This is a genomic window from Mesorhizobium metallidurans STM 2683, assembly GCF_000350085.1.
GTDB classification, from domain to species: Bacteria; Pseudomonadota; Alphaproteobacteria; order Rhizobiales; family Rhizobiaceae; genus Mesorhizobium; species Mesorhizobium metallidurans.
Map to the genome: position 1 here is coordinate 1 of NZ_CAUM01000144.1, position 57007 is coordinate 57007.

The following is a 57007-nucleotide window of genomic DNA, read 5'->3' on the forward strand; positions in this document are numbered from 1 at the left end:
TGGCATCCAGAAAGGCTGCTTCTTCCCCGGGGCGGAACGGCTTGTCGTTTTTGGTGGCCATGACAGTGCTTTTAGGGGCGGTAGCCAGACCGCGATTCGCTTGGAGCCGCATCGCCAGTTCCGTTTCCAACGGCATTGGGGCGGCAGTTAGGTCCAAATATGGCAATCCATACCAGCATCAGAAAATTCGCTGGCCCTTATGCGCACTCGGTTGGACGGCGAGTAACCATGCCATCAATCCGACTGTTTTCATAATTGACCGGAGTGTAAATCGCCCTTAACGTTTCGTTAACAACCTGGGCGAAGGGGGGGCAATGATTTTCTCGATAGTGACCCGAACGCTGCGCTTGAGCGCCGTCGCGGGATTGGCGATTTCGAGTTTCTGGACCGCACCGGCGTCGGCCGCGGGAGCCATGGTGACCGGCGACCTGACGCCGCAACCGATCGGACATTATGATTTCTGCAAGATCAATCCTGAAGAGTGCTCGATCCGCCCCGGCAACCTCGCGCCGGCCAAGATGACAGACGTGCTCAGGCGGAAGCTCGCCAGCGTCACCGCCAAGGTCAACGCCGCCGTCAAGCCGGTGAGCGACAAGGATCTTTACGGCAGGGACGAAGTCTGGACCTATCCCGACAAGGGCGCGGGCGACTGCGAGGACTATGTTCTGGAAAAGCGCCGCGAATTGAGCCGCTCGGGAATGTCGCTGGCAAACCTTCTGATTACTGTCTTGCGCAAGCCGGACGGTGAGGGCCACGCGGTGCTGACGGTTCGCACCGATCAGGGCGACTACATTCTCGACAATCTGACCGACAAGGTCAAAGCGTGGGACGAGACCGACTATCGCTTCCTAAAGCGGCAAGCGATCGACAATACCGGACGCTGGGTTTCGATTCGCGGCGGTCACCAGGTGCTTGTCGGCGCGATCAAGTAGCAGAACATTTCACCTACTTGCCTTGAGCACCCGAAGACGTCGCTCACCCATCGGGTTTTCGTCAGGTCGACCAATGCGATTGGCCCAATTGGAAGGCTTTTGACAGACACCGGTTCCTGATGGTCATGGCATCGCCGCCATGCCGCTTCGGGCTGCCACTATCATGGCGGATACCGCAACCTAATCTTCGCCTCGTCATGGCCGAAGCAAACTTGAACCGCACTGCAAACCAGGGCCATGGCGGACGCCGAACGGGAGCAGGGTCGATGGGATGAAAACGACGCGCCCTTGGATCACAAAGTCGCGACCACGTGGAATAAGTCGAAGCGGTAGTCGCAGGCCTTCAAAGAACTCAAACGAACCCCTCGCCGGCCTATGATCGGTCGACGCGCCATGCCGCAATCCGTGCAAGCTACCCGCATGGGCAATCGCGGACCGAGACGCGAGCGTTGCGGCGACAGGGTCAGATTTTCACGAGCATTGCCGTCAAATACATGAAGCCTACGCCCGCTGCCAAGCCGGAAAAAACCGGTAGCGAAACGATCGCCGTCGAGCCTCGCCCGTCGGCCCGCATCAGATAAAGGCCGACCTCGACGATGACCTGAAGGATCGCACCCCCTCCGATGGCGAGCGCCAGGGCCGACCAATGCGGAGCATAGGCAAGGCTGCCGATCCACATGCCGACCACCGCCGGCCCACCGGCAAGCAGCGTCAGACACCCGAAGACCCAAAGCGGTGGTCTAACCTTCAAGATGGGTGCGGCGATGCCGATGCCCTCGGTGATGTTGTGCAGCGTGAAGCCCATCACGAGGAAAGTCCCGAGTTCCACGCTTTTAGCACACTCAATTAAGAAAAGCACAACGCCTTAATTATAGCAACAGCTATATTTTTCTGATAGCGTGCGCCTGGTGAAGATGATGCTCTCTTTCGACCAGCGCTTTGATCCGACCGCCCACCGCTTTGCCGCCGACCTGAAGTTTCCGCGATGCCCGCGCTGTTGCGCCACGTTCCGGCTCATTCGCACTTATTGTACACTTGAAACTCCTGCCAAGGACCTGTCGATGAAACCATGTATCCTCGTCTCCGCCCTTGTTGCGGCCAGCCTGACTGTTGGCGGGCCGGCTTTCGCACACGCGCATCTGACCGCGGCGACACCCGCGGCCGATGCAGTTGTCCAGGCGGCGCCGATGAAACTCGAACTGCGCTTTTCAGAGGGCATCGAGGTGACGTTCGCCAAGATCGAGATCAAGGGCGCCGACGGCAATGACGTGCCGATCAAGAGCATCGTCGGCGCATCTGGCGACAAAAAGGCGCTGATAGTGACGCCCGCGACGCCGTTCGCGGCGGGCGTGTACAGGATCATCTGGAGTGTCGTATCGGTCGATACCCATAGGAGCCAGGGCAGCTACAGCTTCACCATCCGGCCATAGGATCCGGCGTTGGATACCCTGCTTGTCGTCGGCCGGTTCTGCCATTACCTGGCTGCGATGATCCTGTTTGGGTCGTCGGCGACGGCGGGGTATCTGACATGGTCCTTGCCGCTCGCTTCGCGCGAACAAGTGATGTCCCGGTTGCAGACCGTTCATCGAGCCGCGGCCTTGTCGGCCATGGCAAGTGCGATGGTGTGGCTGTTTGCGGTCGCGGGCGGTATGGGCGAAGGATGGGTCGACGCCTTCGATCCGGTATTCGTCGGAAAAGTGCTGAGCAATACCAGCTTTGGGGTGGTCTGGCTTTGGCGCCTGGTCGCTGGCGTCACGCTAGTCCTTCTAACGATAGTCGGACGCCGGGGCGGGACGCTCTTGGCCCTGCTCTCGGGCCTGAGCCTGCTGAGCATAGCGCTCACCGGACATGCTGCAATGGAAGACGGAACACGAGCACTGGTGTATGGCTCCTCGGACGGCATCCATCTGCTGGCCGGTGCGATCTGGATTGGCGGTCTTGTGACGCTGGCCCTGGCGCTGTCGACCCCCGAAGGCGGCGGTGCTGCCATTCGCCGTTTCTCCCTTCTGGGCTACTGGGCGGTTTTGGCGGTGATGCTCAGCGGCGTGGTCAATGCCTGGTTTTTGGTCGGCTCTCCCCAGTACCTTATCACCACGACATACGGGCGGCTTCTGGCCATCAAGCTGATCCTGGTTGCGTCAATGGTCGGCGTGGCGATGTTAAACCGCTTTCGGTTCGCCCCACGTCTCGCGCGAGACCCGGATCGCATCGGCCACCTTCTTCGAACCACCGTCAGGATCGAACTTGTCCTGGCACTTTTGGTTCTTCTCCTGGTGGCGGTTTTCGGCACGCTGGCGCCACCTGCATGATCCCAATGTTTAAGCCGCTTACCGGCTCGACCGGGTATCTACCGCCGCAGAATGGCTGCAACCAGATCATCGAGCCGCGACCCGTGCGCAGCACCTGCCGCAAAAAAGGGTAATTGCCAACGCAGGGCGATCCATTCGGTCACAGTTGCCGTATCCTGAAGATGACCGGACGGTTTTCCGCCGACGAACTGAATCAATGCTCGCTTTCGCACATCTCGTGACGTGCCAGCGCTCGAATGACGTAGCAATCCTTGATCTGGTCACCGCCACACCCAGTCGCTATGCGCTCCAACTCCTTCTCCAGGCGACGAAGCTTTTCGATTTTCTCCCGAACACCCTGGAGTTGCTCAGCAGCGATCCGATCGGCCTGCTCGCAAGGTCGCTCCGGATGGGCGCTGAGTTTGATCAGCTCGCGTATGGATTCAATGGTCAGGCCGAGTTCGCGGCCGTGCCTGATGAAAGACAGCCGCTCCCGTTCCTGACTGGTATAGCGTCTCTGATTGCCCTCCGATCTCTCGGCAGGATCCATAAGACCCATCTGCTCGTAGTAGCGGATGGTGGGAATCTTGACCCCGGTCTTGCGGGACAGGTCACCGATCGTCAACATGGCCACTCCTTGGTTCCTCTAGTGACCAGAGAAATTGGTGCCGCCCTGTCCAATCGTCAAGCGGTGGCTGGAAATCGCGAGGATTTGTCGCAGCGGTGCTCCGAGGCCCACGCGGCAGGCCGGTTTGGGCAAGCTCCATCGAATCAAGGCTCCATGGGCTGTTTGTCGCGTTGACTAGATCACCGATCGTTAGGCATGGAGAGCTTGAAAGATCACAAGGCAACTCTTGTCCGTCGAATATCATTGGCGGGATCGAATGAGGACTTTGGATGCCCGGACGTTCCTCTGGATTCATCGCGCTGGTCGTAACGGCCATGACTTTTTGCGCGGCCGAAGCTCGTGCCCAGGAGAGCCCCCGGCACGCTGGTTCGGACAATACGATCGCGATCGAACACGCCGAAATCATTCTCGCTCCGTCGGGGGCAAAAATGATGGCTGGCTACCTGACGATCTGGAACGGCGCACAACAGCAGGCGAACCTCTCAAGCGTGCAAAGCGATGCGTTCGCTTCGGTATCTTTGCATCGCACGGAAATCGTTGACGGCATAGCCAAGCTGCGGTCGATCGATGCCGGTCTGTCGATTCCCGGGCACTCTGAACTTTTCATGAAACCGGGAGGGGTTCACATGATGCTCATGGGGCCACGAGCCGAGTTGAAGCCCGGCGACGGCGTTGACCTGCTGCTGAAATTTCAAGATGGGACGACGGCGTCGGCAAAGGCTGTCGTTCGGCCAATGGGGCAGAAACCGACTGATCACCATCATGGCAAAGACGATCAACAGGAAGAGAAATGAGCGTCGTACTGTTTCGAAAAATCCTCTGGATCCTGATCGCCGCGACCCTGGCGCTGCTGGTCTATCTGTCAATTCCAGGAACGAGCATCAAGGATAATAGTCCGGCCCCAGGAAACGCTGAAACTGTCGGACCAGCACCCGGTGGGCCTTTCAGCATGATAGCGCATACTGGGGAGACAGTAACCGAGAAGACGTACGCCGGCAAAGGCTGGTTGATGTTTGTGGGCTTCACCAATTGTCCCGACATCTGCCCCACGACGCTCGCCGAAATGTCTTCCTGGTTCGATGCGCTCGGCGCCGAGGCCGACGGCCTTACGGGCTTCCTCGTGACGGTCGATCCGGAGCGGGATACTGTCGACGTGCTCAGGCAATACATCTCGTCGTTCGACGACCGGATCGTAGCTTTGCGGCCGAGTCCATCGGAACTCGCAAATTTTGCGAAGGCCTACAGGATCTACTACGCCAAGGTCCCGACCCAGGAAGGTGACTACACGATGGATCACACGGCGGGCGTTCTACTCTTCGACCGGGATGGAAAGTTCTCGGGAACGATCGACCGCGAGGAGCCCAAGGAGGTGGCCCTACAGAAAATTCGCCGCCTGCTCGACAGGCGGTGAAAGCGCCTGATTCTGACCAATCGGTAAAGCGGTTCATTTGACTTAAATGCAATTTAGCTTCAATTGCGACTGCTTGTTTTCGCCGGATTTTGATGCCTCTCTCGTAGTCTCTTCCCCACAAACTCTGGGGAGAGTGGCAATATGAAAAGCTTCGTTGTTGGCGCTGTCGCGCTCGTTTTGTCGTACGCGTCGGCCAATGCCAATGCGCTGCATCTCAATCCGGCGCAGTTGGGTGCCACGTCTAATATGCAGACGTTCGGACCGACTTCGATACCAATCGGCTACTACGAATTCTGCAAGCGATATCCCGATCGCTGCCAATCTCGCACGGAGGCCGTCTCTCTTGATCTCACCCGAGCGCGCTGGAATCAGATGGTCGAGATCAACAACCGGGTGAATGTATCGGTGCAGCCCCTGACGGACAAAGAACTCTTCGGGGTCGAGGAGCGGTGGGACTACCCGGACACGGCCGGAGACTGCGAGGACTACGCGCTGATGAAGCGCAAGATTCTCAATGAGGCCGGCTTTCCTTTGGGATCGCTTCTGATGACCGTGGGTCGAGATGCCAAAGGCGGCGGGCATGCCGTGCTGACCGTCGTGACCGACCGTGGAGATTTCGTACTGGACAATGTCGAGCAGAAAATCCTGCTGTGGCGCGAGGCGGAAATCTACTTTCTAAAGCGGCAGGCGCAAACGGACCCGAATACGTGGATCAGTCTCGTGCGCGGCTGAACCAGGGTTTCCGTGGAAAATTCAGCTACGACGCCCGCAACGCGAATTCAATTCCGGCGGCCAACGAAAGAATATAGGTGGCGGCCACGCCGTAGACGCCTTTCGAAGCCGCGAGTCTCCAAACGAATGCAATCTACCTCCCGTACCAGGTAGAGCACCTGCAAAGACCTCAGTCCCGCGAAAGAGGTCCCGCCCCGCAAATAGGTTTCAAATTGAGCTGGGCGTTGCACGACATCCAAGGCTGGCGCCATGTGGACACCAGCGGGCTGCGGCCGTCCACCGGGATATTAAAGGCGTCTGCCAAAGTGCTGAAATCTAACGGGCGCGAGCCGGCAGGCGCTCTCTTTGCTGGTCTCGATTTGCACGGTCGAGTGGCCGATGCCGAACCGCTCATGCAACTCGTCTGCGGTATGCATCAGAAACGCGTCGCCGGGGTGCCCACCTGGCAGGACCAAATGGGCCGTCAGCACATTTTCCGTCGTGCTCGTCGACCAGATGTGCAAGTCATGCACTTGGCCGACGCCCGGCAGGCCGGCCGGATAGGTTTGCACGGCGGGCCCGATCGATGCCGGCAGGAACGGCGCCGAGCGACTTGGCGACCGACTCCCTGAGCAGGCCCCATGTGCCCCAGACGATGACGGCGACAACGGACGCCAGCGCATTTCAAGATCGTTAGGTTAGACGGGCGATAAATGTCTATGCACCGCCCGCGACCACGCGTTGACGAAGGCTCGTGAACGGGAAGGGCGACGCCGTCGATCCCACGACTTTCCTCGTCACCCGGACGATAGGGTTGCTCTTCTCAGTCCGCCTTCAATCGTACAATCAAAGTCGAGCAGAACAGGGCCCAACCGGCGCCAATCGACCAGCCGGCGATCACGTCGGTCGGCCAGTGGACACCAAGATAGATTCGGCTTGCCCCAACCGCGAATGTGACCAGCATCGAGATGGCCATGATGAAGACGCGCAGCGGTCGGGGTTCAAACTTGCGCGCCAGCATGATGCCTAAGGTAAAGTAGACCGTGGCCGCCATGAAGGCGTGCCCACTCGGAAAGCTGGAGGTGTATATACGCGTGCCGTAGGCAACCAGATCCGGACGAGGGCGATCGAAGCCGTATTTCAGCAAGGAGCTCAGGATCACACCACTCCCCACAGCCAGGATAACCGCGATGGCATTGCGAAGCGAGCCGCTGAGCGCCAGAAATCCAGCGACGGTGAGCGTGACGAATGTGAGCAACCCTAAGCCCCCGAGGCCGCTGACGTCCCGCATCAGTTCTTCAAACCAGGTCGGACCGATCGGGTCGGCGAGATCCGTCGGATTGCGCATAATCAAGAGGATGGCCCTATCGAAATCCGCCGTCCAGTTGCGCATGACGAGACTTGCGAGAGCCAGAAAGACCAATACAGAACTGGTAAGAAGCACGATAGTTATCAGTGTCGCCCGCTCGGGAAGCTGACGGTTTGCCGATTGCTGAATGCCTGCAATAGCCGATTTGCCTGACTTGGCTTGGTTCATGCGATTGTGTGCTCGGCTTGTGTAATTTGATTTGGGGGCCGACGTTTAATTGTTCGCTCGGGTACACTGGCCCCTGCCGGTGGATTTAACGCGCTTCAGTCTGCGTGGGACGGCGCTCATCGATTCGATTGATTGCTCTACACCCTCTAGTGGCTATAGAAGCAAGCACAATCTCCACGCTGCTCATTCGGCGGTCTCGAGCCCAGAAGAATGTAGTCGAAGGCCTTGCCGCAGCCTCCAAGATTCCTTTGAGACGCATCCGAGGACCGAGTCTCCATACGCCAGAGCGGGTTTCCACTTGGTCTCTTCTGATGACGGTCGGTCGAGATGCAAACGGCAACGGACACGCAGTTCTCACGATAGTCACCGACAAGGGCGATTTCGTGCTGGACAATGTCGAGCAGAAAATCCTGCCGTGGCGCGACGCGGAGATTTACTTCCTGAAGCGGCAGGTGCAAACGGACCCGAATACCTGGGTAAGCCTTGTGAACGGCTGAGCAATCAATTGCGAATTCGGACAGGAGACGGCGCGAGCCAGGCAAATTCAACGCCGGCAGCCAGCGCAAGAACAATCGTGGCCGTCCCGCCATAAAACATTTCGAGAAGATCGTGGCCGCCTACAATGCAATAAAGCCAGAACACGGCTGACAGTGCGACATATGCCGTTGAACCCGCGACGGCAAAAATACCCAATCTTCTCAGAAGCGACATATTGAACCCAGCAGTCCATTCTTCGCCGGAAGTATGGCTCGATTTTCGCCGGCTCACCACTCACTGGTTGGTGATCGCTGAACGCTGGACGGTTGAAGGAACCGGCCCGCGACTTTCCTTGCGCAAATGGACGAAACTCGATGCGAACACCGCTGCGACAAAAACCAGAAGCACGACCATCAGAATCGTGTTCCCCCTTTTTCGCTTGCGGACCAGTTCCAGCGTTTCAGCTTCGGAAAGCTTTTGCAGGCCGATTTCCAATATTTTTCCTTCCAATTCAACAGCGTTCAACCAGATCTCACCCGGTGCGTATGCCGGATGGCGATGCTGACACAAGCGATGCGCCGACAAGAACGATCGTTCCACCAACTATGGCGACGTCAGCCAGATTGAATGCCGGCCAATGCCAGTCGGCGATATAAAAATCAAGGAAATCGGTCACTGCACCATTCTTGGCACGGTCGACGATATTTCCACTCGCTCCGCCAGAAATGAGGCCAAGAGCTGCACCTTCGGTGCGGTTCTTCGCCACTGCCGCCCAGCCGATAATGATCAAGACGATAAGGGATGTGCCGAGCGTGAGAATTCCGGGTCGGTTGCGGAAGAGGTCAGCAAACAGACCAAAACTCACGCCTTCATTGTAGCCGAGCACCAGATTGAAGAAGCTCGTGACCGGAATGACTCGTGGCGGCTGCATCACCAGTTCCACGATGACTGTCTTGGCGAACAGGTCGGCTGACACGGCAGACAGCATGAAAAGCAGGGCAAACATCAGGTTCGCCGGTTGAATTTTGTATGAAGCCATAAGCGATCACCATTTCTGTCCGATGCCGTGATCCAACTCCATGGGGTCTCTAGCAGGGTGAGATGCAAGAACTCACTGTCAATTTTCCGTTAATCATGCTGACGAAGAATGACGGGCTTGCTATAGCGGCGACGAATCATGGACGGGGGTGCATTTGGCTCCGTCCGGTGAATCTGGCGGGAAAGGTGGTGCGACTTGCTTTACAGATTATGCGGATTGGTTGCGCTGCTTGTGCTCTCAATCGTCATCTCGGGATGCGTTACGTCGGTTTCCAATGTTCTCGACGTCGACAGCAAGGCAACGCAACCCATTCCGGCAAAGCTTATCGCCGAGATGAGCAAGAAGGGAATGTCGCCCGCGGCACCTGTCCTTGTCCGCATATTCAAAGACGAGAGCGAATTGGAAATCTGGAAGCGCGACCGATCAGGGCGCTTCGCGCTGTTGAAAACCTACCCCATGTGTCGCTGGTCCGGGAAGCTGGGTCCAAAGACAAAAAACGGTGACCGCCAGGCGCCCGAGGGTTTCTATCACGTTACGGCGGGGATGTTGAATCCTGCCTCGCAATATTACCTCTCCTTCAATCTCGGCTATCCGAACCGCCTGGAGAGTGCACTTGGTTACAGCGGTGAAGCGCTGATGGTGCACGGCGCATGCTCTTCGTCCGGATGTTTCGCCATGACCGACGAGGGTGTCGCCGAAATCTATGCCATCGCAAGGGAAGCGCTTAAAGGTGGCCAGGCGTCATTCCAGGTGGAGGCCTTTCCGTTCCGGATGACGCCTCAAAACATGGCAAAAAACCGGAACGATCCAAATTTCAACTTCTGGCTCAATCTCAAGCAGGGATACGATTTCTTCGAGGTCACTCGTCAACAGCCGAGTGTGTCCTACTGCGAGAGGCGCTATGTTTTCAATTCCCGGTTTGAAGGCGGGGAACCTGCCGACCCGCTCGCGGCTTGCCCACCCTCGACAAGTTCAATGCTTCCGGCCGTGGCATCCCGCGACGAAGCCGATCTGCTCGCCATGAACAAACTCGTGTCGGCCGGAGCTGGAGCATCGGTCCACGCCTACTCCGACGGCGGCATGCACCCGTCGTTCCGGAAATTGCTTGATCGCCGCGGACCGAAAAAACTGGCGGAAATGACGTCGACAAACTCTGTCCCGGTCAGCAGGCCGGACGCCGCGTTGGCCGATCCTCATATTGAGGACGAATAGCTGCCCGGTCGTGAGATCGATTCTGGATACCGCGCGACATTCCATGCCATCCGATTTTGCTGCAGCGTCGGCCCTTGCGACAAGCCGCCGCCCTATGTTTCAGCCCGTCTATATGCTTTGCTCGCTGACGATGGCGCGACAGATTCTTATAGTCTTGCTCGGAGTGATGCTACTTGTTCACGCAGCAAGCTTTTCGATGGCTGCCGCGCAAGCCCCCGCCAACTCGCTTGTTGCTTCCATTGAGTTGCGATCTGACGGTAGTCAGGTCAACGCTCCACTGGCCGACAGAGACCATAGAGTGGCCCCGGGCGGGGGTTCTTCGCAGCACCTTTCACCGTACCATGACCATTGCAATTGGGTGGGCGACACCACTGCTCGACAGGTTTGTCGAATTGGTAACGTGCAGGCCTTGCGCGCGTCTGCGGCCGTAGCTTCGACCCCTGCATCCGTCTCGGTGCCGCCGCCTCGATAGGCAATCCCGCAGACAGCCGACTCGCCTGCTATCGCAAGATTGGCGCAGGCAGCCGTATTGCTGGCGTTCCGGGGCTGACAAGATGCTGCTGGCGTCAAGGTCAGAAAATCTGCTCCAGCGGCGCCTGCTCATCCGAGCGGATCCGTATCCAACGCATTTTCCAGGTCACATGCCGATCGGTGCTCGGGAGCGAACGACATGCCGTATCGGAATCTTCGGAGAAACAATCCTTGCAAGCAATGGAGTACCTTATGAAACGCCGCGAATTCCTTGCCGGTGCCTCGGCACTCGTTCTCTTTCAGAGTCCCGGGCCGGTATCCGCGCAGACGACAGTTCCGAATCTACTCGTGCCAGGTCCGCTTCCCGAGAAGTCTTTCGGTAATCTCGATGCCCCCGTTACTATCATCGAATATGCTTCGCTAACCTGTCCTCATTGCCGGGCCTTTCACGTAGACACATGGCCAGCGATCAAGGAAAAATATGTCGACACCGGTAAGGTGCGCTTCATCATGCGCGAGTTTCCGTTCGATCCGCGCGCTTCAGCCGGCTTCATGCTGGCGCGTTGCGCGGGTGATGACAAATGGTACGCGACTATCGATGTTCTTTACCGCTCACAGGATCGCTGGGCTCGTGTTAGCGATCCCGCCACGGCCTTGAAGTCAGTAATGGGAATGACGGGCATGACCGGCGAAGCGGTCGAGGCATGTCTCAAGGACCAGTCTCTCCTAGAAAAGATCACCGCTATCGCGGAGGCCGGAAAGGGTTTCGGCGTCGATTCCACTCCAAGCTTCTTCATCAACGGCAAGATGCGGAAGGGAGCACTGACCTTGGAGAAATTCAGCGAGATCATCGACCCGCTTGTCGCTGCGGCAAAGAAACAATGACGCTGCGCGGATAGGAGACCAGAAAAATGACCCTGGGGAAAATCCATCTGAAGGCCCGTGCGCCATTTCGGTTGGCTGTGTGAAGCCCGTGGCAAACCAGCCCGCTGCGAGAGCCGGCCGGCGACGGAGATTTCTGCATGTCCCGATTGAGCAGTCCATCCTCTTCTCAGGTGCAACATGATCACACGTCGTTCATTAATGCTCGGAATCGTCGGCGCATTTGCTGCGCCTGGCGTCGCTTTGGCCCGCAAGGCCAGGAAACCGTTCGTCCTCGATCCGAAGTACCAGCCCCAGCTTGTCGACTTCGCCCCCGGCTACGCTCCGGGTACGGTTGTCGTCGATCCAAGGAACAGGTTTCTTTACCTGGTGGAAAGCTTGGGCGTCGCGCGGCGATACGGGGTTGGTGTCGGTCGGGCTGGCCTTGCCTGGTCGGGAACGGCAACGGTCGGCCGCAAGGCGAAATGGCCCCGCTGGAAGCCTACCGCAAACATGATACGGCGCGATCCTGGAAAATACGCCAAGTACGTTGGCGGCATGCCCGGCGGCAGGGGCAACCCGCTGGGGTCGCGCGCGCTCTACCTCTACCGGGACGGCATGGACACCTATTACCGCATCCATGGCACCACCGAACCGTGGACAATCGGGCGCGCCATCTCGAATGGCTGTATTCGGATGCTGAACGACCATGTTGCGGATCTCTACGAAAGGGTGCCGGTTGGCGCCACGGTCGTGGTCCTTTGAGAAGTATGGCGTTAGCCTCGCGCCAAAACGACGCCAGGGCAGACCAAACTCCGGGCGCCATGCCATTGTGCCTTATGCGTCGAGCGGCTTTCCACGTCCGTCCTCTATGGCAGTCGCTCGGCCAGGGATCCTGCGTCGGCAAGGCCTCGAACGGGCCGGCGGGCCGGCGACAGACAGTTGGACGACACCACGAATGAAACGACGCAGCGAACTTTCCCTCATCCCGCGATCAAAGATCCATCGCCATCAATCGAATCCGGTTAAGCCATGCTTGCTCTCTCATCCGTACAAAGACTGCGAAAGGGCGTTCTTGCTGCCGCGGCAGTTCCGCTAGCCTCTTCTTGCCCTTTACGCATTCGGCCGCTGAGACGGGCAGCGTGCCTCACATCGGTATTGAGCTTCTTGGCTGGGCCGCCATCGTGGCTTGCATTGCAGGGCGCTCCTGGTGCTCGCTATACATCGGTGGGCGCAAGAGCGAGGTCCTGGTTCGCCATGGCCCCTATTCCGTTGTTCGTAATCCGCTCTACGTATTCTCAATCCTCGGCTCGACCGGCGCCGGGTTAGCAAGCGGTAGCTTCGTCCTGGGCTCAGGGATTGGACTGTTCGTCTTCATTACCTTCGCCGCTGTGGTCCGGCGTGAAGAGAATTTTCTTCTGGGAAAACTGGGGGACGATTACCAGCGATATCTATCGCAGGTTCCCCGCTGGATCCCGCGCCGATCGCTTTGGCGCGACGTCAGCAAAGTCACGGTGTCGCCCGTTGTTGTCGTCACAACGTTTTTCGATGCCATGTGGTTCGCTCTTTCCGTTCCGTTCTTCGAAGCGCTCGAGAGACTGCAGAATCTGGGAATGGTGCCGATCCTGGCATTCCTTCCTTAGGAGAGTGTCCGACGATCGATCGATCAGATCCACGTCCACGACGACTAGCAGGATGAGTTGTCCGATGGCACTTCAAGCAAAAGCAGCGGCAGGAAACCAATGAGAACATGGCCGAAACCCGTGGCCGATCCGGATTTTCACGCGCCTTCTGCACGCGTTCCACCAAGGTCTTAAGCAAGAGCCCGCGTCACCGCGAATGGGCCGTCACTCTTGTCAAGCCACCGACACAGCGGTGCCAGAAGTGGATCACCTTCCAGTGTTTGCAGACCTTTACGACCGATACTTCCCGTTAATGAAGAGCTTGTAACTGTCCCGCATTCGTTGGACGCTGGGAGCCGCTTTGAGTTTCAAATCGCTAAGCGTTGCCTTCGCCATGTTGTTCGCCCTTGGCGCCGGCGCCAGTTTCTTCGGCGGCCGTCAATTCTGGACGGCCGACCTGATCAATTTCTTTCGTCCGCATTTGCTTGTGCTCGGTTTGCTCTTGGCCGTGCTGTGTCTGAGCTTTCGCAGCAGAATAGCTGTGCTCGCCGCCGCGTTGTGCGCACTCACCGCCGTGGTTCCGATGCTGGTTTTGCCGCAATCGGCGCGACCGGCACCCGGCTTCCCCCTCCGGATCATGTCGGCGAATCTCCTGATCGACATCCAGAACCCCGACACGTCGCGTCTCGAGGCCTATATCGCCCAGCAGCGGCCGGACCTGATTGTGACCGAGGAGACCCTACCGGTTTGGCAGAACGCGCTGCTGAAATCGACTGGGCTTCCCTTCGACAGCAACCGCGACCTCAATCTGCGGGATGACATGAAGCTTCTGAGCCGGTTTCCAATCCTCTCGGAAAAGGTTGTCGCCGACAAAATCCGCTACCCAGACCTTGTACGCCATCCCGTCAGATTTGAAATCGCCACGCCAGCAGGAACGGTGATCGTATACGCGGTTCATCCGGATACACCCCGCCGTCCCTGGCAATGGCGGCAGCGCAACGCCTATCTCGCCCTGCTGGCGGAGGTCATTCGCAAGGAGCCGCCGCAAGCAAATATCGTTGTTGTTGGCGATTGGAACGCGCCGAACTGGTCGCCGTTCTTCCGCGACTTCTTTTCTGCGACGGGATTGCTATCAACTGAATCCGGCAGGTGGCCCTCCCCAACAAGGTTTAGCACTCGATACGGTTCGTTCGTTCCGCTGGGCACGCCCATTGATCATTTTGCCGTCTCGGCTGGGATCGGGCTTACGACCTACGCCACCGGCCCGAAGTTTGGTTCAAATCATGTTCCAATCTTCGCGGAGTTGACGCTGCCCATTCGATAACGGATTGCGCGATCGACGGCAGATCCCATAAAGGCCACGTTGCCAAAGGCCGAGCTGGGAATATCAGGGTCGGCAGTCTGATGCTTGGCCCGCCGCTCCCAAAGCTTCAAACCTGCCGCGTGTATTCAGAGCGGTCCACAGCCCGACGACCAGTTCGGGCTGAACCGTAGGGGTAGAGGCTGTCCACATGCGGCCTGCGATGATGGCGCTTAGTGTTGCGCCGTCCCAGCGCCCTCGTCCCGTTCCGACTGTCGTCGGTGGAGCGGCATCTGGAAAAGTTCTCGATCTTTGCTCTTGGCGCGGAGGTCGGCTACGGTTCCTCTGCGCCGCCGCTCCCTCCGGTGACGCGCGAATTTTCTCGACGCCGATAATCGTCGTGAGACCAAGCGGTCCCTGCATGCGTTCCTCGATGCTCTTGAGCAAGAGCATCACGATCACACCGATCGTGCCCCCGATCGCGACCGGTACCACAGAACCTGCATGCTTGAGGTCAGGCAAGATTTCGCCCGCTGCCGCGGCAAAGACCACGCCTGCCGCGAAAATGCTGGATTGCGCTGACGACGATCGGCCCCGGACGGCGATAGGCTGCGATCGCCGCGCCTATGATCGCGGCGCTTACAGGAATGAGCGTATAGATCAGGGTCGTCATTCCCAGCGATTGCATGGCTGGCTGTTTCCCGATTGGATTTTCAGCAACGACTCAGACCTTGGGCCTTCGCAACCTCTGTCGAAGTAGCGATACGCCGGTCAACCGATTGAGCCAAGGCCGGGAAACCGCTCGAGCAACCAATACGCGATCAGTTGGAGCTGGCCGGTCATCATCAGAAGGCCCATCACGATCATCACGCCGCCGGCTGCGACGTTGAGGACATGCCCGGCATACCGAAGTCGCTTCAGCGCCGCCGCCATGTTGGCGAACAACAGCGCTGCGAGCAGAAATGGCACGCCCAGACCCAGACCATAAGCAGCGAGGAGGACGGCGCCACTGCCCGCCGAGAGCGCCGAGACGGTCAGGATGGAACCGAGAACGGGGCCTATGCAGGGCGTCCAGCCAAATGCGAAGGCAAGACCGAGCATATAGGCGCTGCGCGGCCCCGAGACCGAATTCGGGCCCAGCGATCGAAATTCCTGCATGAGGACCGGAATTCTGATCAGGCCGGTCATCAACAATCCAAACATGATGACCAATGCCCCGCCGACCAGATTCGCTTCGGCGCTGTAGCGGATAAACAAACCGCCCAGTGCCTGCGCGCCAAGTCCGAGAAACACGAAGACAGTCGTAAATCCCGCCACGAACCACAGCGCCGGCCATGTCACGCGAAGGCGGTCGATCATGCGGGTGGATGACGGATCGACCCCATTCGATACGAACGAGAGATATCCGGGGACAAGAGGAAGGACGCATGGCGAAACGAACGAAATCGCACCGGCCAGTGCGGCGGTTGCCAACCCTATAGCCGAGACCTCGATCGCTACCACTTCTCAGCTCCGCCCGAAGTCGCGGTTGCTTGCCGCGCGGGCTCCCAATGCGCCGGGGTCTCCGATGCGATCACTTCAGCCCACGCCAGCCCAGGAGCCTCATTGCGTTCGCCGTGACAATGACCGTCGCCCCGGTGTCGGCCAGAATCGCCGGCCAAAGGCCGGTTATCCCCATGACTGTGGTGACCAGGAACACCGCCTTTAGCCCGAGCGAAATTGTGATGTTCTGCATGATGTTGCTCATGGTCGCCCGCGACAGCGCTATCATGTTGGCGACATCCTTGACCCGGCCGTGCAGAACAGCGGCGTCAGCGGTCTCCAGCGCGACATCGGTTCCGCCGCCCATGGCGATGCCGACATTGGCAGCGGCGAGCGCCGGCGCATCGTTGATGCCGTCACCCACCTTGCCAACGATATGTCCGGTCTTCTGCAATTCGCCGACGATGCGCTGCTTGTCCTCCGGCAGCAGCTCGGCCCTGGGTTCGAGACCGAGACTCTTGGCGATGGCAGCGGCGGTACGCTTGTTGTCGCCGGTCAGCATCACAGCAGTGACGTCGAGGCGTTTCAGCGCTTCAATACCCTCCTTGGCGTCCTCGCGCGGCTCGTCGCGCATGGCGATGACGCCGGCGACCACCCTGCCGGCAAGCAGCACCGAGACACTCTTTCCTTCGTCATTGAGCTTGGCGATGCGATCCCGCAGATCCTGCGTGAGCGCGCAGCGCTTTTCTGCCGCCTTGGGCGAACCAAAGAAAAGTTCAACGCCGCCCACTTTTCCGACGATGCCCTCGCCGCCTATGGCCCTTGCCTCGCTGGCGGAAGTGGGATTGATATCCCTCTTCCTGGCTTCATCCAAAATGGCCATCGCGAGCGGATGGCTGGATCCGATCTCCAAATCGGCCGCCAGTGCCAACGTCTCGGCTTCGGTCCGCCCGACCGCAACGATATCGGTGACCTTGGGCTTACCTTCGGTGAGCGTGCCGGTTTTGTCGAACGCAACCTTGGTGATCTTGCCAAGGGTCTCCAGAACCGCCCCGCCCTTCATCAGCAATCCCCTGCGGGCACCGGCCGAAAGGCTCGCCGCGATGGCGGCAGGGGTTGAGATGACCAGCGCACAAGGACAACCTATCAGGAGGATGGCGAGGCCCTTGTAGATCCACTCGTTCCATAAGCCGCCAAAGACGAGCGGCGGGACGATCGCAACCAGCGCTGCGACGATCATGACGGCGGGCGTATAGTAGGTTGAAAAGCGGTCGATGAACCGCTCGGTCGGCGCTTTCGATTCTTGTGCCTTCTCGACCAGTTGGATAATGCGCGCGATCGTGTTGTCCGCAGCAGTTGCGGTTACCTTGACGCGTATCGGCGCATCCTGGTTGATCGTGCCGGCAAAAACCTGATCTTCGGGAAGCTTCCGTTTCGGCACGGACTCGCCCGTCATTGGGGATTCATCGATCGAGCTTTCGCCGGAGATGATCGTGCCGTCGGCAGGAACGCGGTCGCCGGGGCGCACCAGTATGGTTGAGCCGACGGCAAGGCTCTCAGCTGGCACTTCCGATGTTTTTCCGTCGACCTCCAGCAGCGCGGTCTTCGGCACCAAGGACGCGAGTGCCGTGATGCTGGCACGGGCGCGGCCAGCGGCCACCCCTTCGAGCATTTCTCCAACCAGGAAGAGGAAAACGACAGCAGCAGCTTCCTCGCTGGCATTGATGATGACCGCGCCGACGGCGGCGATCGTCATCAGTGTTTCGATGGTGAACGGCGACCCGTTGAGGGCGGCCATGATCGCGCGCCGCGCGATCGGGATAAGTCCCACCGCCATAGCGACGATGAACGCCCATGGCGCGGTTTCCGGAACAAGTTTGGCGAGGACGAACGCCGCGGCGAGCGCGAGACCGCACAGGATCGTCAGCCGCGCCTTCGAGGTCTTCCACCACGGACCCTCCTCACTTCCGTGATCGTGGCCATGAAGGCCAGCCACCGCGCCGTCCTGGACATCGGCCTTCTTGCCTTTGTCGTGACTCGAATGGTCGTGATCCGAATGGTCATGGCCAAGATGATCGTGATCGAGGTCGATGGAGTTTGCGGGATCGCTCCTGAGCGCCGCACCGCCAACAGCTTCTGCCTGCCCTAACGCAATTGGGGCGACCTTGTAGCCCAAGCTTTCGACGCGCTTGGCAAGCTTTTCCATATCCGCTTTCGACGAATGATCGACGGTCATGGTTCCGGCGGTCACCGAAACCGAAACATCCTGGACGCCTTCAACCCGCCTCGCCGCGGTGTCGATTTTCTTCGCGCAGGCGGCGCAATCCATGCCCGCTACCCGGTAACGGCTTTGCAAGATCGTGTTTGCGTTCGCTGCAATCAGGCCGGCCGCATTTGCCCGCTGCTCCAGCGTTTTGCCATGCGACGCATGATCATGGCCGGCATGATCATGATCCGAATGGTCGTGGCCTGAATGGTCTTGATCAACGTGGTCGTGATCCGAATGATCATCGCCAGCATGATCGTGATGGTGATCGGGGTTGGTGCAACTCGCGCCTTCGCTCTTCGGCGCCGCGCCGGCAGTTGCCTTCACCTGCGCCAAGGCAAGCGGGGCGACTTTGTAGCCCAGGCTCTCCACGCGCTTGGCGAGTTTTTCCATATCCGCTTTTGGCGAATGGTCGATGGTCATGGTTCCAGCTGTAACTGAAACCGCGACGTCTGCGACGCCGTCAATGCGCCGTGCAGCCGTATCGATTTTCTTCGCGCAGGCAGCGCAATCCATGCCCGCTACCCGGTAACGGCTTTTGAGAACAGCTTCATTCATCGCATTACGCCTTCCGAATGCTCTTGCGTTTCCTAGTCAACGCCAACTAATTCCTCTAGCAGCTAGAGGAGCAAGCGTTTTTTCCGTCTCCATAGGCACGAAGCCCAAAAAGGTAAGCTTGGCACCCGATAAGATTCCGAACATAACCATCACCATGGCCAGCCGCGATTTGCCACGGTCGAGACTGGGTCGGCTGCAAATATCCTGGTTCATGCGTTCAATCGACATGCGGATTTGATGGCTGGAACCGACACGTCGTCGCAGGCAATTCTGAAGTTCGAGCTCACGTCTGCTTTACTTGCGAGAGACGCTCGGCCGTCAGCGTTTCGACGAAATCGAGACATCTTCGATGCCATAGAACGTCTCGCCGCGTTGTCGGTTTGTTCGTCCGGACAGTTCGCACCTTGGTCCACAAAACTGGAATCGATCATCTCGTCCTCTCGCGCGACCCTATTCTGCAATCTCAAGCAGCTAGAGATTCAAGCCCGTAAATTTCAGTCATGCTCGATGGATTTCGATGACTAATGCTGGCGCAGAGGCCGCGACCCCATAAGGCCGGCGGCGTTAACCAGGTATCAAGGTTAACAATTCATTTTGCTGAACCAGGTACAGATTTTCGGGGGTAAGCGTGCAACCTGGTCGCCGCCTGAGGCTGTTGACATTGCTTTGTCTGGCGTGCTTTCCGCTTGCATTGATCGCCGGCGGGCTGTCCGCCCTATTCGCCGTACCGTCCCTTGCTGCGCTGCGGGGTTTGCCAGATTCGAAAGTGGATGGCACAGGCACCCCGGGATGGGTCTTTCGCCTCGGCAACTGGACAAACACCCATCGGGTGGATCTTCCAGTTCCGATTATTCTGCGCGGGATTGTCGCGGACACCAGGGTATCGCGATCGGTCGGGTTTCGCGGCGAAACGGCAAGATTGAGACAATCCTTGGATGAAGCCGGCACTGGCCGCGACGACAGGCAGCCACGAATACCAAATGCGGTCGCGGATCCGCCAATCGAGACGATCTCCGCGAATTTTGTTCCGATTTGGCAAAGTGTGACTCTCCGGCCGGGCCTGGATGCGGCCCTTTCAACGCCCCTCGATGGCGGCGGCGCCGCCATATTCCATAGCAGAAAGGATGATCGCTACGCCGGCGTGCCGGCCAAATTGGCTGAATTGGTTACCAGCGACCAGGCTGACGTCCTTGCGACCGCCTATGCCCCGACAGACCCGTATCACGAGGCAACCTCGCCATTTGACAGCCTGCTGAAAGATGCCAACGACGGGAGCGGCCGCTTCATTCCGCCGCTTGCAAAGGGTGATCATGATTGGCTGAGGCGGCCTCTCCCGGCAAGCGTGTTCTCGAAGACAGAACAGCGTTGCCTCGCGACGGCGGTCTATTTCGAAGCGAGGGGCGAAAGCGCCAGGGGGCAAGCTGCGGTTGCGCAGGTGATCCTCAACAGGGTACGCAATCCCGCATACCCGAATACTGTCTGCAAAGTCGTCTACCAGAACGACGATTGGTTCAATCGCTGCCAGTTTTCCTTCGCCTGTGACGGCATTGCGGATCGGATAACGGACAAAGCCGCTTATGGTCTGGCCAGAGACGTCGCCATGGCCGTCGCCGCAGGGAAAATCTTCCTTCCCGACGTCGCCTCGTCGACGCACTACTACGCATCATATGTGAATCCGGGCTGGGCTCGCGCTATGGAGAAGATGACCCGGATAGGCTCACATCTCTTTTATCGAACCTTCGGGGGAGGCTTGAGTTAAGAAGAGGCAAAGCCACGGGAGAGGTCGTGGTCGCTGCCGGTTCTGGGTACTGCGGAAACGTCTTTCGTTCGGCCGTTCGCTATACGGCCAAGCCCCGGCGGTCTAGGACCAGGACAAAAACTGTGCCGCCAAGCGAGATTGCGGGCGCTGTTCCGATTAGGAATATTGCTTTTTGAAGCGTAGTCATGTTTGACCTGACCTCACCTTGATCGCCGGGTCCGCTGGGATAAAATCTCGTAGCTTATGTGGGAACGGAATAATGGGCTTTGATCAGTATCATGAACCGCCTGAGGAGCTACCGGACGAGATACGGACCTTTGCCCGCATGATGGCATCGCTGATCGAAGAGGCAGAAGCCATCAGTTGGTATGAACAACGCATCTCTGTCGAAAAAGATACGGCCGCGCGGGCGATTATGAAGAATGCGCAAACCGAGGAGTTCAAGCATTTCGGCATGAATCTCGAGTTTCTGCTGCGCAAGAATAAGGATTGGCGCACCGAACTCAAAGCTATTCTGTTTACGACGGGCGACATCGTCAAACGCGGTGAGGCCGGAGAAAAGAAGGTGGATTGATGCCCGCGCGGCACCTCATACCGCCGCTTTCGCTCCCACGATCGCAAGCAATGTATCTTGGAGGAGTATCTCATTCATGAAACCGACAACCATCGGCTCATCTCGCAACCTTCTCACTGGCGAGCCGCTGCAAGGGAGTATTCCCGCGATAGCGATGAATACGGGCGCCATCGTGCTCAGCCCGGCGCAGGTGCCGGAAGCGGAGAAGGCTTTGGCTAAACTGGATTTTCCCGCCATGCAGTCGGGCGACGTCATCAAGATCGGCCTGGAGGCCGAGCAGGCGTTGCAGCGGACGCTCGACGGCTTCTTGACGCGGCTCGACAAGAACAGCGCGGCCGCCGTCTTCGCATTGTTCGGCCGGCTCGAACAGGGCGTCGAGGATGCCGATCTCCCGGAAATCCTCGACAAGCTGCAGAACGGCGAAAAGCCGGGTTTCCTGGGTTCCCTGTTGGGGAAATTTCGTGGCAAGCGCCCGGACGAGGTAGCGGCGGAATTTCTTGCCGAAATCGGCGACCTCATAACCGGACGAACCAAGACGCTCGCCGACCGGATGATGAAGCTCGAAGGCGAACTTTCCGGCGAAATGCAGAAGCTGTTCGGCGAGTTGCAGGCGCTCGACGCCCTGAAGCAGAGCTATGGCGATCATTTCAGCGATTTCACCGTGGCAGCGGGCGTCGCCCGCGCTTTTCTGGACAAGGCGCGCGCCTATGTCGCCGACGAGGAGGCGCGGCTCAATCCGGCCGATCCCGTGGCGCAGACCAAGATGATGGAGTTCAAGGACAGATTGCGGCTGCTCGAGAGCCGCGCGCTGGCGCTGGAAGGCACCTACACGCGGCTGCCGGCCGACCAACTGGTGATCCAGCAGATCGAGCAGGCCGGAATAGCGACCTTGCAGGAAACCGCCACCACGGTGGCGTCGCGGTTCGCGTCGATCAAGATGACGCTCCTGTCGATCCATGGCGCGTTCGCGGTGAAGAGCGTGCAGCAACTCGCCGGCCGCCAGGCCAAGCTCGACAAGCAGCTGACCGAGATGCGCGGCCGCGCCCTGAAGGACGTGGCCGTCACCGCCGCGCAGGCGCCAGGCGACAACCGCCTCGCTCAGGCGCAGCAGATCGAGCAGATCATCGCCACCACCAACGAGATCCACGGTCTCGTCGCGGCGGCGAAGAAATCGACCGAGGAGAAGTTCGAGCAGGCGCGGCAAAAGTTCGCCGCGGCCCGGCAGGAACTCGCGGCCCTCTCGTCGCGGTAACCGGCGCCTACCGACTTCCCTGCGCGTCAAGCATGGAAGCAGTCAAATCACAGGAGTTTCACGAGCATGCTGACCCTCTCCCTCGAAAAGCCCGGCGCCGCGACGCCGAAGCTAAGCCTTTCCCTCAACAAGGGTGCGCAGTTCACCGTCAAGGTCGAGTGGATGTGCGATGCCGACCACGCAGATGATGTCGACGTCCATGCTCTCGAGGCGCGAAGTGACGGGAACGGCGCGAAGGTAACGGAACTTGCCAGCGTGCTGTCGACCTACAACACCACGCGGATGAACCCACAGGGCGCCTTGCCGTCAAACCCCGACGGATCGTTCCAGACGCCCAGCGGTGGACTCCTCCACAGCGGCGACAGGAGAGTGCAGAACAACTCCGAAACCGTCGTCATTGACGGCTCCAAGCTGCCGGCGGGGGTCAACGAGATACCGATCTTCGTCACGGTACACGAAGCCGAACATGGAGGCAGCCACGAGACCGAGCAGGGCGCCGAAGAGGCGGAGGAGGAAGCGGCGTTCGGCGACATCGACGTCTGCACCATCACGCTGTCGGACAGCGCCGGCAAGCAACTTGGCGCTTACAAGCTGTCGGACGAATTCAAGGAATTCAATGTCGTCCAACTGGGCAGCATATTGCTCGGCCCCAATGGCTGGGAATACGCAGCCGTAGGCCGTGGCTTCAACGGCACCTTCAACGACGTTCTCACGCACTTCTCCTAAGACAGCGATGCCCCGGAACAAGGCCCCTCCCTCGCGTGATACCATGCCAGACAGCGACCAGGGCAGGCTTCGCCCCACGGTGATCATTCCGCCGACCGCGCGGACACGGACGCCAAAGGCCGAGGGCGGCAAAGCCGCCCAGCCTGACGCATACGCCGATCCTACCGTGGTAGCGCCCGCCGGCACCCGAGCCCGCGGCACGACTGCGGCGGAGGCTGAAGCGCCCGCGCGAACGCGGCTGGCGGCTAGGCCAACGGTAATTCCCGGCGTGGAACGCAAGCGGATCGCCGCCGAGCTTTCCGATATCAAAAAACTGTCGCCGCTAGCAAAACCTGCCGTGCTGGAACAGACGCTCCGGCTGATCCAGTCATTTGTGGTGGAAAGCGCGCGGGACAGGCAGGCGGTGCTTTGGGGTCATCGCCTCCAGCAGGACTACAGCGATCTGGTGTCACGCACGCTCGAGCTCTCGCAGGCGGATGTGCTCAAGAGGTCGACGGGCTATGTCGGCCGCATGACCGACATCCTCGGCTCGATCGACATCGAGGCCGTCTGCGGCGCCCCTTCGAGGGCGGGAGTTTTCGGCCAGTACTTCAAGAAGACGAACAGCAGGATCGATACGGCCGGCGAGCTTGACACGGCGCGCATAGAGCTCGACCAGTTGGTAAGGCTGATGGGCGAGGCACTCGAACAGCTCTTGTCATTCAAGGAGACGCTGGAGCAGCATGCGCGCCGGATCGAGGACATTGGGGACGAGGCCGAAGCCTCGGCACTCGCGGCGTCTTTCCTTTCGGATCACCTACGCGCAAGCCGGCCGCCGCTCTCGCAACGGTTCCTGGAGCGCGGCATGAGCCTGACACAGACCGTGGCGCAGATCCGTAGCGGCGCATCGATGCGCGAAGTGCAGATTGAGCAGCCGCTGCGGCTCATCGGGGCGATCCAGAATGTGGCGCTCGTCATGGTTCCCGGATTCTTGGGAAGCATCGCGGCGCTGACCACGATGCTCGACAGCAACCGCAAGCTGACGCCGACCGAAGCCGGCGAACTTGCCTATCAGCTTCGAAACATCCTGCAGCAACTCAAAGAGTGAGGACCGTTCGGCCATGACATTACAACTCAACCTCAAGAAGTCGGCGGAAACGCTGCGTCTTTCTCTCGACAAGGCGGGCGTCGCGGCGGACATCAAGGCCGAACTGATCTTCGATATGGATGTCTCCGGGTCTTTCGAGCACGAGCACGAGGAAGGCACCACAAGCAAGCTCGTCGCACGGCTGGTGCCCTACGGCATGGTGCTCGACCCCGACGGAAAGGTGGATGTCTTCAGCTTCAGCAACGGCAAGGCGCACGTCCACCATGTCGGGACTGTGACGCCGGACGATTGCGAGAACTACATCGTTCGCAACGTGATCGACAAAGTGCCTGGCTGGAAGGGCGGAACCACATACAGCTACGTACTGGAGCGCAATCTGCAGCATTTCGGCTGGCTGCCGGGCGAGGAGACGGGAGGCTTCCTTAGCCGGTTCCTTGGAATTTCCAGGGAGGCGCCGGTTTTGGAAAAGAAGCGGTCGGTCGTCATCTTCGTCACCGACGGCGAGAACGACCCGTCAGATGAAGAACGGACCATGCGCGTTCTGGAGGACTCCGAGAAGCGCGGCGACCAGGTGTATTTCCTGTTCATGGGAGCCTGCGAGCACACCGTCGAATTCAAATTCCTCGACACCATCGCGAAGCGTTTTAAGAACACCGGCGTCGTGATCGTGAGAGATCTCGACAGCTTCGTGGACCTGTCCGACGAGGAACTGAACGCGCAGCTTCTTGGATCCGAATTGCTGCAATGGCTCCGATCCTGACGGCCGGGTATCGGGCGCGTCGAGTCAGAGCCAGCTCGACTGACAAATGCGGCTCCCCGCGAAATGCGAGAAGCCGCATAGAATTCAACCTGTCAAAAGCTACTTCTTGGCCGCCCCACTCTTGTCGCGGTGGCCGTGCTGATCGAGATCGCCAGGCTTGTGGCCGGGATGATCGTGGTGTTCGCCGACGACTTCCTTTCGACCAGCCTTGTCCTCCTTCTGACCAGCCTTGTCGCGATGGCCGTGTTGGTCGAGATCGCCAGGCTTGTGGCCGGGATGATCGTGATGTTGCCCGGGTTTTTCCTGCGGCATCGTTTCCTCCTTGGTTGACGTGCTCGTCGTACCTTTAAGCAGCCCAAAGCAACGCGCGATTTCGCCCTTTGTTCCTCGCCCGGACACAAGCGGTCGAAGTCGCAGACCTTGCACGGACTGTTCGCAAGCCGACCTGTGGATTGGCCGTTGCGGCTCATCAACGGCGCGGCAACTGCTAACACAAGCACCAACATGTGGGTCAATCTCGGCCATCTGCCGGTGCGGCAAGGCCGGGCGCGACCGATCCGTCAGCCGCCTCCAGGCAGCGACTTCATCGTTCCGAGATATGTGCTGAAGACTGGAATGGCTCGCGATGGATATTGTGATGCAACCCTCTCAATAACGGACCCGGGCACGCCGTTCCAGGAAGTCGGAAAATCGGGCGAAGGAAAAGGAAAGCGCAAAGAAGATCGCGCCAACAAACAGGAACGTTTCTGCCGCTGGAGAAGGCCAGGCAGGGTCGGCCAGCGTCGCCTTACCCGAACTGATGAGATCAAACAGCCCAACCACAAGCACCAGGCTGGTGTTTTTGATCATCACGATGATTGTATTTGCCAAAGCTGGGATCGCGACCTGGATGGCTTGTGGCAAGACCACAAGTCGCTGCGTCTGCCAGAACGACAGGCCGAGAGCCTGGGCTGCCTCATTTTGCCCGGTTGGAACCGCTTGCAGTCCACCCCGTATCACCTCGGCCAAATAGGCAGAAGCAAACAGGGTCAAGGCAATCAACGCGCGGACGAACTTGTCAGGGAGAAGATAGTCCGGCAAAAACAGAGGCAACATGATCGAGGCGACGTACAGGATAGACAACAGCGGCAGCCCGCGAATTCCTTCAATGAAGGCCACTGTGACAATTCGCATGGCCGGCATCGTCGTCGAACGGCGACCAAGCGCCAACAGAATACCGGCCGGAAACGCGACTCCGATGGCGACAACAGTCAGAATCAGTGTCACTGGAAGTCCGCCCCAGGACGATGTGGGAACACTCGCCAGTCCGAATCCGCCCCCCATCAGCCACCCGACAAGCATCAGGGCTACAACCCAGAGCGCCAACAGTCTCGGTTTCCAACTCGCTGGCCGAACGGACCAGCCGAGGAGTGCTATGATCAACACACACACGAGAGCTGGACGCCAGCGTTCGTCAAAAGGGTAGATGCCTAAAAGCAACTGACCGGATTTTGCATGGATAAAACTCCAGCACGCGCCGGACGCAGCCCGGCAGGCATTGGGATCAGGGTCAAACAGGACCGCGTCCAAAACCAGCCAACGCGTCATTGGAGGCACCACGGCGAACAAGCCCGCGCCAAATATCAGGGTGAGCATTGCATTGAGCGGCGAGCCAAAGAGAAGTTTGACCGTTTCGCGGGCTCTGTTCGTCAGCGCCGCCAATGCGAATGGAGGCATCGGCTGCCCGGCAAGTTCCGCTGACAGTGGTTTCACGATCATCGCTCCTGTATCGCGATACGGCGATTGTACCAATTGGCCACCGCCGACAAGGTCAGGTTCAGCGCGAGGTAGACGCCGAGAATGATGAACAGGCCTTCGATCGCGTGGCTCGACTTGCTTATGGTGGTGTTCATGACCGCCAGGAAATCCGGATACCCTACCGCGATCGCCAGCGTCGAGTTCTTGACGACGTTGATATATTGGCTGTTAAGCGGGGGCACGACTATCCGCAACGTCTGGGGAATGATGATCAGTTGCAATATCCGGGTTTGGGATAGACCGAGTGAGCGGCCGGCGTCCCATTGACCTTTGCCGATGGCCAACACGCCGCCGCGAACGATTTCAGCAACGAACCCACTGGTGTAGATCGTCAAACCGATGAGGATCGTGCTGAATTCCGGCGTCAGCGCGATCCCGCCCCGGAAACCAAAGCCTGTAAAGACGGGCCATTCGACTTGGATCGATGCATTTGCCACCCACAGGCCGAGTGCTGCCGCGCTCATCAGCGCAAGGACCGAAAGCGATAGCGTTCGCGCAACGAATGCACGCAACAGGCGCGCGCCGATCAGCAGGCCAGCAAGCCCAAGGAGCGCCCATCCGATTGATTGCATGCTGATATTGACGGCCGGCATTACCAGGCCGCGCATCGACACATAGACGCCGGGCGCAAGATTGGCGGCCTGACCGATCGGCGGAAGAACCTTCCACCATAGGGAATAGAGAAAGATGAGTAGGACGATGGGAGGTGTGTTGCGCGCCACCTCGACCCACACCTTGCACGTCCCTGAAGCGAGCGGATTGCTGCTCAGCCGCGCGATTCCCAGGATCAGACCTATGATCGACGAAAAGACGATGACCAATGTCGAGATAAGGATTGTATTCGCTATTCCGACGACAATCGCCCAGTAGTAAGGGTCACGCGGTACATATGGCAGGACAGATTCGGAAATCACGAGCCTTGACGGCGCGGCAAGGAAGTCGAACCCTATCGGAATGCCCCGAGCCTCGAGATTGGTGATCGTCGTGGTAAAGAGAAGGGCCGTAAGCCCGACGAGGGCGAGTACCAGAACGCCTTGGATAGCAATCGCCCGAGCCTTCGCGTCGTTGAGCATCTGGCCCTCCTTACTTTATGCCCCTCGTACGGTTCCCATAATCAATCCCACGGAAGCGGGTAGTTCAAACCACCATCCTTGGCGAGGGCGTTCATACCGCGTTCAACCTTCAGGGGGCTGTTCTTGCCGAGGTTGTTGTCCCAGATTTCCGAATAGTTACCCATCTGTCTGATAACGTTGTAGACCCACTTGTCATCGAGTCCGACTGGCTTGCCGAAACCGGGCTCCTCTCCCAGGACACGTTTCACCTCATCGCTTCCCGTCTTGAGTTTCTCGTCGATGTTTTTTGAGTCAATCCCGTTGGCCTCGGCCCAAAGCAAGGCGTTGACCGTCCAGCGGACGATGTCGAATAGCTGATCGTCGCCGCGCGCGATGGCAACTCCGTTCGGCTCGACAGTACTCCCGACCCTGATGATTGCGTAGTCATCCGGGTTTTTGGCGACAGTAGCACGTTGTCCGGCAGCAGCAGTCCCATCCGTGACATAGCTGTCGCACCGCCCGCCGAAGAAGGCATCCCGAGCCTGGATCGTCGAGTCGAAGTAAACTTTCTCCATCGCTATGTTGTACTCTGCCTCGGTCTCCTGGATTGCCTTTTCGGTCAGGCTGCCGCCCCCCTGCAAGCACACGGTCCTGCCATCCAGCTGTTTTGGATCCTTGATATTGTCGGCCTTGCGAACCAGAAGTCCGTCAACATCGTAGAGAGTGAGCCATACGAAGCGAACGACCGTGTCGCGCGTGAAGGTCAAGGTCGAGGTGCGGGAGAGGATGTCTATTTCACCCGTCTGCAGCGCCGAGAACCGCTGGCCTGCGTTGAGCGGCACGAAACGGATCTTGTCCTTGCCCCCCAAAATGGCGACGGCAAAGGTGCGACAAATGTCGGAATCAAAGCCGCGGTAGTAGCCTTTCTCGTCTGGCCGCGAGAGGCCTGGCACGCCTTGACTCGCGCCACAACTAACATAACCGCGCTCCTTGATCTTGTTGACGACCGTCTGAGCGTCCGCCGGCGTTCCGAACAGGGCCGAGGCTGCGATGCCGAGGCCGACTGCCGCTGCCGATTTGAATTTCCTGAATTGCATGTCTTGTTCCCCTTTCTTGGTTTGATAGTCAGATCTCAAGCCGGATAGGCGGTTCGAAAAGTTCGGCTTTCGGTTCCAGCATCCCAAATGCCTTTTCCAGATCGAGAAGCAGATCATCGACGTGCTCAAGCCCGACGCTGATGCGGAGCAGTGGGCCCTGCTCAACCGTTCTTGTCGCTGTGCGAACCGGAGGCGGATCCATCACCACAACGATGCTTTTCGTGCCGCCCCAACTTGCCCCTATGCAAAAAAACTCCAATGCCTCGATCGCGAGCGCAAGTTGCGGGCGCGTCCAGGGTTGCAAAATCACGGAAAACAGGCCCGACGATCCGGAGAAATCGCGTTGCCAGATGGCGTGTCCAGGATGGGACGGAAGGGCCGGGTGAAGAACCTTGACGACCTCCGGGCGCCCTTCAAGCCACTTTGCAATCTTCAAGGCATTCGCTTCAACTCGATCGAGCCGAACGGAAAGGGTTTCGATACCGCGCAAGACGAGCGCGCAATCTTCCGGGGAAACGCCATAGCCAAGATAGCGCGATACATCCCGAAGGCGTCGGTAGAGCGCTTCATCACGGACGGTGACCGAGCCCATAAGCACGTCGGAATGGCCGGCGAAATACTTCGATATTGCGCTTATAGAGAAGTCTGTGTCTCTCTCGAGAGGCTTGAACCGGAGCGGAGTGGCCCATGTATTGTCGACCGCTACGAGCGTACCGTTTGCCTGTGCGGCCCCTGCAATTGCCGCCATGTCCTGGATTTCCATCGTTGCCGAACCAGGAGATTCGACCAGAACCAGCTTGACGCGCTCGTTGAGCAGCGGGGCAATGCGGCCGCCGATCAACGGGTCATAGTAGCTGGCTTGAATTCCGAGAAATGACAGGAAGTTATCCGACAGCGTCCTTACAGGGTCATACACGCTGTCCGGTATCAGCACTTGATCGCCAGCTTTCGCCACAGCAAGAATTGTCAGCACGATTGCGGCAAGACCTGACGGAACGACCAGAGTCTTGGTCCCATTTTCAAGTGAAGCGATCCGGGCTTCGAGAGCCCTTGACGTCGGGGTGCCGTATAGCCCGTAGGAATAGCCATCGTAGAAATTCTCACGGCGGCGTTGATAGGCTTCCACTGTCGGAAACACGACCGTGGACCCGCGGTAAACCGGAAAGGACAGGCTTTGAAAGCCCGATGCCGCAATGGCATCGTCTGTTCCTAGGCATCTTGTATCGTCGTGCATCCCGGAAAACTCTCGTCTCATTCGAAGAGTAGACTTGCGACAATCACATCACAAATGCATAGTGATCATCGAATTATTCATTTCTGTTATAATGGTTTTGCATGAATCTCGCCCTGATCGAGATATTCAGCGCCGTCATGAAGACGGGCTCGACCACGAGGGCTGCGGCCTTGTTGGGAATCTCGCAGCCTGGGGTCAGTCGAGGCTTGAGAAGGCTTGAGGACACGACCAAACTCAAATTGTTCGAACGGTCTGGCCCGCGGCTCAACGCAACGCCGGAAGCTCTCCTTCTTTATCGCGAGGTTCAGGCAGCCCACGCTGGACTTGATCGATTGCGGCAGGCAGCCGCGCGTATTCGCGAAGTGGGAACAGGTTCGCTCAAGGTGGCGAGTTCAGCCGCTTTGGGCTTGAGCTTCATGCCGCGCGTAATCGCGAAGTATCTCAAGCGCCGTCCTGATGTACCGATAACGTTTGAGATCGCCAGTTCGCTAGCCGTACGCGATTTGGTGACAAGTGGTTTGTTCGACTTCGGGCTTTGTGCGAATGAGATCGATATAACCAATCTGGTCGCCGAACCCTTCATTGAAAGTTACGGCGTGTGCGTGTTTCGCCAAGATCATGCTCTGGCGGGAAAACGCTTCGTCGGCCCACACGATCTACAACAGGAACGCCTGATTTGTCTCGCGCCCGAGGATACCGCTCGCAAACAGCTCGACCGTCATCTGGTTGCCGCAGATGTCTCACCGCGTATGATCGTGGAAACGCAGTTCTCTGCCACTGTTTGCCAGCTTGCGATCGAAGGAGCCGGTGTAGGTGTTGCCAACGTCCTCAGCTATGTCTCGGAGGGCTATGAAAAAGCTGGACTTGTTGCCCGCCCGTTAATTCCCACCGTCAAATTCATCACCTTGCAGATCCTGCCACCACAAAGAGCGAGATCCAGACTCGTGGACGAATTTTCTGCCGATCTGGTTCAAGAACGCGATAAACTTGTGGAAGAATGCAGAAAATATGACCCGAATAGACATTTGTAGTGATCGGGATCAGCTTTAACCTACAATATTGTTCGGCTACCGTCCGCTTTGCGACTTTGAGAATGCCCTGATCTGGCAAAGTAGAGGGTGCTTGCCGCCCTCTCCAGATTGCATCGCGATGTGCCACGATGGTGGTATTTTCTACGCCAGTACGCCCAGCGGGGAGCGGAAGTAAAAATAGTGATGCGCCCTGGCAGCCAGGGCCAGCTACTCCTGGACCGTCGATGGCGGCGTGAAGAATTTCGACATGCATGGCGAGGGTGGCGGCCAGTCGATCAGGTACGAGAAGGGACGCGGCGTGCCGGGAAGCCAAGGCACGCTGGAAGCTGCTTCGAAGGCAATCACGGCTGGTTTTGGCGCAATCGCGGTGCCCAGGACATTACCGTGGTTCTTCGCACGAGCGGCGATTATTTTGCTCGTTACTTCCTTGAAGAAGTCTACATATCCAAGGACTGCTCGTTGAATTTCCTGCAGCCGCCAGTGGCGGCTCGATGTCGCCCCCTCGCGTCGGGCGACCGTCCGCCCTGACCTCCCCCCGGACCCTCCATCTCCTACCGGCACCACGTCTGACTAGGCTCAGCATTTCCGCGGAGCCTGGTCAGAATCCCTCTCGCGAAAGGTCCGCGAGGTCCACGTCCGACAGCCCATCGATCCCGAGAGCAGGAAGAATATCATTGTCTGCCTTGAGATCGCGGCCATAAGCAGCCGACAATATTGAAATTCCAGACTGGTGGAGTGTTGCCGGATTCCCGGTGGTCTTCCCCAATAGTACGGTCGGCAGCAGTCCGAACGGAACATCCTCGAGTATATAGCGGCTTTCGATGGTTGTCGGACCAAAGCCGCCTCGGCCTTGGCGGTCCATCTCCTGGTTCATCTCCGAAACGGTTCCCATCGGAACATGGAACGACAATGAAAAATGCTCTTTGACGGTGCGAACGGCGATGCCAAAATGGGCAGCGATGGCCAACCGTTCGGCATCCAGAGCCTCGATAAAGCGGCCAACGGCAGGGGTGACGTTGCCCCCCTGGCTCCATCGCTCGGCCTTTTCCATGCGTGTCAGATTAAGAAGCGCAATTCCCAGATGGTTTTGCGGATTGAGGTTGCTGAGCGCGATCGCAAGCATACCGTCGCGCTTGACGAAACGATCGCCGAACAAGGCCTTGCAAAGCCCGTACCCTTCTTCCTGGGATCTGAAAGGCACCGTTGCAACATCAAGCCTCTGGCGAACGGTGGTAACGTGGATTTCCGTTGGTCCCTGCTGGCGGCCGGTCAAGAGCGTTGTGCCCCAAACGACGATCGGCAACCTGACCTTGCGCTCCGCCAACAGCTTGGAGAGATATAGCGCCGCGAACGAACTATGCGAGCTGATGATGACCGGGATGCCATCGATCAGATGAGGGGCGGCGGCATCCATTACCATCTTGTGGCCGTAAGCCGGAAGCGCAATCACCACCACGTCCGCATTGGCGACGGCATCTTTACAATCCTTGGCAATGCGCACCGGCACCGTCGCCTCGATATCACCCGTCGCTTTTAACAATTCGCCAGTAGCCAAAGCCCTGGTGCGCTGTCCCGACGGTGACCAAAGCGTTGGCGAATGTCCCGATTCTGCCAAATAGGTGGCAAGGCCATAAGCAATTGCTCCGGCGCCCAGAATACTCACGCGCATGACATTCCTCCTGTTGCAGGCTTTAGGGTCGAGGACATTGCCGTCGTCAGCTCCCATTTTTCAAAGGTTCCGCAAGTGGGAGCCGCGCCTGTCGTCATCGGCCGCTTCCGGTCGGACCCCGGCTGTGAAGCCGGCAAACGCACAAAGCCGTAACGAATATTCGTTTCCGCTTGACATATATCAAAAACGAATGAGACGATGTCAATCATACGGATTGCGCATGTAGGGTGAGAATGGAAACCCGGGACCTTCAGACCTTTCTTGCGGTTGCTGCCAGCGGCAGCATCACCAAGGCTGCTGACATGCTCGGGCGTTCCCAACCTGCCGTGACACGCACCGTTCAGGAGCTCGAGGCGGAGCTTGGCTTCGAATTGCTGCACCGGGTCGGCCGACGGGTGCAGTTGTCAGAAGAGGGTGTCGCCTTCGAGGAGGAAGCGCGGCGACTGCTGATGTCCTTCACCGAACTCGCGGCGCGCGCCAAGATGATCGCCGCCGGCCGGGGGCGGATCCTGCAGATTGTCACGACCTCTGCGATCGGCACCGGCTTGATCCCGACGGCCATGGCTGAGCTCAACGGTGTCGAGCTTCCCCACGAGACGCATCTCGGGCAGTTTCTTCCCTCGATCGTTGCCCAGGAAGTGCGCAGCGGACGTGCCGAGATCGGGTTTTCAAGCCTGCCGCTCGACACGCCCGGTCTGGATGTCCTGCGGTTCTATTCGGCGCCTGATGTTGCCGCCGTGCGGGAGGACGATCCGCTGGCTGAACTTGATGTCATACCGCTTTCCGCTTTTGCCGGTCGCCGCGTCGCCACCTTGCTCAACCCGTTGCGCTTTCAGCTGCATGTCTCCAGGGCACTGGCGGCCAGGGGCATCGACACAGGCCCAGTCATCCGGACCAATACCGCATACGGCGCTTTGCAGATCGTGCGCCGGACTGGTGCTGCTGCTGTCATTGATCCCCTCACGGCCTATGGCGTGGCCCTGCCTGGGGTCGTCATTCGCCCGATCGACGTAACCGTTCTCTTTTATTGGGGCGTTGTGGCTGCCGAAAAACGTCCCCTTCGTCCAGTCGCGCAGGCGTTGATGGATGCGGTCGAAGCGGTGGCTGAGCGGTCGATCGTCGGTTTCAAGAAACTCGATCCGGCTTTAGCTGGCCAATTGGTGACCGATCCTGCATCGGGCACAAATCACGGAACGGGAATATGAAGCATACCCCCACCGCGCCAATGTCGACAGGTCTTGCTGCGTTGGAAGCACAGCTTGCGCAGGATCTCGACTTTCTTGAGCTGCCCGCCAAGTCCTGGGTCCCCGAGCGCTTTCATGACGGTGCCCCGGTCCGCGACGTCGTGGTCATTGGCGCCGGCATGTGCGGACTTGCTGCCACGGCAAAGCTGGTGCTGACCGGGATCACCAATGTCGTCGCCTATGACGTGGCTCCGGCCGGGCTCGAGGGACCATGGGTAACGTTTGCCCGAATGCAGACGCTCAGGTCGCCGAAGACCCTGCACGGTCCGTCCCTCGGCCTGCCGCAGTTGACGTTCCGTGCCTGGTTCACGGCACAGTGGGGCGTTGAGGCCTGGCGGGCGCTGGACAAAATCCCGAGGGGCCAGTGGATGGATTACCTGGTCTGGTACCGCAAGGTCCTGGCGCTGCCGGTGCGCAACAGCGTGCGCATGACAGGTCTCGCGCCTGTTGGTGATCTGATTGCGATCGATATCGAGGGCGCGGAAACGGGCCGGGTTCTCGCCCGTCATCTCGTTCTGGCCACAGGTCGGTCCGGTCTGGGCGGATTTGCCCTGCCCGATTTCCTCAAGGGCATCGATCGCGCTTATTGGGCCCATTCTGCCGACGAGATCGATTTCGACGCGCTGAAAGGTAAGCGTGTGGCGGTCATCGGCGCCGGTGCCTCTTCCATGGACAATGCCGCAACGGCCCTCGAGGCGGGCGCCGGCTCGGTAGACATGTTGATCCGGCGCAAGGAAATGCCACGCATCAACAAGCTGACCGGCATAGGCAGCCAGGGTGTCGTCCTTGGCATGCATCACGTCCCCGATGCTTGGAAGTGGAAATTCTTCGACTACACCGCCTCAACCCAAACGCCGCCTCCGCGTTCGTCGACGCTTCGCGTGTCTCGCCATCCCAATGCTCGGTTCTTTCTTGACTGCGGCATAGTCGCGGTAAGGGAAGATACGGGAAGCCTGCTGGTCGAAACCACGCAGGGACCGATGCGCTACGATTTCCTGATCGCTGCAACCGGCTTTTCAAATGACTTCAACAGCCGTTCGGAATTTGCTGCGATCGCCCCGCATATCCGCACCTGGTCGGATGGTCGATACACGCCGGATATGGGGCTTTTGCGTGCAGGTATGTCGGACGCCCCTGATCTCGGTCCTGCCTTCGAGTTTCGCGAACGCGTCCCCGGTTCCTGCCCGATGCTGGCGCATATCCACTGCTTCAACGATGCCGCAATGCTGACCCACGGCAAGGTCTCCGGCGATATCCCGGCCGTCAGTGCCGGTGCCGACCGTCTTGTCCGCGGCATTGCCGCATCGCTTTTTGCTGAAGATGTCGAAACCCACTTTGCCAATCTGATCGCCTACGACACCCCCGAACTTCTGGGCGACGAATGGGTCGATTCAACCCCCTTGCTTCAGAAGGAGGCCGCGTTGTGATCGACGCTATGGACAAGGCCGCGGGTATTTCACCGGACGATGCCCTTTTCAGTACGAGGCGGTTTCGGCCGGAATTCGTGCAGGGGGCGGAGGAATGTCGCCTCTCCGTACTGAAGCCGGCAAACGATCAGGGGCTGGCGCCGAATTTGCGCGTTGCTCTTGCCCGTCGCATGGCCGCCCTGAATGCCGATGCGGCCCTGTTGGACGAGTATGACACGCAGTTGGCTCAGCTTGACCCGACAGAGCAGCTTCGGGCCTTGGCTCACGGCGAAACGGATCTGGAAGAACCGTTGGCGACTATCGCCCGGCATGTCGACCTGGTCACGCTGACGCCGAATAAGGCTGAGGCGAGCCACATAGCCCTGCTCACACAGGCCGGATTGAACAGTCCCCAGATCGTCGCGCTCTCCGAACTGATTGCCTTCGTCAATTTCCAGACGCGGGTCGCGACCGGCTTGCGATTGATGAGGTCGGCATGATTTCCTCGGTGCGCCTGAAGCCGCTAACTTGGCACCCCTACATCGCACCGGTCGAGCTATCCGAGGCCACGCCGGAACAGCTCGAAGCGATGAAGGTCACGCCCTCCGCCAAGAAAGTTTCGGAGTATGTGCGCACCCTTGTACATGATCCCGAGAGCTATCTCGCTCGCACGGTCTTGTTCAACGCGATCATGTACGTCGAAGGCGGGCTTGCCCGTTCCGATCGCGAGCTTGGCGCACTGGGTGCCTCTATGGTCAATGGCTGCAAATTCTGCGCCGTTGTTCATGCCCGCCGGCACGCGGAGCTGACCAGGAGCGATGATGTGGTCACCGCACTTTATCTCGACCGACCCGAAGCGCTCGGGCCACGCGATGCGGCGATCTACAGCTTTGCCCGTCGCCTGTCGGCGGCCCCGTCGGAAGCAACGGCGGACGATATCGCCGCGCTTCGCGCCGTCGGCATGGATGACGCCGAGATCATCGACCTGATCCACGCCATATCGATCTTCGGCTGGGCAAACCGGCTGATGCACATTCTCGGCCATGCGGAGACCGGGAAATGAAGTTGCATATCGTCACCGCACCCGGGCCGGGTGTCTCTAATAAGAGCCAGCCGAACTGGTGGCTCATAACAATAAAAGGGAACCAAAATGCGCATGAATTATCGGCTGCTCTGCAATCTTCCAACTTCTCTGGCTGCTTGTCCCTCTTCTAAGAAATAAAGGACACCAATCAGAAATGCTCGAACTCAAAGATATAAGGCTGTCCTACGGAAGCACTCAGGTCCTGAACGGCGTCAATCTTTCGGTGAAACGCGGCGATGTGGCGTCGATCATCGGCCCTAGCGGTACGGGTAAAACCACGCTGCTGAAGTGCATCAACTACCTGGCCAAACCGTCATCCGGGACCATAGCATTCGATCAGATCCAGATGGATTACCAGCATGCCGACAAAACCGCGATCCAGGCGATCCGGTTGCGCACAGCAATGGTCTTCCAGCAATTCAACGTCTTCAAGAACATGACGGTCATTCAGAACGTGATGGATCCGCTTGTTGTGGTGCAGCGCAAATCCAGGGAAGAGGCGCGAGAAATCGCGCTTAGAGAGCTCGAGCGGGTCGGCCTCTCCTCGAAGCAGGACAGCTATCCATCCCAGCTGTCGGGTGGCCAACTCCAGCGCACCGGCATCGCACGTGCGCTGGCGGTTAGGCCGGATGTGATGCTCTTCGACGAGCCGACATCATCGTTGGATCCTGAACTGGTTGGCGAAGTCCTGAAGGTTATCAAGGACGTCACGTCGTCCGGGATCACTTCACTCCTGGTGACCCATGAGATGCAATTTGCAAAGAGCATCTCCAACCGGATCATCTTCATGGATCGGGGCGTCGTTGCCGCCGATGGCAGCCCAACTGAGATCTTCGATTCACCATCCAGCCTACGGCTCGCCCAATTCCTCAATTCCGAACACTCACTCCAATAAGAAGGGAACCTAAGAAATGTCTGCAATCAAATTCAGTTCTTCCCGTCGTTATGCCCTGGCCGTGGCTGGCGGCATCGCAATCGCCCTTGCAACCGCGGGGATCAGTTACGGTGAGACGGCCCGGACGATCAAGATCGCGACATCGGCAGAATCCAAGCCGCTGGCTTGGGGTGCGATCGGCGTCGAACCACAAGGCTATGAACCCGATCTCCTCAAGGCGATCAATGCAAAGCTGCCGCAGTACAAGTTCGAAATGGAAGGTGTCTCGGATATCGCGCAGGAAACCGGCCTTGCCACCGGCAAGTACGATATGGCGTGCGGTGGCTATTACAAATCGCCCGAGCGCGCCAAGCAATTCATCATTCCGGAAAACCCAATGGGCGCCAGTCTGATGAAAATCTATAGCAAAAAAGGCAGCGGGATCAAGGAAATGAAAGATCTGGTCGGCAAGAGGATTGTTCCGACCACGGCCGGCGGCGGAACATACAAGTTCATTATGAATTGGCAAAAAGAAAATCCACAATACAAGCTTGAAGTCACGGCTTCGAGTGCCGGTATTCCGTACCCGAATCGCCTTGACGAAGTTCAGAACGGTAAGTTCGATGCGCTGGTCCTGCCGTCCAATCTGGGTGAGCAGACCGTCATTGACAACAAGAAACTCGATATCGTGGCGTCCGATCCTGTTTATAGCAACAATACGTACATGCTGATTCACCGATCGGAGGAAAATAAGGTTCTGGCCGACGACGTTAACAGGGTACTCAAAGAACTAAAGGACGACGGCACGATCGACAAGCTCTCGCAGAAGTGGTTCGGCGAGGACATCGTGAAGTACATGAAGTAAGGGCCGTCCTCAGCCGTATTGGGGTAGTCAGCGGCAAGGCTGAATTGCAAGAAGGAGTGTTTCAAAGTGGATGTTTCTGCTATGATACCCGAGTTGCTCTCGGCGTTGCCGCTGACGCTCGCCATCACGTTTACGGCCATCATTGCGGGGTTCTGCCTGGCTCTCCTTGCGACAACTCTCCGGGTTCGCAGGGTGCCGGTGATCAGCCATCTGGCGGACCTCTACGTGTCCTATGCCCGCAGTGTTCCTGTCGTCCTCCAGCTGTTCGTTGCGTTCTACGGGCTTCCCTTGTTGGTGGTCCTGTTTGGCTCCGAAGATTTTTTCTCGCCGACGATCGCTGCGATGGTGGCACTGAGCTTTTACCACGGCGGGTATCTCTCGGAAGTCATGCGACCTGCATACCTGGCCGTTGATCGCGGCCAGCATGATGCGGCCGACAGCCTGGGATATACCTTCCGCCAGAAAATCGCTCGCGTCGTCGGCCCGCAAGCAGTGCACTTCGCATTGCCGGGCTATGGAAACTCCATCATCTACCTGATCCATAACGTTGCGTTGGTCATGTATATCGGGGCGGCGGACGTCATGGCGACTGCGCATTTGATCATGCAGCGCGACTATAATCAGTACCAGTTCGAAACCTACCTCGTTCTGGCTGTCATCTATGCTTTGATGTGCCTGATCGCCTGGCTCATCGTGCGCTTTTTCGAGCTTCGCTCCCCGATGCAAGCACCAGAGGCAACGACAAAAGCTCAGATCAAGAACGCGCTCATCGCAAGCGCCTGACTCAACCAGGGTATTCGACCATGTTTGATACCGATATCTTGCTCCAGGACTCGCGGGAAATTCTGGGCGCCGTACCCGTAACGCTTGCCATGGCGTTCACGACCTTCGTCCTGTCGACGATAGTCGGCAGCCTTTTTGCGCTCGTCGAATATAGGCGGATCCCGGTGCTGCGAGAGCTTGTCTTCGCCTATAAGGTCGTCTTCAAGGGCGTTCCGATGGTGATCGTGATTTTCCTCGCCTATTTCGGTCTCCCCCCGGCACTCCAGTTCCTGCTTTCATCGGCCGGAATCAACTTCAACGCCCACGAAACGCCCAACTGGGTTATCCTTGTTCTTGCAGTGACCGGCTGTGTCGCCGCGTTCCAGGCGGAGATCATCAAAGGCGCTCTCAACGCCTTTGACATTGGTCAGTCGGACGCGGCCTATTCGCTAGGCTATACAAGCGGCCAGCTGTTCCGACGGGTGCTGTTTCCTCAGGTGGCCCTCACAGCAATTCCCGACCTGACAACATCCATGATGGTTATCATGAAGGCGCTTTCTCTCGGATTCGCCATCGAGGTTGTCGATATCTTCGCGCAGTCCCAACTGACCGCCGCGCTGAACTTCTACTACCTCGAAGCCTTCGTAATTGCGGTCGTGATCTACATGGTGATTGCCTATATCGTCACACAGATCGCCGACCGGCTGGAGCAAGCGCTTAGGGTACGGACCTGAGGAAACAACCTCAACTTAACCCGATGGAGAAGTTTCGGGCGTTTCAGATCCGGAGCGAGGTTGTGGCGGGCGGCAGCAGGTGGATTGGACGCCTGATAAATCGACGTTCCAGCGTGCCTGTAAAATTTGTAAACAGCGCCGAGCCGGACGCTGCGTTGTTCCAAGTTGTTCATCGCTCTCAGTTGTATCTCCATCAACTCACCGATGGGTCTGCCAGAAGCTTGACAGAGATCGCCAACTTGAACGCGACCACCGTCTCGGAGGTAAGCAGGCTCGCCGCGTGAGCGGAGCATTGCCCGCCGCCAGGTATTCGAGGTCATCGAGGCCAACGCAGCGCAAGCATGCTGGTCCGCCATCTTCCATCAGCAGCAGATCGCCGGAGCCGCCGCACCGGTGGCCGGTCCACTCTCTGTTCAAGGGCTGGACCACCACCAACTCCGGGGCGCGGCTCAATTTCTCCGCCAGCCGTTCGCGCTTTCCCGCGGAAGTCTCATCCGCTACCCAGTGGGTCCGGTACAACCCCTCGATCGTAGGGTCTCCGCTCCGACTGAAGCGCAGTGTCCGGCGTCGCGGCGTGCGCGTGACATTCTGCGTCAGGCTTGCTGACAATCCTCGTTCGGTCGCCCAGGAGCGGAACAGCTTCATGGCTTCCGATATCCGCGGCGGGTTGGTCTGCACGACACGACCGAGGCAATCGACCTGACCTCGCCGCCAGCGTTCCACCGCTCCGGCGTCAAGCCACCCGATCCCGACGAGCACGTCTATGGAACTCACATAGCCCCTTGCGGCAAGTGCTGCCTCCGCAGCCTTGACGACTCGACTGGCAAGTGGAGTCCGATTCCTCCGGTTCATCGCCCTATGGCCAGGCTGGCTGTTATAGGCGTGGATGAGCCGTCATCCGCCCAGTGCCGATACATGTTTCAGATCATGCTGGCGCTGTTTCACGCGCCGCTGGTAACTGGCCTGGTTCTTGACGGCGACCAACGTGTGCGGGCTGCCGCGCCTTTCAGTTGAGAGGTCAAGGTCGCATGCGGCATTTCGGACGCTCTCCTCGACGTGCGTCCGCCTATTCTGGACGGCCTTCATGCGCCACTGCTCTTGATGGGCGTCGACCAGGAATGCGCCCAGCGCGCGGCAATCGTCGCACGCGCATTTGAGCGGGTTGATGCGAGCCCAGTCTCGCGGAGCCTCCAGCGGCAGGGCGACGCGTCTGCGCAAATGGTCGAGAGCGGCCTCACGCAGCCGGCCGACGGCCGGCCACGCCACGCTCTCTGCCCGCTTGGTGAAGGCCAATGCCGCCGGTACCAGCACAGCGTCCAGCGCATAGGTCCTGGGCCAGGCCAGCAAGTGCTCGATCGCGCGTGCGCCTAGCCCGGCATCGATGTTGCTCGTCGCCGTCAGGAGATCGACGACGAAGCCTGGTTGCACGGACGCAGGTCGCGCCCAGGGGTCGAGCTTCACGCGTCTGGCCGGGTCGCCTGGCAAGACGTCGATCAAGGCCGCGCCAACCCGCGCGACGTCGCAGACGGAGTCGGTCGGGGCCGCAAGGCAATGCAGCAGCAAGTCGCCGCAGGCACCGAGATGGGCCGCGGCGTTGCGCCTGACGATCGCGACCAGCAGGTCCGTGACCCGCAGTCGCGGAAGGACCGTGGCGGCGCGCACGATCGCCTCGTTGTCGGACGCCGCGTAATGGCCGTTCGCCGATAGCTCCGCAAGAAACTCGTCGATCCGCGCCGCATTCCTCAGCCGGACCTGCAAGTCGAGCATCCGACCGGCATCGGTATCGCCCTCCCTGCGCCATGTCTCACGCGACCAGGAGCGCAGCACGTATCCCGAAAGCTCATCGGCCTCCCGCCACAACTGCGACTTGACAGCGGTGTCGCCAGTCTCCCAGCGTCTTGCCAGCTCTTCGAGATACGGCAGCGTTGCCCCGAGGCCCGCCTGATTCAGCACCGCGAGCCGCCGCGCGCGCGGCCACAGCACAAGACCGGCGCGGCGATAGGTACGGTCGAAAGAGGCGCCCTCGTTACCGGTCGCCTCGTAGAAATGCTGTTCGTCGGGCGTCAGATCCTCGAACGCGTCGGGCGGACAGAGCTCCTCCTCATCGAATGGAAAATCCTGAAACCCGACCTCGCCGCCATCCGGACGCCGCCACGCGGACAGGATCAGCGAACGGTCGAAAACCTCCGCAACTTCGAATTCTTCGTCGCCCTCGTCGCCTCGATGCCAGCGCCTGCGGCCATAGCGGCCGGTGTGCTCGGCGCTGCCGCTCTCCTCGATCGACACCAGGGCAAGATGGAGATCGCAATCCGCCTCGGCCGCCGCCTTGATCAATACCGACGCCACGCCCGCATCGGCGCCCTTGAGGACATCGAACGACAGCTCCGCCGGGGTGTAGGCATGCTCCAGGGGCACGATCAGCTTGTCGGGCTCGTCCTCGGCGTCCGTCCAGCGCCGCAGCAGCTCCGCGACCTGCGCCTCGACCGCACGGTGATCAGGCGCCTTCAACGGGGTCCTTTTGCCGAGGAAGCGCAAATTATAGACGAGGATCAGGCGATGTCCGGTGATGACCGGGCGCACTTCATGAACGCAGTCGGCATAGAAGGCGGCGTATCCGATTTCCGATGGATCTTCGGGATGCAAATCGAACGTAACTTCTCGACCCAGGTGGCGCACGGCCAGTTCGCCGCCGCGATGGGCCGAAGGCAACACGATCACCAGGGTCGCGAACATGCCGGGGGTCTTTTCGGTGTCCCGGTGATTGAGGAAGAAACTGCCGGCGTCATAGACGAGAAGCTTGTAGAAGTCCGTCGCGACCGGCTCTTCCACGCCGAGGCCGCTGGCTGCGTCCTTGACGAGCTCGGCCAGCGTCGTCTCCCAATGGCGCCCGCTGATCCGGGTCCTGCCCGAGTCGATCTGCCAGGTTCTGCGCACATCGCGATCGAGCACCGTCTCCTCGCCGCGTCCATGCGGTGCCGCCTCGGCCATGGCGACCAGCTGCTCAGCCTGAGCCGCCGGAAGCGGGAAGGCGATTCTGCCCACGCCCTCCACATCGATCGCCGGCAAGAAGATTTCCCGCAGACCGCCGACGCAGAAGTCACCGGGGCGCTCGACCGAGCGCAGGCAATCAAGCAGGGCGGCGGCAATCGACGACATGAGCACTCCGGGCGGCTGGAGATGGAAGCAATATTTTGGAAAACCTGACCCTAAACCCGGCGCGTCGGCCTCTCAAGAATTTTGTACAGCAAGACACCGCATACTTGTCGCCGAAGCATGAGCCGACGACAAGGATACGGATCAGCAGCTCCGGGTCGATCCAGGGGGTACGAGTTCAAATTGTGGTGCCAAATCAAGCCAGAAAATATACCAAAATCGATAAATCAGCCAATGGTGGGCCCGGAGGATATCCAAAAGGCATTTGATTTCATTGTCTCTTTCGCGGGCCGAAATCAGAGGGTTTCCCGTATTGTCTCGTATCGTTCCGCCAACACGTACGCTTGAAATTGGCCACACCAAGGCCTGCTAGGACTAGGCGCCAATTCCGAACATTGCTGTTGCCCAAGACGCGGACGCCAACGGGCGGCATTCGCCCCCTATCGATGCGTTGTTGAATACTGGCGCCCGTGCTGGTGATTGTAACGTCAATCCGCCAAGCGATTGGTTTTGCGCCACTCCTCGTATTCGCCTCGGGCATCGTCGTGCAGCGGATAGTAGCGCTGCAGCGGAGCACCCTGCATTAGCTTCTCTCGCGAAAACTCCTCCCAATCGTGGTGCTTCTGTGATTCTTCGATCACCTTCGCGGCCATTGCGACGGGAAGCACCACCACCCCGTCGTCGTCGGCGACGATGATGTCGCCGGGAATCACCGTGACACCACCGCAGGCAATCGGAACGTTGACGGCGTTCGGATAGATGCTGGTCTGCACATGATAATTTGGCGTCCAGCCGCGCAGCCATAGGGGCAGGTCGAGCTTTTCAACATTGGGCCGGTCGCGCATGCACCCGTCGATGACGATGCCCGCGCCGCCTCTACCCTTGAAATACGTAGACATCATATCACCGAAGACGCCCGAGCTCATGTCGCCGCGCGCGTCAACCACGACCACATCGCCTTCCTGCGCGTGATAGAGCACGTGCCGGTGCAGTTGCGTTTCCGGATCGGCATATTCTCCCTCGCTGAACACGTCCGGCCGCTGCGGCAAGAACTGCAGCGTCAGCGCCGGCCCGACGATCGACTTCCCATGGTTCTGCGCCACCGGACCGACCATATGCGGATTGCGGAAGCCCATGTGGCCAAGTGTGCCGGCAACCGTGGCGGCGCCGATCTCCCTTAGCGCTTCGATCAGGTCTTTGGGCGGCCGCGTGATGTCGGGGGTATGCGTCATTGTCGGACTCCGTTGAAGGGAACTACCAGTTCGTGACAGAACCGTCACGGCGCTTCAGGTGAGGCGCCTCCCAGAAACGCAAGCTCTCCGCCTGGATCGCAGCTTCGTTGACCTCGACGCCGAGCCCCGGCAGATCGCCGACCGGATAATCGGGACCGTCGAGCCGTGGTTGCACGGGGAAGAAGTCGGAATTGTCGAAGCCCAGCTTTGTTTCGGGCTCCCTGGTCTCAAGCCACGCGAAGTTGGGTACCGCGCAGGCGAGATGCACGGTCGCGGCCGTGCACACTGGACCAAGGGGATTGTGCGGCATCAGATCCACATAGTGCGCCTCGCTCCAGCCAGCGACTTTCATCGCCTCGGTGAGCCCGCCGACATTGCAAACATCGAGCCGGTTGAACTGATGGATGCCGCGCTCGATGTAGGGCAGGAACTGCCACTTGCTGGCAAATTCCTCGCCGATGGCAAAGGGGATGTCGGTCATCGTACGCAGGGATTCATAGGCCTCCGGTGTCTCGTCGCGTATCGGCTCCTCGAGGAAATCAAGCACGCCGGGGCCGAGCTTGTTACAGAAGCTCGCCGCCTCTGCCACCGACAGTCGGTGATGATAGTCGATGCCGAGGACGGCGTCGGCGCCCAGCGCCTCGCGCGCTCTGTTCAGCATACGCGCGGTAACGCCGATCGACTCGCGGGGCTCGAAAATGTCCCTGCTGTTTTGCCCGACGGGGAAGAAGCGGACCGCCTGCCATCCCTGTGCGCGTAGTTCGCGGGCTCGTTCGATGGCGGCATCGCCCTCGGCCTCGTCACCGGTCGAGGCAAAGGTGGGGATGCGGTCGCGCTGCTTGCCGCCCAGCAATTCGTAGACCGGCACCCCCAACGCCTTGCCCTTGATGTCGTGAAGAGCGATGTCGATGGCGGAAATCGCCGCCTGAAGAACTCGCCCGCCTTCGAAGTACTGGCTGCGATAAACCTCCTGCCAGATCCGTCCGATCTGCATGGGGTTACGGCCGATGAGAAACTCGCGATAATGTTCGACCGCGCCGGCCACGGCCCTCTCGCGACCGCTCAAGCCGCTCTCGCCCCAGCCGAAGATGCCCTGGTCGGTCTCGACCTTGACGAGCATCTGGTTGCGCGTTCCCACCCACACAGGATAGGGCTTGATCGCAGTTATCTTAAGCTTCGTAGTCATCCACGCCCACATTCCATGCGCATCCGCCCTGTGTTAGTCGGCCTTGAGGGCCATTTCAGTTTCGCCGTCGAACACATGTATCCGCTCCTGGTCGAACTCGAGCCAGATCTGCTCGTCAGGTGCGACGGCGATGTTGGGGGGCACGCTGATGTTGACGATGACGCCGGACAGTAACGCCTGCACGAAGGTGACGTCTCCGGTCGGCTCCACCGTGTAGGCCTTGGCCGGGACGCTGCCTGGCACCGCACTCTTGTGGAGCTTGATCGTCGAGTGACGAGCGCCGAGCACGACTTTCTTGGTCGTTGCCCTCGCGGCCTTCTGGGCGTTGCGCGGCGAGAGCTCAAGGCTCCAGCCCTCCGCGCCGGTCAACACAGTGTTGCCGTTTGCCGTCGATGCCTCCAGCGGGATAAGGCTCATCGCCGGACTGCCGATGAAGCTGGCGACGAACATGTTCACCGGATGGGCAAAAACCTGCGCAGGGGAATCGTATTGCTGCAGGTAGCCACCATTCATCACCGCCATCTTGTCGGCCATGGTCACGGCTTCGAGCTGATCGTGCGTCACATAGATGATCGTCGCCTTGAGGTCCTGATGGAAGCGCTTGATCTCCGACCGCATCTGCACGCGCAGTTTGGCGTCGAGGTTAGAGAGCGGCTCGTCCATGAGGAATACAGCGGGGTCGCGGACAAGCGCACGGCCGAGGGCCACACGCTGCTGCTGCCCGCCCGAAAGTTCGCGCGGCTTGCGCTCGAGCAGATGCGTCATGTCGAGCACTCGCGCCGCTTCCTTGACCTTCCTGTCGATCTCGTCCCTGGGCAGTTTGCGCATCTGCAGCGGGAACGCCAGGTTCTTGTAGACCGATTTCTGCGGGTAGAGCGCGTAGTTCTGGAACACCATTGCGATGTCCCGGTCCTTGGGGTCGAGGCCGTTGACCACCCGGTCTCCGATGACGATATCGCCCGATGTGATCGGGATCAGTCCCGCGACGAGATTGAGCGTGGTTGTCTTGCCGCAGCCTGAAGGGCCGACGAGTGCTACGAACTCGCCGTCATTGACCGTCAGCGAAACGTCGTTAACCGCTTTGAAGCTGCCATAGGTCTTGACGAGATCTTTGAGGACCACGTGGGCCATCGGCAACTCCCTAGTGCTTGACCGCGCCTTCTGTCAGGGCGCGTACGAAGTATCGTTGCAGGACGAGGAACAGCACCACGACGGGCACGCTCATCATAAAGCTGGCCGCCATCAGACCCGGAAAGTCCGTCGTGTTTTCCGAGAAGAAGCGCTGGATGCCGACCGGCAGGGTCAACTGGTCGTTCTTGGAGAGGAAGGTGTAGGCGTAGATGTACTCGTTCCACGCGCCGATGAAGGAATAGATCGCGGTGGCGATGATCCCCGGCGTCGAAAGCGGCATCACGATCAGAATGAAGGCCTGGAACCGCGTTGCTCCATCGATGCGCGCCGCCTGCTCGAGCTGCACCGGGATGTTGTCGTAGAAGCCCTTGAGCAGCCAGATCGCCAGCGGCAGCCCGAAGGTGAGATAGGTGAGAACCAGCGAACCATGCGTGTTTACCAGGCCGATCGCGCGCATCAGGATGAAGAGCGGCACGAGAAAGATCACCGCCGGGAACATGTTGCGCAGCAGCACGGCGAAGAACAGGAAGTTCCGGCCGGGGAAACTGAAGCGCGAAAACGCGTAAGCCGCAGGGACAGCCACGATCACCGAAAGGATCGTCGTGACGGTCGACACGAAAAGGCTGTTCCAGAAGAAGCGGAGGAAGTCCTGGCCGACGCTGTTCTGCGGATCGAGCAGCTTCTGATAGCTGGCGAGAGTAGGCTCGTCCGGCCACCATTGCGGTGGGAATTGCGTCGCCGCGAACCCGGACTTGATCGAGGTGATCAGCATCCAGATCATCGGCAACGCGGTGTAAAGCAGCATGAACAGGAGGAAGCAGCGTCCGGCCCATTGCCAGCCGTCGACGCGCCTGCGGCGACGGGTCCGGCCTCGAGAGGCTGTCTCGGCAATCGCGCTCATGCGCTCCCCTCTTTCCGCTCGTTGCCGCTTAGTGCGCGGACGTAGAAGTAGCCAAGCGTCATCAGGATGAGGAACAGGAGCACCGAATAGGCCGATGCGACGCCCCAGCGCTGCCGGCCGAAGGCGAGTTCATAAATGTGCGTGATCCAGATATGCGATGCGTTCGACGGCCCGCCGCCGGTCATGATCCACGGGATGATGAAGGAATTGAAGTTGGCCACCGCGAGCAGCAGGATGGTCACCGTCGAGACGTTGCGCAAGTGCGGGAACGTGACGTGCCAGAAGCGCTGCCATGCATTGGCCCCGTCGACTTCTGCTGCGCGCAGCAGCTGCTCGGGGACTGTCTGCAGGCCGGCCATCATCATGATCATGGCGAACGGAAATTCGCGCCAGATGTTGACGACGATCAGGGAGGGCAGCACCGTGCTGACGTTGTCGATGAAATTCGGCGGCCGGTCGGTCAATCCGAGGCCGACCAGCACCGCGCCGATGATCCCGAAGTCCGAATGGTAGATCCACTTCCAGATATAGGAGGCGGCGACCGCGCTGATGACCCAGGGAATGATCAGGATAGCACGCAAGACACCACGGCCGATAAAGTCGCAGTGGAGCGCCAGCGCTGTGGCAAACCCCAGGACAAAGGAGATGAGAGTGGACCCCAGGGTCCAGATCAGAGTGTTCCAGGTGACTTTCCAGAACACCTGACTGGTGAGGATGGCCGTGTAGTTGTCAAAGCCGATGAAGCTCTTGTCGCGGAGCTGCAGGCCAGGCGGCGTCTTGAAGAACGACAGCTCGACCGTGTAGTAGATCGGATAGGCGATGACGATGAGCATCACGACGATCGCAGGCAGCACATACGCGTAGTCGGCGCGATGCTCCCAGATCTTTCGCAGCGCGCCGGACCAACCGGGTTGCAATCTTCGGCGAGCCTCGGCCTTGCCGGTCACGATCGTCACTGTGGCGTGCCCTTATTCTTCGGAACGAACCGGCCGCGCTAACGGCGCAGCCGGTCAAGATCGCAGGTCAGGCTTGGACTAGAGTCCGCCCATCAGGTCTTTCACCTTCTGGGCCGCGTCGTCCGCTGCCTGGTCGACGGTCATCGCTCCGGTCAGGGCATTCTGCAGCATGTCCGGGACAATGATGTTCATGATCTCGGGGGACTGCGGCAGCGCGGGGAACGGGATGCCGTATGGCAGCATTGAGGTCGTGACATCGAGGAACTTGATGTTGTCCAGACGTTCCTTCATCCATTTGGTCTTGAAGCCGTTAAGGTTGCCCGGGTTCGAGCCGGCGTACGCCATCTTCAGCGACCATTCAGGGCTCGTCCACATGCAGATGATAGCCTTTGCAGCCGGCTCGTCCACCTTGCCGCCCTCGACATATTCGGGCTTCAGGATGTGGATGTTCGAGCCGCCGAACACGACTGCGCGCTTGCCGTCGGGGCCAGTCGGAATGAGGCCGTAGCGCATGTTGTCGATGACGGTCTGCGCCTTGTCCTTGTCGGCGCCCGTAGCCTTCGCCTGCAGGTCGAGCATGACGTTGTAGTCGGACGGGTGCGAGATCATCATGCCGAGCTGGCCGGCGACGAACAGGGGCTGGTTATCGGCCTGCTGGTTGGTGAGCGCCGAAACCGGAACCGACTTGTCGCGAACATACATGTCGTACGAGGCTTGCAGCGCAGCCTTGCTCTGCGGGCTATCGAGCTCGACCTGCTCATAGGTCGGGTTCGCCGTCGCTTCGTCGAAGACGCCGCCGCCATAGGCCCACAACTGCGGCATGAAGCGGTACGGCGTATTGCCGGCATTCTTGCGAGCCACGAGGCCGTAGCCGGCAATGCCGAGCTTGTCGTGGATCTGTTTGGAATACTTGATGACGTCGTCCCAGGTTGCCGGGGCCTTGTCCGGATCGAGCCCCGCGCGCTTGAAGATGTCGGCGTTCCAGATGAACGCCATCGTCTCGTTGTTGGTCGGAATACCGTAGGTCACTCCGTCCCAGGTGACTGCCTTCATGGCGCCGGGCCAGAAATCCTCGGTCGAATACCCCACATCCTCGGGCTTGAGCGGCTGCAGATAGCCCTTTGAGGCGAACTCGGTACCACCGAGGATTTGCAGCCGGACCGCCATCGGCGCGGCATTGCCCAACAGCGCCGTGCGGAACTTGTCGAGGAGGTCATTATAGGTGAGGGCCTGGTCCTCGAGTTGGATGTTCGGATAGGTCTTGCGGAAGGTCTCAAAGAAATCCTTGTAGTACTGGCGCAGGAGGTCGGGGTCGCCCTCGAACACGCCCTGATACCAGAAAGTCAGTCGCCCCTTGTAGTCGAGCGGGGTGACCTTGGCGCAATCGGCCGCCGTGTCGAAATCCTGTGTGCCCGCGATGGAGCGCACGTATTCCGGCGACCACTTGCTCAGGTCGACCGGTGCCGCACCCAGCGCCGATGTGGACATCAGCGATGCCATCAAAACAGGGACGACAGTGCCGCGCAGGACCGCACTGCCGAGTTTAATCCTCGTCATAGGTATCCTCCTGGTTCTCCCATGCCGCTCTGCGCCGAGGCAAAGCGATCCTTGTTAGTTCGACCGCGGGATGCGCCTTCTAGTCTATGTACCCCTTCGATCATTTAGTACGTTTTCAGATCGTGAATTGCCTGTCAACGCACTAGATCGTACATTGTTTGTGAAATCCGTGTGTGATATCGGGCAAGATGTGTATTAGAAAGGGAACCGGCCTTGGCCGAAATAAGTGCTTTCAAAGCCATGCCACCTGTGGGGATTGATCCCATCGGGGCCTCCAACGAGGGCGCCTCGCTTTATGAACGGATCAGGGAAGACATCATTGAGGGACGGCTCGCCGCCAACGAACGGCTTGTGGTCACCGATCTCGCCCGGCGTCACGGCACCTCGACCAACCCGGTGCGCGAGGCGCTCCAACTGTTGCGCGGGGAGGGCTTTGTCACCTTTGTCGCCAACCGCGGAGCGCGCGTCCGACCCATAGATCAGGATTTTGTCCGGGATATCTACGAAATCGGTGTTCTGATCGAGCCAGCCCTGACGCGATGGTTTGTGAATATGGCTACCGGCGAGGACATCGCCGAACTGGAACGTCTCCAGGGCCTGATCGAAGAGAACAACTTCGCCGACACATTCAGGCACAGTGAACTGGATACTGCCTTCCACACCGTGATGTACCAGCGCCACTATAACCGCCATGCCGCCGAGCTTTGGTGGAAGCATCGCGAGGTGTTGCGAGCCGTGAGCCGGCGTTTCAGTTTCACGCTCGCGCGGCGGGCCGCTATCATGCGCGAGCACCGCGAACTCATCGCGCTCGTAAAGGCGGGAAATGCCGACGAGGCAGCCGAACTCATCTCCCGCCATGTCGAGGGTTCCGGCCGGCATGTTCTCGAACAGATGCGTGCGCGCAACGCCGCCCGGGCCGGATAGAATGTCCAGTCCAGAACATCGCTAGTCCGACCATTTCAGAAAAAGGTAGTTGAGATGAAAATCACGAGCATTCGGCCGTGGCTGATCAAGTCCGATGCTTCCTATTGGGGAGAGTACCTGTTCGTCGAAGTGACAACCGACGAGGGGGTGAGTGGCTGGGGAGAAATCACCACCACGACAAGGCTCGCCAACCGCGCCCTCTGCACGATCCTGCGGCAGATCGGCGTCGCCGTGACAGGTGAGGATCCAGCTCGTATCGAGCATCTCTGGCACAAGATTTTCCGCAGCTTCACCTACATGGGCAGCCGCGGCGCCGCAGTCGAATGCGTGAGCGCCATCGATATCGCTCTCTGGGACATCCGGGGCAAATTCCTGGGCAAGCCGATTTACGAACTGCTCGGCGGACCAGTACGCGATGAAATTATGCTTTACACCCATCCCAACCAGGCCAAATTTACCAGCAAGGAGGCTGTGGTCCGCGAAATCCAAGACATAGTCGAGTCCGGACACACTGCGCTCAAGTTCGACCCTTTCCCCCACCAGGGCCGCAGCGCCGACGGCCTGTCCCGCGAACAGCGCGACGGCTACCTCGATGGCAGCATGACGCGCAAGGACGAGCGCGAGGCTGCCGAACTGACGGCTCTGATCCGCGAAACGGCAGGCCCCGATGTCGACATTCTTATCGATGCGCATGGCCGCTTCGACGTTCCCACAGCCATTCGCCTCTGTCGGAGCCTCGAGGAAGCCGGCCAGATCGACTGGTTCGAAGAGCCCTGTCCGCCCGAGAGCCTCAACGCCCTCAGGCAGGTGCGTGAGAAGGTCAGTGCCGCCATTTCGTGGGGCGAGCGCGGCCACACGAAGTGGGATTTCGTCCCGGTTCTCGAGAATAGGCTCGCCGACTACATCATGCCGGACGTTACCTGGACCGGCGGCATTACCGAACTGAAGAAGATTTCCGCCCTGTGCGAAGCCTACTACATCCCGGTCTCGCCACATGACGCCGCGGGTCCGATCAACGTGGTTGCGGGAGCGCAGGTGATGATGACCGTTCCTAACTTCTACAAACTCGAAACGTCGGAGTGGAACCTGGGCAAATACGATCACCTCATCGACAGACCACTCGACGTTTCGAACGGCAGCCTCAAGCTGACGTCGAAGCCTGGTCTCGGTGTTGAGATGAACCGCGACTACCTGCAGGCCCACGAGATAGAGCTGGGCTAGCAACGCTCTATGCCGGCCCGGCCTGTGGCGTAACGGGTCCGCCGACCAGAACGAGGATAAGCCATGCCAAAAACGGGTGGAGCCGACGAGGCGCTCAATCGGGTGAACACCAACTCCAAGCCGTCCGACCTGCGCATCACCGACCTGCGCGTCGCCGAGATCGTCGGCGCGCCGTTCGCCTCGGCGCTTATCAAGATCTACACCAATCAGGGCATTGTCGGCCTGGGCGAAGTGCGCGACGGCGCCAGTGCGACCTATGCGCTGATGCTCAAGAGCCGGTTGCTGGGCGAGAATCCCTGCGATATCGACCGGCTGTTCCGCCGCATCAAGCAATTTGGCGGTCATGGGCGGCAGGCGGGTGGTGTCTCGGCAATCGAGATCGCCCTCTGGGACCTCGCCGGCAAGGCCTATGGCGTGCCGATCTACCAGATGCTCGGAGGACGGTTCCGCGACAAGGTGCGTGTCTATTGCGACACCGATGCGGAGAAGCCCAGTGGCACCGAGACCGGCAAGCGGCTCAAGGCGCGGATGGATCTCGGTTTCACCTTCCTCAAGATGGACCTCGGGCTGGCGCAGATCTCCCACATCCCAGGCGCGGTGGTCGCGCCGGCTGGCGTGCTCGACGGTTTCCGCACGCATGCCGGTCGCGGCCGGGCACGCACCCCGGACGAGCGCCGGGCGCGCAATGCCGCCTATGACGCGCAGAACGTGCCGCATCCCTTCACCGGCCTCCACTTCACCGAAAAGGGCATCGACCTGCTCGATCAATATATCCACGAGGTCCGTGAAGTGATCGGCTATGAGATCCCGCTCGCCATCGACCATGTCGGCCACGTCTCGCTGCAGGACGGCATCCGTCTCGCCCGGCGGATCGAGAAATACGCACCAGCCTGGCTCGAGGACGTGATCCCCTGGCAGTACACCGAGCAGTATCGGCAGTTGCAGCAGGCAACGTCCGTGCCGATCTGCACGGGTGAGGACATCTACCTCAAGGAAGGCTTCGAGCCGCTGCTCAACTCAGGCATCTCGGTCATCCACCCGGACTTGCTTACCACCGGCGGCATCCTTGAGACCAAGAAGATCGGCGACGCGGCGCAGGACCATGGCGTTGCGATGGCCATTCACATGGCGGAAAGCCCGGTCGCGGCGATGGCCGCCGCGCATGTCGCGGTAGCCACGGAAAACTTCATGGCGCTCGAATATCACAGCGTGGAAGTGGACTGGTGGGACGATATCGTCACGGGCTTGCCCAAACCGCTGGTCAAGGACGGGTTCATCACAGTGCCGGACAAGCCGGGCCTGGGCATCGACGACCTGGTTGATGAAGTCATCAGCCAGCACCTGCAGGAAGGGATCAAAGGCATCTGGCAGCCGACCGATCACTGGGACGACGAATATTCCTGGGACCGGACGTGGAGCTGACCGCCTCACCTTTTGAGGCACGGTTAAGAAAGGCAAAGCATGAAGATCACCGATCTCCGGTGCGCCGTCATCGGCAAACACCCCATCGTCCGCATCGTTACCGACGAGGGCCTCTATGGCCTGGGCGAAGTCGAGTTCACCAAGACCTACCTCAAGCCTTGGGTGCTGCATTTCCGCGACGCGTTGATTGGCGAGGACCCGACCGACGTCGAACGCTGCATGCTGAAGATCCGCCAGCGGGGCTCGTTCAAGCCCTACGGCGCTGCCGTCAGCGCCATCGAGCACGCTCTCTGGGATATCGCAGGCAAGGCGGCCGGCGTTCCGGTCTACAAGCTGCTCGGCGGCAAGGTCCGCGACAAGGTGCGGGTCTATAACGGCTCCGTCCGCAAAAAAAGGACCGGCGACAAGCCCGAGGACTACGCGGCTGACGTCAAATGGATGATGGAGCGACCGGAAAACTTTTTCATGGTCAAGCAGGGCATCAGCTTCCACTCCAACATGAAGACCACCGTACCCGATTTCCACTACGGTGTGCGCCAGCCGCCGACCTATCATGGCGCGATGGACCAGGGCCAGATCAGCGAGCGCGGCATGGCGCACATGATCGAATGCGTCATCGCCATGAAGGAGGTGCTCGGCGACAAGGTTTCGCTCGCACTGGATTGCGGCCCTGGCTGGTTCCTACCGGACGCCATCCGCTTCGCGCAGGCAGTCGAGAAATACAATTTGATGTGGCTGGAGGACATGTTGACGGGCGACTACGTGCCGTGGGTCAATCCGCAGGCCTACCGTGAACTCACGATATCCACGTCCACCCCCATCCACACGGGAGAGCAAATCTATCTGCGTCATAACTTCAAGGAACTGATCGAAACGCAGGCCGTCCGCATCATCGGTCCGGACCCCGCCGACATCGGCGGCATCGCCGAGCTCAAATGGGTGGCCGAGCATGCCTACATGCACTCGATCCTGATGGCCCCGCACGGCACGGCGAACGGTCTGCTGGGCCTCGGAGCGCTGATCAATGTCTGCGCCACCCTGCCCGCCAACTATATCGCCTTTGAATATCCCAGCGCCTCCGACCCTTGGTGGGAGGACATCGTTGTGGGGCTGCCGACACGGATCGTGAAGGATTCGATGATCGATTTGCTCGAAGCCCCTGGATTGGGCGTCGACATCGATGCCGCAGGCGCGAAGAAGCACCTCGGGGAAGAGGATTTCGGCTTCTTCGACTGAATGTCAGGAACGGGTCATGCGTTCCGTTTCGCAGGGCGCTGCGCGGCGATCGGTGGAGTTGTGCCGCCGAGGCACGCAAGCGCGCGGAGGCCGGTACTATGGATCACAAACCTCACCACTCGAGTGTTATGGAATTTTCGAATTTCGGAAGAAGGGGGTTCGAGTCCAGAACACCGAGATGAACAGGACCGTAAAATACAACGAAATCAAATGGTTAATGTTTTGGTGGGCCCGGAGGGCGTGTTCAAACTGTTGATTTTATTGTCTTTTTCGTGGGCCTGAATCAGAAATCTTCCCGTATCCTTCCGTATGGTTCCGCGATCGATAGCAACGTCTAGCTTAGCGCCTGACGAGACTGGCCGCCTTCACCTCCGCATGATGCGAACATTTTCTGCACCATGCCCGAAGCTTATGCCATTCCCGCAAATCGCCAAGAGCCACGTCGAGGCCGGCATGAACGCTGCCGTCCACAATGTCTGCGGCTCCACAGTCGGCTCGCCCGGCGTTAGAATTTTCTCCATCACATGCCGGCCATTGAGGTGGATAAGCAGCATCCCCGGCCGGCACCTGATAGCTGATTGCCATGCGGCCTGACCGACGAATGAATCCGGCGATCGAAGAAAGTGAGACAAGCGGCAGCGCGTAAATCGCGCAAAATTGAACTCGCGTCGCGCGCTAGCTTTCTTCCCAAAAGTCCTGCAGCGAAGCGTGACGAAGGTCTTCGTCGCCCCTGAGATGCTTCACTCGTGCCTTTAACCCCGGCTTGACCCACTGCGTCGCTGGCCGCTTTGGCATGTCCTTGGGCCGGCATGTTCCTGGACGCGCTTCCACAGCCGTTCCCGCATCTCACGATTGACGCTGACGAAAGCGCTCCCGACATATTTCCGTGTGCCGGGTACCGCCATACGGGCGAAAGCGGGCTTGCCTTGCTCGCGTTCGACACCGAACAATTCGAACTCGCTTTCGGTGAAGGATTTGGTCTTCAGCCAATTGGTGGTCGGGCCGCTGCGATACTTGCTGCCGCGGCGCTTCGACACCATGCCCTCCAAAGCCGGCTTTGTCGATCAGGTGATAGATCGCATTGGCTTCACCCGGCATCGTCTCGCTGAATTGTATGCGGCTATCCGGTGGGATGACGCCTGCCAATATTTCGCGGCACTCATCGAAGGGCAGGTCGCGGAGATCGTGGCCGTTGAGGTGCAGCAGATCAAAGGCAACGAAGTATAGGTCATGCTGGCGCCTTGTGACCGCTTTCCGCAGGGCGGCAAAATCCGAAATGCCCTCCTATTCAAGACGATGATTTCACCGTCGAGTATGGCACTCTCGACGTCCAGCGTCTTGGTCGCCGCCGCCAGATCGCGGTAGTTGGACGTCCAGTCGAGGCCGCGGCGCGTGAATATGCGCGCACCGCCGGCGTCGATGATGATCTGGGAGCGGTAGCCGTCAAACTTGACCTCATGAGACCATCCGTCACCCTGGGGCGGCTTGGCGACCAAGGTGGGCATCATCGGAGGAATGAACTCAAGCCGGCCGGGTCCGGCACGCACTGGTTTACGTACGGAATCGAGTCTAGGCCCGTCCCATCTGGTGGCTAGGGGAACGGATCATGATCATTTACTAAATTAGCAATTCTGCATGAAACGGCTATTATTCGTCCCAGCCGGCGGACACGCCCACACCCCGCCGGTTAGGCCCGGCGGTCGGATGCCTACTCCGCAGCGGCTGTCGGGCCGACCATCTCAGCGAGGATGCAGTGGAAGCGCCAGAGACGATCCAAAACGCCTGGGCCGGCCTTAAGCTGGTTCGCATGGCTATTGAACAGACCTGCCCGGCTGGCGTGTTACCTAGCGAGGAAGCCGTTTTGTTGCTCTACGGCCCAGAGCCCGTTCACGAGGGCGAAGCCCTTGCCAAAGCCATCATCGAGACTGTCACCGGTTAACCCGATGAACGCCAACGGCTCGCCTAGAGCCGAAGCCACTGATATTAGGTTTTTGGCGCGCCGCATCGCCCTTTGAGAATTGCGATCTCGGTTTCGTGGTCGCCGCCCGACATCGAGGAAACCGGCACGCCTATGAGAAAAACGCCCAATGCGTCCCCGGTCACAGCCTTGTTTTGCTGATTTGTTACGATAGCCAAACGCTCTCTGTCCGCCTGCGTGCAGGGGCCGGCATTCGGAACGCCCGCGATCTTGTCGGGCGGCGTGGCGCACGCCACCAGTCCAGCTAGCATTGAAATCGTTAAAGCAAATCGCTTCACAGTCCCCACCCCTTTTACAGCCCGGCGGCA

56 protein-coding genes and 3 pseudogenes are annotated in these 57007 nt (G+C 59.4%); 33 read left to right on the forward strand and 26 right to left on the reverse strand.

Annotated features, from left to right (window positions below; genetic code table 11):
• Positions 1-314: 314 nt before the first annotated feature.
• Positions 315-932: a transglutaminase-like cysteine peptidase gene (locus MESS2_RS24610; protein WP_008877250.1), complete on the forward strand. Its 618-nt coding sequence runs from the start codon at positions 315-317 to the stop codon at positions 930-932.
• A gap of 463 nt (positions 933-1395) precedes the next feature.
• Here MESS2_RS24610 and MESS2_RS24615 read toward each other — a convergent pair.
• Positions 1396-1764, reverse strand: a pseudogene (locus MESS2_RS24615) (ZIP family metal transporter); the annotation flags it as partial.
• A gap of 67 nt (positions 1765-1831) precedes the next feature.
• Here MESS2_RS24615 and copC point away from each other — a divergent pair.
• Positions 1832-2362 carry a copper homeostasis periplasmic binding protein CopC gene (copC, locus tag MESS2_RS24620; protein WP_209436132.1) on the forward strand — a complete coding sequence of 177 codons (531 nt, stop codon included), beginning with the start codon at positions 1832-1834 and terminating at the stop codon, positions 2360-2362.
• A gap of 9 nt (positions 2363-2371) precedes the next feature.
• Positions 2372-3241, forward strand: a complete 870-nt coding sequence (copD, locus tag MESS2_RS24625; RefSeq protein ID WP_008877253.1) for a copper homeostasis membrane protein CopD — start codon at positions 2372-2374, stop codon at positions 3239-3241.
• Between the two features lie 38 nt (positions 3242-3279).
• Here the strand turns inward: copD and MESS2_RS32470 are convergent, their stop codons facing one another.
• On the reverse strand, positions 3280-3438 hold the full coding sequence (locus MESS2_RS32470; RefSeq protein ID WP_157357823.1) for a hypothetical protein: 159 nt from the start codon (positions 3436-3438) through the stop codon (positions 3280-3282).
• Positions 3435-3848, reverse strand: coding sequence for a MerR family transcriptional regulator (locus MESS2_RS24630; protein WP_040593948.1), 414 nt, complete (start codon positions 3846-3848; stop codon positions 3435-3437). The genes MESS2_RS32470 and MESS2_RS24630 overlap by 4 nt, the downstream gene beginning before the upstream one ends.
• Positions 3849-4117: 269 nt before the next feature.
• Between MESS2_RS24630 and MESS2_RS24635 the strand changes: the two genes are divergently transcribed.
• The 3 genes from MESS2_RS24635 (at position 4118) to MESS2_RS24645 (ending at position 5991) form a co-directional block, all read left to right on the forward strand.
• Positions 4118-4642 (forward strand): copper chaperone PCu(A)C, encoded by a 525-nt coding sequence (locus MESS2_RS24635; protein ID WP_008877256.1) that lies wholly within the window; start codon positions 4118-4120, stop codon positions 4640-4642.
• Positions 4639-5259 carry an SCO family protein gene (locus tag MESS2_RS24640; RefSeq protein WP_008877257.1) on the forward strand — a complete coding sequence of 207 codons (621 nt, stop codon included), beginning with the start codon at positions 4639-4641 and terminating at the stop codon, positions 5257-5259. The genes MESS2_RS24635 and MESS2_RS24640 overlap by 4 nt, the downstream gene beginning before the upstream one ends.
• Positions 5260-5400: 141 nt before the next feature.
• A complete protein-coding gene (locus tag MESS2_RS24645; protein ID WP_008877258.1) occupies positions 5401-5991 on the forward strand; it encodes a transglutaminase-like cysteine peptidase in 591 nt (196 codons plus the stop codon).
• Positions 5992-6278: 287 nt separating this feature from the next.
• Here MESS2_RS24645 and MESS2_RS24650 read toward each other — a convergent pair.
• Both MESS2_RS24650 and MESS2_RS24655 read right to left on the reverse strand, forming a co-directional pair.
• A pseudogene (locus tag MESS2_RS24650) lies at positions 6279-6639 on the reverse strand (cation transporter dimerization domain-containing protein); the annotation flags it as partial.
• Positions 6640-6793: 154 nt separating this feature from the next.
• Positions 6794-7507, reverse strand: a complete 714-nt coding sequence (locus MESS2_RS24655) for a phosphatase PAP2 family protein (protein WP_008877262.1) — start codon at positions 7505-7507, stop codon at positions 6794-6796.
• 311 nt (positions 7508-7818) lie between these two features.
• On the opposite strand from MESS2_RS24655, the gene MESS2_RS24660 reads away from it, so the two are divergent.
• Entirely contained in the window at positions 7819-8004 is a 186-nt protein-coding gene (locus tag MESS2_RS24660) for a transglutaminase-like cysteine peptidase (protein ID WP_008877263.1), read from the forward strand.
• Between the two features lie 4 nt (positions 8005-8008).
• On the opposite strand, the gene MESS2_RS24665 is transcribed toward MESS2_RS24660, so the two are convergent.
• The 3 genes from MESS2_RS24665 to lspA are packed head-to-tail and all read right to left on the reverse strand — an operon-like array spanning position 8009 to position 9023.
• Positions 8009-8218, reverse strand: a complete 210-nt coding sequence (locus MESS2_RS24665; protein ID WP_157357825.1) for a hypothetical protein — start codon at positions 8216-8218, stop codon at positions 8009-8011.
• 60 nt (positions 8219-8278) lie between these two features.
• Positions 8279-8509: a hypothetical protein gene (locus MESS2_RS24670; RefSeq protein WP_244440082.1), complete on the reverse strand. Its 231-nt coding sequence runs from the start codon at positions 8507-8509 to the stop codon at positions 8279-8281.
• Positions 8510-8516: 7 nt separating this feature from the next.
• Positions 8517-9023 (reverse strand): signal peptidase II, encoded by a 507-nt coding sequence (lspA, locus tag MESS2_RS24675; protein ID WP_051069164.1) that lies wholly within the window; start codon positions 9021-9023, stop codon positions 8517-8519.
• Between the two features lie 216 nt (positions 9024-9239).
• Between lspA and MESS2_RS24680 the strand changes: the two genes are divergently transcribed.
• From MESS2_RS24680 to MESS2_RS24700, 5 genes are all read left to right on the forward strand, one after another.
• A complete protein-coding gene (locus MESS2_RS24680; protein ID WP_008877267.1) occupies positions 9240-10235 on the forward strand; it encodes a L,D-transpeptidase family protein in 996 nt (331 codons plus the stop codon).
• A 723-nt stretch (positions 10236-10958) separates the two neighbouring features.
• On the forward strand, positions 10959-11591 hold the full coding sequence (locus MESS2_RS24685; RefSeq protein WP_008877269.1) for a DsbA family protein: 633 nt from the start codon (positions 10959-10961) through the stop codon (positions 11589-11591).
• Between the two features lie 198 nt (positions 11592-11789).
• The gene (locus MESS2_RS24690; RefSeq protein WP_008877270.1) at positions 11790-12332 is read left to right on the forward strand and encodes a L,D-transpeptidase; all 543 of its coding nucleotides are present in this window, start codon (positions 11790-11792) and stop codon (positions 12330-12332) included.
• A 377-nt stretch (positions 12333-12709) separates the two neighbouring features.
• The gene (locus tag MESS2_RS24695) at positions 12710-13210 is read left to right on the forward strand and encodes a methyltransferase family protein (protein WP_157357827.1); all 501 of its coding nucleotides are present in this window, start codon (positions 12710-12712) and stop codon (positions 13208-13210) included.
• Between the two features lie 340 nt (positions 13211-13550).
• Positions 13551-14513, forward strand: a complete 963-nt coding sequence (locus MESS2_RS24700) for an endonuclease/exonuclease/phosphatase family protein (protein ID WP_051069165.1) — start codon at positions 13551-13553, stop codon at positions 14511-14513.
• 490 nt (positions 14514-15003) lie between these two features.
• Here the strand turns inward: MESS2_RS24700 and MESS2_RS34005 are convergent, their stop codons facing one another.
• The 3 genes from MESS2_RS34005 to MESS2_RS24715 form a co-directional block, all read right to left on the reverse strand.
• The gene (locus tag MESS2_RS34005; RefSeq protein ID WP_008877275.1) at positions 15004-15177 is read right to left on the reverse strand and encodes a hypothetical protein; all 174 of its coding nucleotides are present in this window, start codon (positions 15175-15177) and stop codon (positions 15004-15006) included.
• 83 nt (positions 15178-15260) lie between these two features.
• On the reverse strand, positions 15261-15992 hold the full coding sequence (locus tag MESS2_RS24710) for a cytochrome c biogenesis CcdA family protein (protein ID WP_008877276.1): 732 nt from the start codon (positions 15990-15992) through the stop codon (positions 15261-15263).
• 70 nt (positions 15993-16062) lie between these two features.
• Positions 16063-18795, reverse strand: a complete 2733-nt coding sequence (locus tag MESS2_RS24715) for a heavy metal translocating P-type ATPase (protein ID WP_008877277.1) — start codon at positions 18793-18795, stop codon at positions 16063-16065.
• 661 nt (positions 18796-19456) lie between these two features.
• Between MESS2_RS24715 and MESS2_RS24730 the strand changes: the two genes are divergently transcribed.
• The 7 genes from MESS2_RS24730 to MESS2_RS24760 all read left to right on the forward strand — a co-directional run bounded on the left by MESS2_RS24730 (position 19457) and on the right by MESS2_RS24760 (position 25283).
• Positions 19457-20554 (forward strand): cell wall hydrolase, encoded by a 1098-nt coding sequence (locus MESS2_RS24730; protein WP_244440083.1) that lies wholly within the window; start codon positions 19457-19459, stop codon positions 20552-20554.
• A gap of 259 nt (positions 20555-20813) precedes the next feature.
• On the forward strand, positions 20814-21128 hold the full coding sequence (locus tag MESS2_RS24735) for a ferritin family protein (protein WP_008877280.1): 315 nt from the start codon (positions 20814-20816) through the stop codon (positions 21126-21128).
• A 76-nt stretch (positions 21129-21204) separates the two neighbouring features.
• The gene (locus MESS2_RS24740) at positions 21205-22380 is read left to right on the forward strand and encodes a hypothetical protein (RefSeq protein ID WP_008877281.1); all 1176 of its coding nucleotides are present in this window, start codon (positions 21205-21207) and stop codon (positions 22378-22380) included.
• A 66-nt stretch (positions 22381-22446) separates the two neighbouring features.
• Positions 22447-23106: a TerD family protein gene (locus tag MESS2_RS24745; RefSeq protein WP_008877282.1), complete on the forward strand. Its 660-nt coding sequence runs from the start codon at positions 22447-22449 to the stop codon at positions 23104-23106.
• A 79-nt stretch (positions 23107-23185) separates the two neighbouring features.
• Positions 23186-24193: a hypothetical protein gene (locus tag MESS2_RS24750; RefSeq protein ID WP_244440084.1), complete on the forward strand. Its 1008-nt coding sequence runs from the start codon at positions 23186-23188 to the stop codon at positions 24191-24193.
• A gap of 13 nt (positions 24194-24206) precedes the next feature.
• Complete coding sequence (locus tag MESS2_RS24755; protein ID WP_008877284.1) at positions 24207-24953, forward strand: VWA domain-containing protein; 747 nt, start codon at positions 24207-24209, stop codon at positions 24951-24953.
• Positions 24954-25088: 135 nt separating this feature from the next.
• Complete coding sequence (locus MESS2_RS24760) at positions 25089-25283, forward strand: hypothetical protein (protein WP_244440085.1); 195 nt, start codon at positions 25089-25091, stop codon at positions 25281-25283.
• A gap of 318 nt (positions 25284-25601) precedes the next feature.
• Here MESS2_RS24760 and MESS2_RS24765 read toward each other — a convergent pair whose 3' ends face one another.
• The 4 genes from MESS2_RS24765 to metC are packed head-to-tail and all read right to left on the reverse strand — an operon-like array spanning position 25602 to position 30133.
• Positions 25602-26711: an amino acid ABC transporter permease gene (locus MESS2_RS24765; RefSeq protein ID WP_008877286.1), complete on the reverse strand. Its 1110-nt coding sequence runs from the start codon at positions 26709-26711 to the stop codon at positions 25602-25604.
• Positions 26708-27823, reverse strand: a complete 1116-nt coding sequence (locus MESS2_RS24770; RefSeq protein ID WP_008877287.1) for an amino acid ABC transporter permease — start codon at positions 27821-27823, stop codon at positions 26708-26710. Before MESS2_RS24770 ends, MESS2_RS24765 begins: the two co-directional genes overlap by 4 nt.
• 41 nt (positions 27824-27864) lie before the next feature.
• On the reverse strand, positions 27865-28899 hold the full coding sequence (locus MESS2_RS24775) for a transporter substrate-binding domain-containing protein (protein WP_008877288.1): 1035 nt from the start codon (positions 28897-28899) through the stop codon (positions 27865-27867).
• A gap of 28 nt (positions 28900-28927) precedes the next feature.
• Positions 28928-30133, reverse strand: coding sequence for a cystathionine beta-lyase (gene metC / locus MESS2_RS24780; RefSeq protein WP_008877289.1), 1206 nt, complete (start codon positions 30131-30133; stop codon positions 28928-28930).
• Between the two features lie 101 nt (positions 30134-30234).
• On the opposite strand from metC, the gene MESS2_RS24785 reads away from it, so the two are divergent.
• Both MESS2_RS24785 and MESS2_RS31485 read left to right on the forward strand, forming a co-directional pair.
• Positions 30235-31164, forward strand: a complete 930-nt coding sequence (locus MESS2_RS24785; RefSeq protein ID WP_008877290.1) for a LysR substrate-binding domain-containing protein — start codon at positions 30235-30237, stop codon at positions 31162-31164.
• Between the two features lie 232 nt (positions 31165-31396).
• Positions 31397-31627 (forward strand): hypothetical protein, encoded by a 231-nt coding sequence (locus tag MESS2_RS31485; RefSeq protein ID WP_008877291.1) that lies wholly within the window; start codon positions 31397-31399, stop codon positions 31625-31627.
• A gap of 135 nt (positions 31628-31762) precedes the next feature.
• Here MESS2_RS31485 and MESS2_RS24790 read toward each other — a convergent pair whose 3' ends face one another.
• Positions 31763-32833, reverse strand: coding sequence for an NAD/NADP octopine/nopaline dehydrogenase family protein (locus tag MESS2_RS24790; RefSeq protein WP_008877292.1), 1071 nt, complete (start codon positions 32831-32833; stop codon positions 31763-31765).
• A gap of 233 nt (positions 32834-33066) precedes the next feature.
• Between MESS2_RS24790 and MESS2_RS24795 the strand changes: the two genes are divergently transcribed.
• From MESS2_RS24795 to MESS2_RS24830, 8 genes are all read left to right on the forward strand, one after another.
• Positions 33067-34038: a LysR family transcriptional regulator gene (locus MESS2_RS24795; RefSeq protein ID WP_008877293.1), complete on the forward strand. Its 972-nt coding sequence runs from the start codon at positions 33067-33069 to the stop codon at positions 34036-34038.
• Complete coding sequence (locus MESS2_RS24800) at positions 34035-35504, forward strand: NAD(P)-binding domain-containing protein (protein ID WP_008877294.1); 1470 nt, start codon at positions 34035-34037, stop codon at positions 35502-35504. Before MESS2_RS24795 ends, MESS2_RS24800 begins: the two co-directional genes overlap by 4 nt.
• Positions 35501-35983: a CMD domain-containing protein gene (locus MESS2_RS24805; protein WP_040593953.1), complete on the forward strand. Its 483-nt coding sequence runs from the start codon at positions 35501-35503 to the stop codon at positions 35981-35983. Before MESS2_RS24800 ends, MESS2_RS24805 begins: the two co-directional genes overlap by 4 nt.
• Positions 35980-36546 carry a peroxidase-related enzyme gene (locus MESS2_RS24810; RefSeq protein WP_008877296.1) on the forward strand — a complete coding sequence of 189 codons (567 nt, stop codon included), beginning with the start codon at positions 35980-35982 and terminating at the stop codon, positions 36544-36546. The genes MESS2_RS24805 and MESS2_RS24810 overlap by 4 nt, the downstream gene beginning before the upstream one ends.
• 175 nt (positions 36547-36721) lie before the next feature.
• Positions 36722-37462, forward strand: coding sequence for an amino acid ABC transporter ATP-binding protein (locus MESS2_RS24815; protein ID WP_008877297.1), 741 nt, complete (start codon positions 36722-36724; stop codon positions 37460-37462).
• Positions 37463-37478: 16 nt separating this feature from the next.
• Positions 37479-38306 carry a transporter substrate-binding domain-containing protein gene (locus tag MESS2_RS24820; RefSeq protein WP_008877298.1) on the forward strand — a complete coding sequence of 276 codons (828 nt, stop codon included), beginning with the start codon at positions 37479-37481 and terminating at the stop codon, positions 38304-38306.
• Positions 38307-38372: 66 nt separating this feature from the next.
• Complete coding sequence (locus tag MESS2_RS24825; RefSeq protein WP_008877299.1) at positions 38373-39089, forward strand: amino acid ABC transporter permease; 717 nt, start codon at positions 38373-38375, stop codon at positions 39087-39089.
• A gap of 20 nt (positions 39090-39109) precedes the next feature.
• Positions 39110-39802: an amino acid ABC transporter permease gene (locus MESS2_RS24830; protein ID WP_008877300.1), complete on the forward strand. Its 693-nt coding sequence runs from the start codon at positions 39110-39112 to the stop codon at positions 39800-39802.
• Between the two features lie 894 nt (positions 39803-40696).
• On the opposite strand, the gene MESS2_RS24840 is transcribed toward MESS2_RS24830, so the two are convergent.
• The 7 genes from MESS2_RS24840 to MESS2_RS24870 all read right to left on the reverse strand — a co-directional run bounded on the left by MESS2_RS24840 (position 40697) and on the right by MESS2_RS24870 (position 49918).
• The gene (locus MESS2_RS24840) at positions 40697-42958 is read right to left on the reverse strand and encodes a 2OG-Fe(II) oxygenase (RefSeq protein ID WP_008877302.1); all 2262 of its coding nucleotides are present in this window, start codon (positions 42956-42958) and stop codon (positions 40697-40699) included.
• A 485-nt stretch (positions 42959-43443) separates the two neighbouring features.
• Positions 43444-44187, reverse strand: a complete 744-nt coding sequence (locus tag MESS2_RS24845; RefSeq protein ID WP_008877303.1) for a ribonuclease activity regulator RraA — start codon at positions 44185-44187, stop codon at positions 43444-43446.
• Positions 44188-44209: 22 nt separating this feature from the next.
• Entirely contained in the window at positions 44210-45373 is a 1164-nt protein-coding gene (locus MESS2_RS24850) for a mandelate racemase/muconate lactonizing enzyme family protein (protein ID WP_040593958.1), read from the reverse strand.
• 33 nt (positions 45374-45406) lie between these two features.
• Positions 45407-46504 carry an ABC transporter ATP-binding protein gene (locus MESS2_RS24855; protein ID WP_008877305.1) on the reverse strand — a complete coding sequence of 366 codons (1098 nt, stop codon included), beginning with the start codon at positions 46502-46504 and terminating at the stop codon, positions 45407-45409.
• A gap of 10 nt (positions 46505-46514) precedes the next feature.
• On the reverse strand, positions 46515-47405 hold the full coding sequence (locus MESS2_RS24860; RefSeq protein WP_008877306.1) for a carbohydrate ABC transporter permease: 891 nt from the start codon (positions 47403-47405) through the stop codon (positions 46515-46517).
• On the reverse strand, positions 47402-48361 hold the full coding sequence (locus MESS2_RS24865) for a carbohydrate ABC transporter permease (protein ID WP_008877307.1): 960 nt from the start codon (positions 48359-48361) through the stop codon (positions 47402-47404). Before MESS2_RS24865 ends, MESS2_RS24860 begins: the two co-directional genes overlap by 4 nt.
• A 78-nt stretch (positions 48362-48439) precedes the next feature.
• Positions 48440-49918, reverse strand: a complete 1479-nt coding sequence (locus MESS2_RS24870; RefSeq protein WP_008877308.1) for an ABC transporter substrate-binding protein — start codon at positions 49916-49918, stop codon at positions 48440-48442.
• Positions 49919-50131: 213 nt separating this feature from the next.
• Here MESS2_RS24870 and MESS2_RS24875 point away from each other — a divergent pair, with 213 nt between their 5' ends.
• The 4 genes from MESS2_RS24875 (at position 50132) to MESS2_RS24890 (ending at position 54721) form a co-directional block, all read left to right on the forward strand.
• Positions 50132-50842 carry a GntR family transcriptional regulator gene (locus tag MESS2_RS24875; RefSeq protein ID WP_008877309.1) on the forward strand — a complete coding sequence of 237 codons (711 nt, stop codon included), beginning with the start codon at positions 50132-50134 and terminating at the stop codon, positions 50840-50842.
• 54 nt (positions 50843-50896) lie between these two features.
• Complete coding sequence (locus MESS2_RS24880; RefSeq protein WP_008877310.1) at positions 50897-52063, forward strand: mandelate racemase/muconate lactonizing enzyme family protein; 1167 nt, start codon at positions 50897-50899, stop codon at positions 52061-52063.
• A 63-nt stretch (positions 52064-52126) separates the two neighbouring features.
• Positions 52127-53485 carry a mandelate racemase/muconate lactonizing enzyme family protein gene (locus MESS2_RS24885; RefSeq protein ID WP_008877311.1) on the forward strand — a complete coding sequence of 453 codons (1359 nt, stop codon included), beginning with the start codon at positions 52127-52129 and terminating at the stop codon, positions 53483-53485.
• 39 nt (positions 53486-53524) lie between these two features.
• Positions 53525-54721 (forward strand): mandelate racemase/muconate lactonizing enzyme family protein, encoded by a 1197-nt coding sequence (locus MESS2_RS24890; RefSeq protein WP_008877312.1) that lies wholly within the window; start codon positions 53525-53527, stop codon positions 54719-54721.
• An 846-nt stretch (positions 54722-55567) separates the two neighbouring features.
• Here the strand turns inward: MESS2_RS24890 and MESS2_RS34335 are convergent.
• The 3 genes and pseudogenes from MESS2_RS34335 to MESS2_RS24910 form a co-directional block, all read right to left on the reverse strand.
• The gene (locus MESS2_RS34335) at positions 55568-55999 is read right to left on the reverse strand and encodes an ATP-dependent DNA ligase (protein WP_482805271.1); all 432 of its coding nucleotides are present in this window, start codon (positions 55997-55999) and stop codon (positions 55568-55570) included.
• A 44-nt stretch (positions 56000-56043) separates the two neighbouring features.
• Positions 56044-56229: pseudogene (locus tag MESS2_RS34340) on the reverse strand (ATP-dependent DNA ligase); the annotation flags it as partial.
• A 475-nt stretch (positions 56230-56704) separates the two neighbouring features.
• The gene (locus tag MESS2_RS24910; RefSeq protein WP_040593976.1) at positions 56705-56977 is read right to left on the reverse strand and encodes a hypothetical protein; all 273 of its coding nucleotides are present in this window, start codon (positions 56975-56977) and stop codon (positions 56705-56707) included.
• Positions 56978-57007 lie beyond the last annotated feature (30 nt).

Coding starts and splice junctions, on each gene's coding strand:
- MESS2_RS24610 (WP_008877250.1), top strand. CDS start 315: ATGATTTTCTCGATAGTGACCCGAACGCTGCGCTTGAGCGCCGTCGCG.
- MESS2_RS24630 (WP_040593948.1), bottom strand. CDS start 3,848: ATGTTGACGATCGGTGACCTGTCCCGCAAGACCGGGGTCAAGATTCCC.
- MESS2_RS24635 (WP_008877256.1), top strand. CDS start 4,118: ATGCCCGGACGTTCCTCTGGATTCATCGCGCTGGTCGTAACGGCCATG.
- MESS2_RS24640 (WP_008877257.1), top strand. CDS start 4,639: ATGAGCGTCGTACTGTTTCGAAAAATCCTCTGGATCCTGATCGCCGCG.
- MESS2_RS24645 (WP_008877258.1), top strand. CDS start 5,401: ATGAAAAGCTTCGTTGTTGGCGCTGTCGCGCTCGTTTTGTCGTACGCG.
- MESS2_RS24655 (WP_008877262.1), bottom strand. CDS start 7,507: ATGAACCAAGCCAAGTCAGGCAAATCGGCTATTGCAGGCATTCAGCAA.
- MESS2_RS24660 (WP_008877263.1), top strand. CDS start 7,819: ATGACGGTCGGTCGAGATGCAAACGGCAACGGACACGCAGTTCTCACG.
- MESS2_RS24665 (WP_157357825.1), bottom strand. CDS start 8,218: ATGTCGCTTCTGAGAAGATTGGGTATTTTTGCCGTCGCGGGTTCAACG.
- lspA (WP_051069164.1), bottom strand. CDS start 9,023: ATGGCTTCATACAAAATTCAACCGGCGAACCTGATGTTTGCCCTGCTT.
- MESS2_RS24685 (WP_008877269.1), top strand. CDS start 10,959: ATGAAACGCCGCGAATTCCTTGCCGGTGCCTCGGCACTCGTTCTCTTT.
- MESS2_RS24690 (WP_008877270.1), top strand. CDS start 11,790: ATGCTCGGAATCGTCGGCGCATTTGCTGCGCCTGGCGTCGCTTTGGCC.
- MESS2_RS34005 (WP_008877275.1), bottom strand. CDS start 15,177: ATGCAATCGCTGGGAATGACGACCCTGATCTATACGCTCATTCCTGTA.
- MESS2_RS24715 (WP_008877277.1), bottom strand. CDS start 18,795: ATGAATGAAGCTGTTCTCAAAAGCCGTTACCGGGTAGCGGGCATGGAT.
- MESS2_RS24735 (WP_008877280.1), top strand. CDS start 20,814: ATGGGCTTTGATCAGTATCATGAACCGCCTGAGGAGCTACCGGACGAG.
- MESS2_RS24740 (WP_008877281.1), top strand. CDS start 21,205: ATGAAACCGACAACCATCGGCTCATCTCGCAACCTTCTCACTGGCGAG.
- MESS2_RS24745 (WP_008877282.1), top strand. CDS start 22,447: ATGCTGACCCTCTCCCTCGAAAAGCCCGGCGCCGCGACGCCGAAGCTA.
- MESS2_RS24755 (WP_008877284.1), top strand. CDS start 24,207: ATGACATTACAACTCAACCTCAAGAAGTCGGCGGAAACGCTGCGTCTT.
- MESS2_RS24765 (WP_008877286.1), bottom strand. CDS start 26,711: ATGATCGTGAAACCACTGTCAGCGGAACTTGCCGGGCAGCCGATGCCT.
- MESS2_RS24770 (WP_008877287.1), bottom strand. CDS start 27,823: ATGCTCAACGACGCGAAGGCTCGGGCGATTGCTATCCAAGGCGTTCTG.
- MESS2_RS24775 (WP_008877288.1), bottom strand. CDS start 28,899: ATGCAATTCAGGAAATTCAAATCGGCAGCGGCAGTCGGCCTCGGCATC.
- metC (WP_008877289.1), bottom strand. CDS start 30,133: ATGCACGACGATACAAGATGCCTAGGAACAGACGATGCCATTGCGGCA.
- MESS2_RS24785 (WP_008877290.1), top strand. CDS start 30,235: ATGAATCTCGCCCTGATCGAGATATTCAGCGCCGTCATGAAGACGGGC.
- MESS2_RS24790 (WP_008877292.1), bottom strand. CDS start 32,833: ATGCGCGTGAGTATTCTGGGCGCCGGAGCAATTGCTTATGGCCTTGCC.
- MESS2_RS24795 (WP_008877293.1), top strand. CDS start 33,067: ATGGAAACCCGGGACCTTCAGACCTTTCTTGCGGTTGCTGCCAGCGGC.
- MESS2_RS24800 (WP_008877294.1), top strand. CDS start 34,035: ATGAAGCATACCCCCACCGCGCCAATGTCGACAGGTCTTGCTGCGTTG.
- MESS2_RS24810 (WP_008877296.1), top strand. CDS start 35,980: ATGATTTCCTCGGTGCGCCTGAAGCCGCTAACTTGGCACCCCTACATC.
- MESS2_RS24815 (WP_008877297.1), top strand. CDS start 36,722: ATGCTCGAACTCAAAGATATAAGGCTGTCCTACGGAAGCACTCAGGTC.
- MESS2_RS24820 (WP_008877298.1), top strand. CDS start 37,479: ATGTCTGCAATCAAATTCAGTTCTTCCCGTCGTTATGCCCTGGCCGTG.
- MESS2_RS24830 (WP_008877300.1), top strand. CDS start 39,110: ATGTTTGATACCGATATCTTGCTCCAGGACTCGCGGGAAATTCTGGGC.
- MESS2_RS24840 (WP_008877302.1), bottom strand. CDS start 42,958: ATGTCGTCGATTGCCGCCGCCCTGCTTGATTGCCTGCGCTCGGTCGAG.
- MESS2_RS24845 (WP_008877303.1), bottom strand. CDS start 44,187: ATGACGCATACCCCCGACATCACGCGGCCGCCCAAAGACCTGATCGAA.
- MESS2_RS24850 (WP_040593958.1), bottom strand. CDS start 45,373: ATGACTACGAAGCTTAAGATAACTGCGATCAAGCCCTATCCTGTGTGG.
- MESS2_RS24855 (WP_008877305.1), bottom strand. CDS start 46,504: ATGGCCCACGTGGTCCTCAAAGATCTCGTCAAGACCTATGGCAGCTTC.
- MESS2_RS24860 (WP_008877306.1), bottom strand. CDS start 47,405: ATGAGCGCGATTGCCGAGACAGCCTCTCGAGGCCGGACCCGTCGCCGC.
- MESS2_RS24870 (WP_008877308.1), bottom strand. CDS start 49,918: ATGACGAGGATTAAACTCGGCAGTGCGGTCCTGCGCGGCACTGTCGTC.
- MESS2_RS24880 (WP_008877310.1), top strand. CDS start 50,897: ATGAAAATCACGAGCATTCGGCCGTGGCTGATCAAGTCCGATGCTTCC.
- MESS2_RS24885 (WP_008877311.1), top strand. CDS start 52,127: ATGCCAAAAACGGGTGGAGCCGACGAGGCGCTCAATCGGGTGAACACC.
- MESS2_RS24890 (WP_008877312.1), top strand. CDS start 53,525: ATGAAGATCACCGATCTCCGGTGCGCCGTCATCGGCAAACACCCCATC.